A 57,671-nucleotide genomic window follows, 5' to 3' on the forward strand; every position below is an offset into this window, starting at 1 on the left:
CCCCCAGGTTCTCCCCTTCTTTATTCGCCAAACATCGTTAAACGATTCCTCGATATTCGCCAAGACTTTTAATACCGACCAAAATAAAATGACAAATCCCAACCCAGCAATTAAGGATCCTTTTGTATTTAGAAGCATTTTATTTGCAAACTCAATCAGCCAATTCAGCACTTCTTCCTGTCCCGAAAGGTTAGCTATCAGTTCTTTTTCCAATTTCTTTTCCAAATCGAATCCCTTAGCAATTCCGAAACCCATTGCCAACACCGGCACAACCGATAGTACTGAGTAAAAAGTTAAAGCGGATGCCCGCAATTGGCATTTATCTTCGTAAAATCCTTTAATCGCTAAAAGATAAATTCGTAGTTGTCGAATTAAAAAATAACGAGGTCCTGATAATTCCTTTAAGCGCATGTTCCACACACCACGACTTAAAAAATTCATTATTATATCGATATAAGTACGAATACTCTTCATTTCTTGCTAATTAGTTAGTAATTTATGAGTTCGAATTTACATAAAAGGCAAAGATTTACCAATAATTTCAAAATCTTCACTTTTGATTCTTTCAAAAAAGTAAAAAATCTTTATCTGCTAAGAAATGTTCTACCCTTTTTTTAAGTTTGTAAGAACAATACTGACTTTTTATCCCTCATTCGCATGAAAAAAGAAATTCTAATTATTGAAGATGACCTTTCCTTGCAAAAAACTTTAGCTACTTACCTTTCAAATTCTGGATTCCAATGTACTTGTGCATCGGGAATTCAAGAAGGTAAATCTTTTTTCGATAAAAAATTTTTTCATATTGTTTTACTTGATTTGGGACTACCCGATGGTGATGGTTTGGATTGTATCTCCTTTATCAAATCCATTTGGGAAGATACAGGCGTTATTATTATTTCGGCTCGAGATAAATTGGAAGACCGGGTAGATGGCTTAAATTTAGGTGCCGACGACTATTTAGTGAAACCCTTTCATTTATCGGAACTAAACGCAAGAATTAATGCGCTTTTGCGAAGAAACATTCATTACGAGAATCAAATCTTAAACTTTGGTGATATAGAAATTGATACTAGTTCTAATCAGGTAAAAATAAAAAATGAACTAATTGATTTTAGTCGAAAGGAGTTTGATTTACTGCTTTATTTTATCGAAAATAAAAATAGAGTTCTCACTAAAGAGAGCTTATTTGAACATGTGTGGGGAGAAAATTCGGTTTTTATGGACAACTCCGATTTTATTTACACGCACATTAATCGCATTCGAAAAAAAATCAAAACCCATACTGGTTCCAATTACATAAAAACCGTTCATGGATTTGGATATAAACTTGACATTCAGTAAATATGAGACTCCTAACAAAAATTAATCGGTCCTACTTAAAATATGGCTTATTGGTATTTCTGATAGCAGATATTGCCATAATCGCAGTTGCAAATTACATTTTAAAGGATGAACTCGACCAACAACTACAACTTGAAGCAAAAGAGATTTTTGAAGTTCTGAAAGAAAGAGGCGAGTTCCAGAGTATTTATCCTACCGACATTGTCACGCCTATCTCCTTTCAGGAAATAAAAATTAGTAGCGAAAAAGATACCCTGATATTTGACAGAGACGAAAATGAACTTGTTCCCTACAGAGAGTTCACCTTCTATCCATCAATTAACAACCAGCATTATAGAATTACAACCAGACAAATGTTGATGGAATTTGATGACATTTTCGCAATTTTTACCACCTTAATATCCATTGTTTTAGTGCTTATTTTTATTGGCTTACTGCTATTTACCCGCCAGTTAAACCTATCTCTCTGGAGAGCTTTTAACAGCAATCTTGATAAAATTAAAAACTACTCCTTAACTCCCCCTACTAAATTGGAATTGGCAACCACTGGAATCAATGAATTTGATGAATTAAATGAGGTACTTTCGATGATGTCGAGTCGTTTGGAAAAAGATTATACTGCGACAAAAGAATTCTCGGCAAATGCTGCACACGAACTGCAAACCCCACTTGCTATTATCCGAAATAAATGCGAAAATTTATTCTCAAACTCCAATTTAGACAAGGATACCATTGAAACGATACATGATATTTATCTTTCTACCGATAAACTTTCGGGTATTACCAAAGCATTACTTCTTCTCGCAAAAATTGATCACGGACAATTTAATGAAAAAGACAGAGTCTCCTTTAATGAAATTTTCAGCTATTGGCAGCATGCTTTTCAGGATGTTTTACAAGATCGAAACCTATCTGTTACAATCTCGGCAACAGGAAATTGTCAAATATTAATGGACAAAAGATTAGCTAATTTATTTATTCAGAATATTTTTATTAACTCGGTTAAACACAGTAAAGATGGTAAAGAGATAGCTATTTCTTTTAGCAAAAATGCCTTTACGATTACTAATTCGGGCGAAAAAGCCATTGATCAACCCGATTTAATCTTTAATCGTTTTTATACCGAAAGTAAAAATATTGGATCAACAGGAATTGGTTTGGCTATCCTAAAAAAGATTGCAGACCATTATAAAATTAATATCGACTACACATTTAAGGATTTTAAACACATATTCACATTCGAGTTAGAAGATTGTTAGCTTTTTGTTAGAATCGGGTTGTTTTTTTACATCGTATTATAATTTATAAAATATGACTTTTAAAAACATCCTACACAGTCGATATGGCGGCCTTGTGCTATTTGGTTTTATTTTCCTTGCCATTTCAACTTTGGTTCGAACCATCTTATTAATCACCGATTTACAAAATATAGATCTAAACTTTATTCGGTTTATACAGATTTACAGCATTGGTCTGTTTTACGATTTAGTATGCATTTCCTACTTTATCATCCCCTATGTTCTGTATTTGATCTTTGTTCCCGATAAAATTTTCAACTCCAAAATTCATCGTTGGATTTCGTATGTGATTTTTATTATTACTATTGGTATTCTGGTTTTCTCTGGAATTGGCGAGTGGTTTTTTTGGGAAGAATTTAGCGTTCGTTACAATTTTATAGCAGTTGACTATCTGGTTTATACTCACGAAGTTATTTCAAACATCCGCGAATCCTATCCGATGCCTTTAATCTTATCTGGTATGCTATTGATATCAGGAGGAATATTTGCTTTGGTTAAAAGACATTTCGATGCTATTTTTCAATCCGAATCTCGTCTCGTATCTCGCCTTGGAATAGGTTTTATTCTATTGTCTTTTGCTCTTGTGTCCTTTTTCACAATTACTAAAAGTTCTGCTACAATAACAGAGAACACGTACTCCAACGAGTTGGCTCACAATGGAATTTATCAAATATTCTCGGCCTTTCGAAATAATGAGCTGAATTACAATACCTTCTATCAATCTATTCCTGATAAAGAGGCTTTTACAAACCTCCGGGAACTAATGAAAACAACCAACAGCGAATTTACCAGCGAAGATGTTTTCGATGTAAGTCGTAAAATTACCTATCCCGGAGCTGATAAAAACTACAATGTAATGCTAATCACAGTGGAAAGTCTGAGCGCTTCCTTTTTTACCGAATTTGGGAATAAAGACAATATCACTCCCAACATGGATACCATTGCTCAAAAATCACTCTTTTTTACCAATTTCTATGCAACAGGTACTCGCACTGTGCGTGGAATGGAAGCTTTAACGCTCTCCTTACCTCCAACACCAGGATTTTCGATCGTGAAACGACCAAATAACGAAGGCATGTTTACGCTTGGAAATGTATTAAGCTCGAAAGGCTACAATTCTAGCTTTATTTATGCCGGAAACGGTTATTTCGATAACATGAACTACTTCTTTGAAAACAATGGTTATAAAGTGGTAGATCGGAAAGATTTTAAGGATAATGAAGTTACATTTGAAAATGCCTGGGGTGTTTGCGATGAAGATTTATTTGCAAAAGCAACTCAAGTGGCCGATAGTAGTTATAAAGAGGGAAAGCCTTTTCATAATTTTATCATGACCACATCCAATCATCGTCCCTACACCTATCCCGATTCAAAAATCGATATTCCTTCACACTCCGGAAGAAAAGGTGCTGTTAAGTATACTGATTTTGCTATTGCAAAATTTCTTCGCGAAGCGAAAGATCACGAATGGTTCAAAAATACCATTTTTGTGATTGTTGCTGACCATTGTGCTTCCAGTGCTGGCAAATCATCTCTTCCTGTTGATAAGTATCACATACCACTTATTATTTATGCTCCACATATTATACAGCCAGCTACCAATAATACGCTAGCTTCTCAAATTGATTTTGCCCCAACCATTATGGGACTTTTAAACATGGATTACACCTCGAAATTTTTTGGAAAAGATATTCTTACCGACCAACCAAATCGTGCTTTAATGGGGACTTATCAAATCGTTGGTCTTTTGCAGAGTAACAAGTTAGTGCTTCAACTACCCGTAAAACAAACGGAATGTTTTAGTATAACAGGAGAAGAACAAAATACTGCAAAAATTAATCCCAACGAATTAAAGGATGTTATCACCTACTATCAGACAGCCAGTTACCTTTTTCACAATAAAAAATATTCTTTTGATAACTAAAAATTAAATAGCAACTTAAATCATTATAACACTTAATAAGAGCTACATACAAACAAAACAATGGGATTTTAGGTGTAAACTTGTTCTCTTACATATTTTAAAATCATCAACAATATGATTCACAAAAATAAAGAATTTGAATTAACAATTATTGTACCTGTTTTTAACGAAGAAGACAATATGCAACGTGTACAAGAGGAATTTACGGCCTATTTTGCAAGTTCAAAATACAAATCAAAAGTTCTGTTTGTAAACGATGGTTCCTCGGATGGAAGTCAGAAAATGATTGAAGATATTTGTAAAGATTCTGATCACTTCTTTTATCTCGAATTGAATAAAAATCACGGCTTAAGTGCGGCAATTAAAGCCGGTTTCGATAATACAACAACACCCTTTGTAGGATATATAGACTCTGATCTTCAAACAACACCTTTCGATTTTGATTTATTAATGGAACATCGCCATGAATTTGCGTTGGTTACAGGTATCCGCCAGAATAGAAAAGATACGTTTGTAAAAAATATGAGTTCGAAAATTGCAAATGGTTTTCGTCGCTACATGACCAAAGATACTGCCGAAGATACTGGTTGTCCTTTAAAAGTAATAAAAACCGAGTACGCAAAACAAATGCCATTCTTTACTGGGATGCACCGTTTTATTCCCGCCTTAATTATGTTGCAAAAAGGAGAAATAAAGCAAATTCCAGTTCGCCATTTCCCAAGAATTGCAGGCGAAGCTAAATACCATCTTTTCAATCGATTGGTTGGTCCGTTTAAAGATTGTTTCGCTTACCGCTGGATGAAAAAACGTTACATTGACTACGAAATTATTTCCCGTAACTAATGGATAACCTATACATTTACACCATTGGTTTTTTTGCGCAAGCTCTTTTTTCAGCGCGATTAATTGTACAGTGGGTAAAATCTGAAAAAGCCGGAAAAACATTATCACCTGTATCGTTTTGGCAAATCAGTATTTTGGCTTCGTGGATGCTCTTTATTTATGGCTTGCTACGCAATGATTTTGCGATTATTTTGGGTCAGGTGATTGCTTATTCCATTTACATCCGAAATTTACATCTTCAAAACAATTGGAAAAATTTGCCAATAACAACTCGATTAATCGCAATAATTACTCCTATTGTTGTTTTATTGTTTATGCTAAAAAATTGGGAGTTTCACCATCAACAATTATTTAAAAATGAGGACATTCCTACTCTACTTTTACTTTGGGGAGTAGCTGGACAAATTACTTTTACCTTCCGTTTTGTTTACCAATGGATCTATTCGGAGCGAAAAGGAGAATCGTTACTTCCTATGGGTTTTTGGGTGATTAGTATCATTGGATCCGTCATGATCTTATCCTACGCTCTTTACCGAAAAGATCCTGTTCTTTTCTTAGGTCAAGGTTTTGGAATGATAGTTTACTGCCGTAACATGATACTTATTCGAAAGCAAACTCAACAGCTAAACCACTAAACTTCTACAAAAATGATTCAACGTATTCTTTTTGAGAACAAAACTATTATTCATATTCTATTTTTATTAGTGGTTTGCTATTTTTCATTCTTCTTCGCCAATAGTAGCTTTTTTGTGAACATTATGGAGGCACGAAACTTTGTGACTGCCCGTGAAATGATCGAAAAAGGAAACTGGCTGGTACCAACAATGAATGGCGAATTGCGATTGGCTAAACCGCCACTCCCAACCTGGATTACTGCCGTATTTGGCATGTGGTTTGGAATCGAAAATGTTAGCATACTCCGTTTCCCATCGGGAATCATGGCAAGCTTCATGGTGATATTCATGTATTTTTTCACTATTTCATTAAACAAGAACCGAATAGCCGCACTAACCAATAGTTTAATTCTGGCAAGTAGTTTCTATGTTCTTTTCATGGGACGAAATGGCACCTGGGATATTTATTGCCATAGTTTTATGCTTGGTGCTATTCTGCTGTTTCACAAAGCATGGAAAACAGAAAGTAAAAACTGGATGCTTTTTATTGGAGCCGGTATTTTCTTAGGCTTGTCCTTCTTAAGCAAAGGTCCTGTTGCATTTTTTGCAGTTCTAATTCCATTTCTAATTGCTTATGTTTGGGTTTATGATGGACAAGTAATTCTGAGAAAATGGCAACCTCTCCTACTAAGTGGTGGTATATTTATTGTAATCAGTTTTTGGTGGCCTGTTTTTATTTCTTTAGTTCATGTCCATGAAGCTACTACAATTGCAAAGCTTGAATCTGGTTCCTGGATGAATCGCCATGTTCGCCCCTTCTATTACTATTGGAACTTTCCGATACAATCGGGTATCTGGACACTACTTATTTTTTCTGCCTTACTTTTCCCCTATGCATTAAAACGATTCGAAGCCGTAAAAGAATACAAATTTGCACTAATTTGGACATTGGCATCTGTAATTTTACTTTCGCTTATTCCAGAAAAAAAAGACAGATATTTACTCCCCGTATTGATCCCAAGTGCCCTACTAGCTGGCCAATTAGTACAACACTTATTTCGGGTTTTTAAAAACAAAACAGCCAATAAATGGGATATTCTAATTTTCGGAGCTAACCTTTGGTTAATTGCCTTTGTTGCACTTATTCTACCTGTTGGAATTTTTATCTTTTTCTATCAGGAACAACAAATTTCATTACCTGATTTTATCCTATTTAGTCTTCTCTCCGAAGGAATTTTTCTTCTTTTAGTGCGAGCATGGAAAAACAAAAACAGTTTAAACTTAGTGTTCGGAATGCTTAGTTTAATGCTAATTACCGAACTATTTATCATTCCCGCAACTCCAGATATTTTAAACAGAAATCCCGATTTTAAAGATATTCGTGGCGTTAGAAGATTTGAAGAGATTACTGATTTAAATTTTTACAGCACTGGCGAAGAAGGATTTCGAATTGAATTAGTTTGGGAAGTGGGTCGTGAAGTAAAGGAATGGAACTTTACGGAATCATCAGGTTTGCCGGAAAATAAGGCATTTGTAGTTTTTTCAAGTAGCCCGCCTACCGAAATTATACCAAAAAGCATACAAAATAAGGTAAATATCAAAATTCTTGATTTTTATGACAACAACCGATACAGCCAAGGTAAACATCGCAACAAAACTTATTTCCAAAAATATGTATCCGTAATTCATCCCAAATGATTTTGACTTAAACACGTAATAATGAAATCAATATTAATTACAGGCTGTGCCGGTTTTATAGGTTCTCACCTAACTGAAAAATTTTTAGAACTAGGATACCGCGTTATTGGAATTGATAATTTCGATCCCTTTTATCCGAAAAGAATTAAAGAAGGAAATATGAATTCCTTTCGTTCAAAGGCAACATTTACATTTTACGAAATAGATTTACGAGTAGATTCGAGCCTGGATCTCATCGAAGAATCAATCGATTTGGTGGTGCATTTAGCCGGAAAGGCAGGCGTACGACCTTCCATAGAAAATCCTCAGGCTTATATCAACAGCAACATTACTGCAAGTAGAAATGTATTGGATTTTATGCGTAAAAAACGAATTAAAAAACTGGCTTTTGCGTCATCCTCATCCATATATGGAAATAATAAGGAAGTTCCTTTTTCCGAATCGCACAATGTTGATCATGTGATATCCCCTTATGCTTTTTCAAAAAAATCATGCGAGATTCTGAACCATAGCTATCATCATTTATACGATTTGGATATCATTAACATGCGATTTTTCACCGTTTTTGGTCCTCGCCAGCGTCCCGATTTAGCTATTCATAAATTTTTAAAACTATTTAGAAACAAACAGGCTATTCCAATGTTTGGTGATGGTTCAACGGCAAGAGATTACACTTACGTGGATGATACTGTGGATGGAATTGTAAAATGCTGTAAGTATCTTTTCGATCACGAGGAAGTTTTCGAAACTCTGAATTTAGGAAACAGCTACCCGATTCTTTTACGAGATATGATTAATGTTATTGCAAAAATGGCAAAATGCGAAGTTCAAATAAACAAATTACCCATGCAGGCAGGTGATGTAGATCAAACTTATGCTGATATTTCTCGTGCAAAAGAAGTTGTTGGCTACAATCCCCAAGTGAGTTTCGAAGAAGGAATTAAACGCTTTGTTGATTGGTTCGACAATCAATAAAAAAACTCTTTATTGGCTGAAAACAAAAAAAGAGACTCCAATTGGAACCTCTTTTGCATGTCTAAATATTGACTATCAGAATTATAGCATTTCTTTTATTTCTGCATCGAAATCTTCTGGAGCAATATTCGGCTCAATTCGTTTTACCACTTTCCCGTTTCTATCGATAATAAACTTGGTAAAATTCCATTTAATGCCATTTCCTGCATAAATTTCAGGGAACTTCTCACTAATAAACCCCTTGAATTTTTGTCCCGATTCCGAATCATCAAAACCTAAAAACGGCTTTTCTTCCGATAGCATTTTGTAAAGTGGATGCGCATTTGTTCCGCGAACTTCAATTTTTTCGAACATCGGGAAGCTTACACCATAGTTTTTCTCACAAAAAGTAGCTATTTCTTCCGATGTTCCCGGCTCTTGCTCTAAAAATTGATTACTCGGAAAACCCAAAATTACCAATCCCTGATCTTTGTACTTTTGGTACATTGCTTCCAAACCTTTATACTGTGGTGTTAAACCGCATTTACTTGCTGTATTAACCACTAAAACCACTTTTCCTTGATATTGACTTAAATCAACTTCATCTCCTGTTAAAGAGGCTACTTTAAAGCCATAAAAATTCTCTTTCATACATTTCTCTTTAGAACTACATTCCTTTTTACAGGCTGTTTTTGATTCTGTTTGTGCATTAGCCTGAGTAGAAAACAGACCAGCAGTAAAAATCAGCAGTAAAGCTATTTTTTTCATAATTTTAATGATTCCTAATGAAACTTACTGCAATAATGCCACCTTTAGGTGATTCATTTTAGCATCGTCTCGTTTCTATCCTTTTTATTGTTTGTGTTTGTTTTGCATTTCGAAAAAATCCTTACAATTTATGTCGCGTGCGATACAAATATAACTTTTTTATTCAGACCAGCCTATTCAAAATCGTTAAATGCTTGTTAATTTTTATTTCGATAGAAAGCACTATTAGCTCATTTGCTTTCGTACTTCATTTGCAACCCACTCTGGCGTTATATCCACCATACATTGCTGATACACTTTTTGGGAACATTTCCCCGATCCGTCTTTTGAGCACGGACGGCACTTCATGTTCACCTCGAGAGTTTTTATATGTTCTCCTGTAGTAAATCCAAAGGCTGTTGGTCCCATTAATGATAAAGCAGGTATTCCGAATTTATCTGCGGCATGCAAAAAACCTGTATCTCCTGAAATAACCAAATTCGATTTTTGCACCAAATAACAGGACTCCAATAAATTCGTTTTCCCACCAAGATTCAAAACTCTTTCCTTAGCAACAGCTTCAATTTCTTTACAAAACACATCATCAGGACCAGCTAAAATCATGAAATTATAATCTGGTAATTGTTGCACTAATTTTTGCCAATGAGAAACAGGCCAGCGTTTCATTATCCATGCGGCAGAAGGAACCAAAGTGACTAATTTAGATGCCTCCCCTTTCAGATTTGAAAAAACCTCCTCCTTCATTTTGAGTTTTAATTCCTCTGGAAAATACCAATTGCTATTTACTTTCGAATAATCGGTTAAACCCCATTTCTCAAGTGGTTTCCGAAACGATAACATCCCTTTAAAAGGCATTGGGAAGCGATCCACACCAAACTTAAACAGCAAAATTCTTTTGATTCGGTCTTTGCTTCGCATTGTAAATTTTGTACCGATACCAAACCAACGTTTCCAACGTGGCACCAATACTGTTTTTAATACGATCGATCGGATATTACTATGCGCATCGTACACATAATCGAATTTTTCTTTTTTGAGCGCTCCGGCCTGCTTTAAAAGTCCTTTAAACCCTTGTCCTCTATCAAATCCCCAAACTTTAAAAATACGTTGATCCATAGCTAAGAAAGAGGACATATCTTTTCTGGCAATCCAATGAATTTCGGCATCTGGATACTGATTTAAAATACCATCTATCACGGTCATGCATTGAATAATATCACCTATGGAAGAAAATCGTATAATCAGGAATTTTTTTGGCATTTTTTATTTCGGATATGAGATGTGAGATACTAGAGTTGAGATTCCAACAATGCAAAAATAAGCAATTCTATTTTGAAGATTCTAAATTAAAGGCATTATTCATATGAAAATTTGTTTCTCTGTTCCCCTAACTAAAAAAAAGCCCGGAAGGATTTCCGAGCTTGTGTTTTATTCTATTCGAAGGCAAAAAATTACCCGCAATTATAATCTATTTATCTGCCAATACCGAAATCACATTTTTCTTACACTCAACAACACCACCGTTTACTTCAAAGAAAATTTCTTTTTCTCCAACTGGTTTTAGTTTAATTGTTCCTTTCTCGAGAGTAGAAACAATCGGAGCATGGTTTTTCAATATTTCAAACGATCCGTTTTTCCCTGGAAGCTGAACTAATTCAACCTCTCCGGAGTACAGTTTTTTTTCGGGTGTAACAATTTCCAAATGCATATTTTCTAAGTTTAAAGTACTTAAAGGTTAAAGTTCAAAGTACTTACAGCTTCAAATAAAGTAAAAATAACTTTAGGCATTTAAAACTTTAAGTACTTAAAATCTTATTATTCTTTAGCTTCTGCTAATAGTTTTTCCCCTTTTTCGATGGCTTGTTCGATAGTACCAACCAAGTTAAAAGCTGCTTCAGGATATTGATCTACTTCTCCATCCATAATCATATTGAAACCTTTAATGGTATCCTCAATACTAACCAAACATCCTTTTAAACCGGTAAACTGCTCGGCAACGTGGAAAGGTTGTGATAAGAATCGTTGTACACGACGTGCGCGGTGAACAACCAATTTATCGTCTTCGGAAAGTTCTTCCATACCCAAAATTGCAATAATATCCTGCAATTCTTTGTAGCGTTGCAATATCTCTTTTACATCTGTAGCACACTTATAATGAGCTTCGCCAACAACATCAACTGTCAAAATCCGAGAAGTAGAATCCAAAGGATCCACCGCTGGATAAATTCCCAACTCTGCAATCTTACGGTTTAATACTGTGGTAGCATCCAAGTGAGCAAAAGTTGTTGCAGGAGCAGGATCGGTTAAATCATCTGCAGGAACGTAAACCGCCTGTACCGATGTAATTGATCCTCTTTTTGTAGAAGTAATTCTTTCCTGCATCGTTCCCATCTCTGTTGATAGAGTTGGCTGATATCCTACTGCCGAAGGCATACGTCCAAGTAGTGCCGAAATTTCGGAACCAGCTTGCGTAAAACGGAAAATATTATCAACAAAGAAAAGAATATCACGTCCACCTGATTTTTCATCCCCATCACGCAAACTTTCCGCAACAGTTAGTCCCGAAAGAGCAACACGAGCACGTGCCCCTGGTGGTTCGTTCATTTGACCAAACACGAGTGAAACTTGAGAATTATTCAAAGCTTCTTTATCTACTAAAGAAAGGTCCCAGCCTCCCTTTTCCATATCTTTTTCAAAGGCCTCGCCGTATTGAATAACCCTTGATTCAATCATTTCCCGAAGCAAGTCGTTTCCTTCACGGGTACGCTCACCAACACCGGCAAATACAGATAATCCGTCTTGACCGATAGCAATGTTATTAATTAATTCCTGAATTAATACTGTTTTACCAACACCAGCACCACCAAACAGACCAATTTTACCACCTTTTGCATATGGTTCAATTAAATCGATTACTTTGATCCCTGTAAAGAAAACTTCCGATTCGGTGCTTAACTGATCGAATGCTGGCGGAGTTCTATGAATGGCATAACCACCTTCTCTGCTAACCTCTCCAATTCCATCAATGGTTTCTCCAACCACATTCAACAATCTACCTTTAATTTTATCTCCTGGAGGCATCATAATAGGCGAACCTGTTGCAATTACATCCATTCCCCGACGTAATCCGTCGGTTGAATCCATTGCAATGGCGCGAACAGTGTTCTCACCAATGTGTTGCTGACACTCAACAACTAAATTTTTACCATTTTCCATCACGACCTCTAAAGAATCGTAAATTTCAGGAAGCTTGGTTCCTTCCTTATCAAAACTTACATCGATAACAGGTCCGATAACCTGAACAATTTTGCCTGTATTTTGTGACATTTACATTATTTTTTTGGATCATTAATATCGCATGACAACAAATTTAAAATTTTTTGTCAATAAAGGAGAATCTTATCTTAAATTTTAACATTCTTAAACGGAACGATTTACTAAACCCTTTACTAAGGAATAAAGTTCCTTTTTCTTTTCGGCTTCTACATTTACTTTATCCAAGTATTCCAGGCATAAGGTAAAGTAATTCTCAATCTTTTTCACTGAGAATTCGCGAACATTTAGTTTTTCGTAGATCGCGCGAACTGTTTTTATTTTTTCTTCCGGATTAAAATCTTTCTTGGTAATCCAAGATTTCAATTCACTTTTAACTTCACTCGATGCAGTTTCCAAAGCTTTAATCAAGAGAAAAGTTTTCTTATTGGATAAAATATCTCCTCCAATTTTCTTTCCAAAGACCGCCTCATCACCAAAAACGTCTAACAAATCATCCTGCAATTGAAATGCCATTCCCAGATTTACTCCAAAATAGTACAACAATTCAGCATCCTTCGAGCTAGCATCGCCCATAATTGCGCCCATTTTTAAACTTCCTCCTAAAAGAACTGCTGTTTTTAGTCGAATCATATTTAGATACTCATCGAGTTCAACATCGTTTCTTTCCTCAAATTCCATATCGAACTGTTGTCCTTCGCACACTTCCAATGCGGTTTGATTAAAGACAGTAAGCACATCGCGCAAGTATTTATCTTCGCAAGATCCGATGTATTGATAAGCCTTAATAGACATGGCATCACCGGAAAGAATTGCTACGTTACTGTTCCATTTCTCGTGTACGGTTTTCTTGTTTCTGCGAATTGGAGCGTTGTCCATTACATCATCGTGCAAGAGCGTAAAATTGTGAAATACTTCAATTCCAATAGCAGGTAAACAAACTCTGGAAAGATCATCTTTGTATAAATTAGCACCTAATAGAACAAGAATTGGACGAAGTCGCTTCCCTCCTATGCCTAAAATATATTTCATTGGTTCGAAAAGGCCTTCTGGCGGAGCCGAAAACTCCAATCCATCTATTTCTTTTTCGATGATTTCCTGAAGTTCATTAAAACTATACATTTTTATAGAATTTAGATACAAGAAGCTAAAATAGGAGATCGAATAGGGACACTCCAAAAACTTCTAATGATACTTGTGTTTTAATCAGAGATCGCTAAAAGCAATTAAAGAATAGCTTTCAGAAACAGCTCACTAAAATATAAAAAAATCAATTCACAGCATCTTCTTTTCCCTCTTTGTTTTCACTTGGAGCAATTCGAAGATCATCCAACTCAATATCTTCTTCTTCGTCGAAAATTTGAAGCAATGGTTCTTTAAATGATCGGTTGGTAATGAACTTTTCGAGTGTTAACAATAAGGATGGCAATAAAATTAGATTAGAAAGCATTGCCGAAAGTAATGTTAAAGACACCAAAATTCCCAAAGAAACGGTTCCACCAAAATCTGACAAAGCAAAAATACCAAATCCGAAAAATAAAATAATAGAAGTGTACATCATGCTTTGTCCCGTTTCGCGAAGCGCTAGCACAACCGATGAACGAATACTCCAATTTGTGGCTTTTAATTCTTGTCGGTATTTTGCTAAAAAGTGAATGGTATCGTCTACCGAAATACCAAAGGCAATACTAAATACCAAAATAGTGGATGCCTTAATCGGGATTCCAAAGAAACCCATTAAAGCTGCCGTAATAATTAATGGCAACAAGTTTGGAAGCAAGGCAACTACCACCATTCTTTTCGAGGAAAACATCCAAGCCATGAACGATGCAATTAAGAAGATTGCCAAAGCAAGACTAATAAACAAATTCTTGATTAGGTATTTATTTCCTTTAAAAAAGATGATACTCGATCCGGTTACGTGGACTGTATATTGATCCTCAGGAAAAATAGTACTTACATGCTTAAGAATTTTCTGTTCCATTTCTTCCATTCTGGTAGTCCCGATATCCTTCATCCGAAAACTCATTCGGGTAATGGATTGAGTAGAATCCACGAAAGTGCTAAACAATTTTGAATCGTCGCCAGTATCGGCTTTTGCCAAATAGGACATAATTATATTACGAGTTTGATTACTAGGTAGATCGTAATATTTTTCTTTGCCATTAAAATAGGCCTGATTAGCAAATTTTGCAGCCTCCACAATTGAAACCGAGGATGATATTTCGGGATAAGTGCTTAGGGAATCGTTAAGCGCGTCTAATCGTTTTAAGGTAGATAACTTTAAAACGCCTGCCTTTTTCTTGGTTTCCACCATTACTTCCAAAGGCATAATTCCATCCATGTTTTTTTCGAAGAACTTTAAATCCTGAAAGATTACATTATCATGCGGTAAATCGTCCACCATATAACCAGTACTTTTCATTTTACTGATTCCCAAAATCCCCAAAGCAAGAAAAATAACACTTATACTATAAACAATGGTACGTTTATTCAGTACAATACGTACCAATCTGCCTACAAACCAAACGGTCATTTTATTTTCCAAGTGACTGGTTGCTTTTTGATCTGGAGGATTTAAAAAGCTAAAAATAATAGGAATTAGAAGTAGGGAAAGAACAAAAACCACCATGATATTTAAAGCGGCAATAACTCCAAACTCTTTTAATATCTGACTTGAGGTTACAATAAAAGTAGCAAAACCCGATGCCGTAGTTAAATTAGTTAAGAAGGTTGCATTCCCAATTTTAGACACCACCCGCTGTAAGGCTCTAATTTTGTTATTATGCCGAATGTATTCTCCGTGGTACTTATTGATGAGGAATACGGAATTAGGAATTCCGATTACCACCAGCAAAGGCGGTAGCATCGCGGTAAGCAAGGTAATTTTGTAATCGAACAAAACCATGGATCCTACTGCCCAAATAACACTTAAACCTACTACCAACATGCTAAAGAAAACCACCTTAAAAGAGCGGAAAAACAGAAATAGAATTATTGCAGTAACTAAAAGAGAGAGATAAATAAACATGTTCATCTCCTTTTTAATCATTTGCGCGGTAACTACTCGGATGTATGGAAGTCCCGAGTATTTCATATCCAAGTTATATTTGGAGGTAAAACGGTCGGTAATTTCACGTACCTTAACAACCATTGGTTCGCGCGCTTTCGAATTAATGATTCGCGCGTTCACCGTAATACCCATTAAGAAAGTATTTGTTTCTTTATTGAATAAACTTCCCTGGTAGAATGGCAAAGACTCTGCAATGATCGCCAGACTATCCAATTCCTGTTGAGAATTTACTTTTTTAGGAAATATGGTTTCGAACTCGAACCTTTTTGCCTTACTGTTTTTATTGATATTATAAGTGTGAGCAATAGAAACGACAGCATCAATTCCATCTAAAGCTTTCAGACTATCGCCAAGAGCGATCCAATCGTTAAATTTTTCGAGCTCATAAAATTCCGGATCCTGAACTGCAAAGAACATCACATTTCCTTCCTGTCCGAAAGTATTTTTAAACCGCTCGTACTCAACAGAAGCAGGGTCATCATCCGGAAGGAGGGCTGCATACTGATAGGACATCTCTACAAATCGAGCCTTATATCCCATAAATATTGTGATAAGTCCAATTATCACCAAAAGTAAAATTCTATTCCTAAGAATTAATCCTGCAATTCTATTCCACATACTATTATCCTTCTATAAAGAGATCTCGATTTTGTTTTAGATTTCGGCGAAAATACTACTAATAATCATTTTATCAAAAGATGCTGATAGGATGAAATACTAATATACATGCTTTGAGCATACCAAGTTTTAAAATTAGGTAAAATCGACGAAAACAGCTGGTTTTTAACAAACTAATTAATTTGCAAATGCATTATTTAGTGCTTGTGTTCGTAATTATTCCTAAATTTCGAAGAAAATGGAGATAAAAACCATTTTTTACAGGCTCATACAAAGCCGTAAATAGCTTACCATCAATACAATTAGCAAGCGTTAAAAAACTATAAAAATTAAGAGCGTTATCGTTTCATACTAATTTCTCATGCTTATTTTTACTATTTCTTAATACCTAGTTAAGTCAACAAAAAATTAGAGGTTTTGCAAATATCTTCTATTTTTGCCGCCTTAACAGCTACTAATCTCTTGAAAAACAAATAAAATTAATCAAATTATGGATTACGGATTGGCGGATATTTTAACGCTCATAGGATCTTTAGGCTTGTTCCTGTACGGAATGAAGTTGATGAGTGAATCTCTTCAACAAGTTGCTGGGGACAAAATGCGAAGCATTCTCGCCGCAATGACTTCCAACCGATTTAAAGGCGTAATGACTGGTGTGTTAATTACAGCCCTTATTCAGTCTTCATCGGCAACCACTGTAATGGTAGTTAGCTTTGTAAATGCTGGATTACTATCGTTAGTAGAATCGGTAGGAGTAATTATGGGTGCCAATATTGGTACTACGGTTACTGCCTGGTTAATCTCGCTTTTGGGATTTAAAATTAGCATGAGTGCAATCTCATTGCCTTTAATTGGTTTAAGTTTGCCATTCCTATTTTCTCAAAATCGTGCAAAGAAGAACTGGGGAGAATTAATCATGGGATTTGCTTTGCTTTTTATTGGCTTGCAATTTCTAAAGGATTCAATGCCAGATATTAAAAGTAATCCTGAGATTCTAAATTTCTTGACCAGCTATACGGACATGGGATTTGCTTCTACTCTACTATTCCTTTTTATTGGCACACTTCTTACCATTTTAATTCAATCCTCATCGGCAACCATGGCACTTACCTTAGTAATGTGTAATAGTGGCTGGATTAGTTTCGAAATGGCTGCGGCTATGGTTTTGGGAGAAAATATTGGGACTACCATTACTGCAAACCTTGCTGCTATGATTGCCAATACATCCGCAAAAAGAGCCGCACGAGCACATCTTATCTTTAATACTTTTGGTGTTATTTGGATGCTGATTTCGCTCCCATTTTTTCTGAAAGGAATTGCTTGGGTAAACATGAGCATGTTAGGTGGTGGCGATCCGTTTACAAGTACTGCTGCTGTACCAATTTCTTTGTCTTTGTTTCATACTGCATTTAATATTTTGAATGTTGTATTCCTAATTTGGTTTGCCAACTTTATTGTAAAAGTGGTTACCAAATTGGTTCCAATTCGAGAGGATGTTGAAGAGGAATTCAAATTGCAACATATTAAAACTGGAACTCTTTCCACTCCTGAAGCTTCCCTGTTTTTAGCTAAAAAAGAAATTAGTTCCTATGTAAAAAGTACTAAAAAAATGTTTAGCTATACCAAGCAGGCATTTAATGAGACCAACGAGAAAACATTCAATAAACTTTTCGAAAAAATAGACAAAAGAGAAGATGAGAGTGATGACATGGAAGTTGAAATTGCCAACTTTCTTGCCAAAGTATCTGAAACCCGACTAAGTGCTAAAAACTCGGAAAGGGTTCGTGCTTATTTTAAAATGGTAAGTGATATTGAAAGTGTTGGAGACTCGATTCTAAATCTTGCGAAAGCAATGAAAAGAAAACGCGAACAAAAAGCATGGTTCCCTCAGGAGTTGAGAGATAATATCAACAAAATGTTTAGTCTGGTTGACAATGCTTTAGATGTAATGCATGAAAATACCAAGAAAGAATTTATAGAAGTTCAAATTAAGAAAGCCTGGGAAGTAGAGCGCGAAATAAATGATTACAGAACCGCCCTAAAAACAGAACATTTAAATAATGTAGAGGAACATAAATACAAATACCAAGCTGGTATTATTTACAATGATATGTTCTCGGAATGTGAAAAAATTGGTGATTACTGCATCAACGTAAGTGAAGCGCTTAACGAGATAAAAGAATAAAAAAAGATTTTAGCCTTTGGCCATTAGCTTTTAGCATAAAAAAATCCTCACTATTAGTGAGGATTTTTTGTTTTCATTAAGTTCAGAATTGACTTAAGTTACTCTTTGGTTATTAGCTCAATTAACCGAATAGAATCGGAAATACATTTGGAACAAATATTCTTTTTCATATCCTTTTCCTTAAATTCCTTCTCTCCACTAATTGTTGTAAAATCACAATTTAAAATGCCTTTACAATCAAGAGATCCATATAAAGCCTTAAAATAGTGAGAAAACTTTTTCACCATTTCGTTGGTTGCCTTTACCGCTTCTGTATTTTCTGGGTGTTTTTTCGAATTGTGAATACCCAACACCATAAAGGCGCCAGTAACTGCTCCACAAGTCTTTTGCATTTCTCCCATGCCTCCTCCAAAACCAGTAGCTACTGACAGAGCCATTTTTGGATCAAATTTCAAATGATCTGCATAAGCTGTTAGTACCGATTGGGAACAGTTCATTCCATTATTAAACGAATGGATAGCCTTCTCTTCAATTTCCTTCATTTCCTCGTATTTAATGCGAATTCAACTAATTTTTATCAAAGGTAGATATTTTCTTTATTGAAAAAGCCCACCCAAAGGTGAGCTTTTTACGATTTTTGATAAAATGTTATTTTGTTTTATGAACTAATCTATTTCACCTGAAATGAAGCTTTTAAACGAATATCATCAGAGGCTGCTCCCACTTTCACTTGAAACTCGCCTGGTTCAACTACTCGTTTCATTGCTCTGTTCCAAAGGGCGAGATCGTCAGGCAATATAGTAAATGAAACTTCCTTTTCTTCTCCTGCTTTCAGTTCTATTCTCTTAAAGCCTCTTAACTGCATTACCGGAGTTGCTACCGAGCTATACGAATCGGTAATATAAAGCTGAACAATTTCACTTCCATCTCGGTCTGAAATGTTTTTCACCTTTACTTTAACCACTTGATTTTCATCCTTAGCAATTTCTGCTTTCTCAATAACCAAATCAGAATATTTAAATTTGCTATAGCTTAAACCATGACCAAATGCGAATAACGGTTTGCTGCTACCGTCTACATAATCATGGGTTGCAGAACGCTGATGGTTATAAAAAACAGGAAGTTGCCCTTCGCTGCGTGGAAATGTAATAGGTAGTTTTCCAGATGGATTTACTTTCCCCGTAATGATATCAACGGTAGCTTGTCCGCTTAATTCACCAGCATACCAGCTTTCCAAAATAGCATCTACTTTTTGGTACTCTTCGGTTAATACCAAAGGTCTTCCGTTTTGAAGTACCAAAACAATAGGCTTTCCTACTTTCGAAACTTCGTTCAACAATCTTTTGCTATAAGTGTTTAACTCTAAACCCTGTCGATCTTTACCTTCTCCACACTCTTCTTCTTTTTCGCCAAGAACCAATACTACAACATCCGCATTTTTTGCTGCCTCAACTGTTTTTGTAAACATGGTTTCCTTGTTCGAAACTTCTGGTTGAATTTTCCAGTGAAGAAAAACAGCAGCATAAGCGTCAAATTCTGCAAACTCAAGCTTTATAGGATATTTCTTTCCTTTCTCCAAACGGATTTTCTTTTTTGTCCACTTGTTTATCATTTCCTTGTCCCAATTGTCGTTCAACTGCTCACCGTTCATATAGAATCTTGCAATATCATCAGCAATTAAAGAAAACTCGTAAGTTCCTGTCAAAGGAGGAACAATATATCCGCTCCATCGAATTGAAAAATTATCATCAACCACACCCGCGGCAGGACTAAGGTTATGCCAGTATCTAGCCAAATTTGTTTCGACCTGAGAAAATACCGGTACTCCAGAGCATTCGGTATTATTAAAATATTCTGCTAGCAGACCTTCTTCTCCATCTTCAGTCACTAGGTATTTAGAATCGATTTGTTCTGCTGTATTTGTAGGCACTCCTACATCTACAAAATTCACTTCGTAAGCTGTATTTTTAAAAGCCTCAACAATGGAAGTCCCTTCCACCTCTTTTGGTGAATAACCTCCCAATAAAACCTTATCAGCCATATCGCCAATAATTGCCACTTTTTTTACATTATCGCCGAAAGACAAAGTGTTGTTGTTGTTTTGTAATAGAGTAATCGATTTTTGCGCCACTTCCAAAGCTAGGTCCTGATGAGCCTGACAGTGGTATCTCTCCTCTTTTAATTTGGTATCTACATAAGGATTTTCAAACAGTCCCAATCTAAATTTCACATACAAAACGCTCGAAACTGCACGGTCAACATCTTTCATTTCAAGAGTTCCGTTATTTACTGCATCAATAAGCGTCTTCTGAAATTTCTCATGGGTATAATCATAAAACTGCATGTCTAAACCAGAACGAATTGAATTCAGAATTGCTTCCTCATCTGTTTTTGCAGTATGGTGAGAGTTGTGCTGTTTGGCAATAGCACCAAGATCGGATAAAACAAAACCTTTAAATCCCCACTCATCTCTCAATAAATCTTTCAATAACCATGGATCACCAGCTGCAGGAATTCCATCCCACTCGTGATAGGCCGCCATTGCTCCCAATGCTCCTGCTTCCCTAAAAGCTTTTTCGAAAACATATAAAAAATGACTACGAGCTTCTCGTTCTCCGATGTAAACAGTTCCTGTATTTAATCCTTTTGAAGGCATACTATGAACTCCAAAATGCTTAGGTTCTGCAACTACTGCATTATCTGCAGTTAAATCATCGCCCTGCATTCCTTTAATAATTGCCACTCCATTTCGAGCCGCTAAATAAGCATCTTCACCATAGGTTTCCTGAACACGACCCCAACGAGGCTCGCGACCAATTCCTAAAACTGGTCCTAATACCATATGAACATTAACCGAACGCGTCTCCGTTGCAATCACCTTACCAACTTTCTCCATTAAATCAACATCCCACATGCTTCCTAAACCTAAGGATACCGGAAATGCCGTTGACTTTTTACCCTGATAACCGTGCAATGCCTCCTCTATAAATAAGGCAGGAATTCCTAATCGTGTATTTTCAATGATGAATTTCTGAAGCTCATTGGCATGATCAGCCGTTTCCGGATAATAATCATGAACAGAGCCAACACTCATTCCATTTAATGCTTTTGCAGCTCTCACCGGCTCTACTCTTCCATCAACAACCAGGTCGCCAGCAGAATACATATCCAGTTGCATCACTTTTTCTTCCAAAGTCATACGAGCTACCAAATCGGCTACACGGGTTTCAATATCGAGGTCTGCATTTTTATAGGCAGGAGAATTATCTTTCCTGGTAAATCCAAAAAATAATATTGTTGCCAATAACAACAGATAAATCTTTTTCATGGTGTTTATTGAAGTTTGATAATTTAATTTTGATCTGTTCTTGTCTGTTCTGCAATTATAATTGATCCAACTTAGTTTTAGATTAAAATCAGGTTAATCCTTACTATTTTTAATTAATGCTTGAATTCTGAACTAAATATAGCTCACCCGAAGGTGAGCTATTAATGCTAACTATTACTTCTGAACGATTCCCCACTTTTCATTAGGTTCAGCACCCATTTCCAACTCTAACTTACCTCCTTTTAGTAATTCACTTGCCGGAAATTTAAAATCTTGTAAAACGTTCCCGTTTAGTTTTGCTGATTGAACGTATTTGTTCAAACGAGAAGCATTTTTAGCTTCAATAATGATCTTGTCTCCACGTCCAAATTGCTGGCCTAAATCAATCTCAACTTTTTCATATAGTGGACTGGCAATTTCATAGATCGGTTCCGTACTTGTACCTCCATCTGTTTGGAATAATCCTAAGGAAGCCATTACCAACCAGCCACTCATTTGTCCCTGATCTTCATCGCCTAAATAAGCGTTTGAAACACCATTTCCGTAGTAACGATCGACTATTGCTCTGCTCCATTTTTGCGTTAACCAAGGTTTTCCAACCCAATTAAATAGGAAAGCAAAATGCATCGATTGCTGATTTCCTTGCATCACCGGATAGTTCCAATACTGATCGTTCAGTCCGTTAAAACGGGTTTTATCACTTTCGGTAAATCCCCAGTCCAAGCGCTCGATAAAACGATCTTTCCCAATTGCTTTGGCTAAAGCAGGAACATCCTGCGGAACAAAATAGGTCAACTGCCATGCATTTCCTTCCACATAATGATGATTAGCACCAGATTTATATGGATCGAAATCTGCTTTCCAGTTTCCTTTTGCATCTTTCATACGAGCATAGCCCATCTCTTTGTCAATTATGTTCTTCCAGTAGTATCCTCGCTTTAAGAATGTTTTGTAATCAGCATCTTTTCCCAAAGCTTTTGCAAACTGAGAAACCGTCCAATCATCAAAAGAATATTCTAATGAATTTGAAAAACGACCTTCATCGTAAGGCACATAGCCATGTTTTAGATAAGTTACCAAATCGCGGTTACCAGCGAAACCACCACCAACTTCTCGCGCAGGAGTTGTTTGCATTTTCTTTACTGCTTCGTAGGCCTTTTCAACGTCGTAATCTCTAATTCCCATTTGGTACGCACCCACAATTAAAGGAATTTCGTGCTCGGCAACCATAACTGGAACGTATTCCATTCCTGCAGGACCTTTTGCCAGCCAACCATTGGCATCGTACATCGCCAATTGCGATTTTACCCAACGATTGCTCCATTCTGGCGTTACCAAATTCCAGAATTGATTTAAGTTCCAGAAAGTATTCCAAAAAGCATCGCAACCTAAGGCTGGCGAAGATGGATCATCCATTTTCCGGATCTTTTCATCAGCATCGCGCCACTCTCCATTCACATCAGAAAAAATATTTCGACTGCAAATGGAACGGTACATAGCATTGTAAAAACGCTTTTTCTCACCTCTATCATTGGTAGAAATATGAACTCTACCTATTAGTTTATTCCACTCGGAGACATGATAATCTCTTACGGAATCGAAACTCCAATCGAAAGGATCTGCAATTTCTTTCTTTAAATTCTCCGAAGCATTGGCGATACTCACATAAGAAATTCCCGTGCGAACCTGAACCTCATTATTGCCTTGTTTAGCAAACTCGACATAGAAACCAGCATCCTTAGGATTTTTTTGACTGATTTTTGTAGCTTCCATAATGGCATCATCAATCCAAGAGCCACTTTTTACTATCGGCTGATCGAATTCAATGACAAAGAAAATCGTATACTCCTGATCGATTCCTCCGGCCCAGGTATTTTCTGTTAATTGATGACTGAATCCTTCGATTCGTGTATCGCTAACCTGAGTGATTTCTACCTCTTTATTTTGATAGGTGTATTCACAAGGAATTTGCAAATCGATCAGAATTCTGTTCTCCAAAGAATCTGGAAACGTATATCTCTGAAGCCCGCATCGAGTGGTAGAAGTCAGTTCTGCTTTTATATTGTAATCGCTTAATTCAACCGTGTAATAGCCAAGTGGTGCTTTCTCGGTAGTTTTGTCAATTCTCGATCGGTAACCACTGTCAGGATCTTTCTCATCTCCTACTTTTATTTGCAAGACTCCATTGGTTGGCATTATTCCCAAACCAGCAACCGTCCATTCATGAACATGACTAAAACAGCCAATCGATTCAAAATTTGGTTCGTATCCTCCCTGCCAAGCTGCGTTCTGGTTATCTGGACTCAGTTTTACCATACTAAATGGCATCCATGGTCCGGGAGCAATCATCCAACGCGAATGACCGGTTCCCATTTTGGTATCCACATATTCTGCTGGCGTAATGCTATCGCATGGCATTCGAGTAATTTCACCCGATTCAAGTTCTACCCCATCAGCTAAAATTTTGTATTCACTAGTTAACTCGGAAGAAACCGAAGGCATTGGAGCTTCAAACTGGTATCGGCCTTTTTCGACATTTTCGCTCAAAATTTCTTTTCCATCGAGTAAAACTTTTAGCTCTGGTTTCCCAGATAAATGTTCCACATCCACCAACAATGCTTGATAAGAAATTCCATTCAAATCAATTTCATAATCTGTAACAGCAACATCACGCAAGTGAACTGTTTTATTCTCAACAAGCTCAGCATTACCCGGACCTTCCAATTTAATTTGATCGAATTTTAACCAAGAACCTTCAATGGTGCTTAGCGAAATCTCATTTCCTCCTTTTTTAATCAAGTCATTGGACAAAGGAATTACCATCAAATATTCTGAGGAATCTTTAGGCGAAACTTCAATTTTTGAATCCGAATTAATTACAGGTAATCTATATTTCCATTCTTTTCCATTAACGGTAACCTTAAAAAGAGGCAAATCGGCCGAATTGCAGTCTAAAACATCGACTGTTAATTTCCATTCTCCCGATTTTGGGACTTCGTTTATTCCAAACAAAATGTTTAAGGTGCTTGATCTCCAACCTGATGTTCCCCAAGTTCCTCCCCAAGTATCACTAATTCCAGGAATGATATAAGGCCAATCTTTCTTTTCATCGGATGTTCCGACCAAAAAATACTTGTCCTCCCATCCAAAGTCATGGGCGATATAATCTTGATATTCATTGTTCGACAAAGCAAATTCAGCACTAGAATTGTCGTTCTCTCCTATTTGCCAAATTGTTTTTTGAGGAGAAGTACAGGATGAGATTATCAGAGCTGTAAGTGTTATTAATAAAATGGTGTTTCTCATAATGGGTAATGTTTTGAGCTTATGGATTATTTCATGAACGCTTTCACGACCATTATTTCTTCTTCGGTTTCATTGATGATTTTATAAGATCCAGCTGCGGCTGGAATTACAAAAGTTTCTGCATAATTAAATCGCTGACGCATGCCATTTTCAGTCTCTACAATTATGCTTTGTCCTTCGACCAATGAAAGTACATTGCATCGGTTTTCGGTATTAATTGCAACTTCCGTATTGAAATGATATCGGTGTACATCGTAGGTATGTTTCTCATGTGTTGGCAGATGGTAATGCTTCCAATCCGCTCCTTCCTCTAATAAGTATGGATGAGAGATCAGCTTGTCTTTTACATATTGTCCTTTGCGATCGAAATTCAGGTTCTCCATTCCGCGTTCTACATTTATTGGACGAGGTTTTCCATCGAAATCGACACGTAACCAATCGTACATTTTAAAGGTGAAAATATATGGCGTTGTACTAATTTCTAGAACCAAATTTTCCGTTCCCGAACCGTGAATGGTTCCCGGAGGAATCAAAAACAGATCGTGCTTGTGCGAATCGTGAATTTGCACGTGTTTGGTAATGTCAATCTCCTTTTTGTTCTGATAACTGTATTGCAAATCAGCCTCAAATTGCTTCGGATCAATATCTTCCTGAAATCCTAAATAACACTTGGCATCCTTTCCTGCATCTAAAATATAATAGGTTTCTTCTTGAGTTAAACTCTCCCCAAAATGCTCTTTGATATACTCCGGTTGCGGATGACATTGAATGGAAAGATTTCCTCCATCGAAAGTATCCAAAAAGTCGAATCGAATTGGAAATTCAAATCCATATTGCTTGGAATGTTTTCCCATAACGGCTTCTGTTTCCTGAAACATGATGCAATCGAAGGATACTTCCAACAAATTTCCACTACTCTCGAACAACAAACCATTTTCAGGAACAATCAGCTCGAACGACCATGCATAATTGACAACTTCCTTATTCAGTCCATCAATTTTATCCATTACCCATTGTCCACCCCAAGCACCAGGTTCGAACCAAGGACGAACACGGAAAATATTGTTTGCCATTTTTCGCAGACCTGCGCGTAAATCATTTCCTTTCATCCAAGTGATCACATCCAAACGCTGTTCATCAATCACAAAATCGATTTTAGAAAGAAGCCTTTGTTTGTGCTTATTCAAAACTACCCAATCGACAAAATAGAAGCGTTTGTACATCGGTTTGCCTTCAAATGCTGTACTAGCTCCCAAATTGGTAATGCTTTGCGCACGTGCTCTAAATTGTAGCTCATTCTTTGGCAAATCAATGTAAATTAATTTGCCTTTCCAATTACTTAAAGAAGCTCCAACACCGTAAATAACATTAATGTCTGCATTCTTATCTTCCTCCAAACTCTCCAGCTTTCGCTGATCAAAGAAATCCGATAAGGAAATACTTGCTTTTGTTCCAAAAATAGGATCATCTCCCCCTAAAAATGGTTCAATCAGCTCATCAATCTCAGCTTCAGGTTTCATGGCCGAAACAACATTTACCCAATTCACTTTCTTGCCAAGCTTATCGAACTCCGAACTTAATTTCTCTTTTATCTGATCGTAAAAAACACCTACATATCCATCAATTACAATGGTTTTCTCATTTTTCAACTCTTGCGCCAAAAGCTCAAAACCAACATTTATCTTGTCATCTTCCATCTGCAAAGATGGATACAAATCGTATTTCCCTTTTTCTGATTCACTTCTTTGTAGTGGAAGTAAATACTGCTCTGTTTTTCTTCTCTTCTCCATCACGTTATTCTTTTTCTATTTAGTAACAAGACACAAGTAGTAAGAATCAAGATCATAACAAACTAAGAATCCATGACCATAATCCTCTCACTTACTGACTCATACTACAAGACTAAATACCACTTATTTTTCAACTGCATCTTCTAACATTTCAATCGCCTTGTACAACACTCCTGCCGAACCTCGGAAAGTTCCCGATCCTGTTGGCTCATTTTTTTCGGTGTACCATTCGTAAAAACCATCATTCACAACCACTCTATTTGTCATGGGTTGCAATTGTTCATAGGCTTCTTCTACAAAACCATATTTCACCAATTGCTGAATCATTCTAGCACCAAACCAAGTCCAGTCGCCACCATTCTGATATCCGTAAGGAACCATTCCTTTGTTCTCAAAAGATCCTTCTGGATAAGGAGGATAAACGGTCAGACCAATAGAACCAGCACCCGATGCTTTTACATTAGCAATCATTTTATCTAAGGAAACTTTAATTTGATCTTGCTTCAACAAACCCGCTTCGATAGCTATTGCTGTTCCGCCATGGTAAAAAATCTCATTTTCATTGAACGAAGCTGGAAATGGAGATCCATCCAAATAAACATGAGGAATGAACTTCTGATTTTCCTTATCCCACAAATGTTTCATGGTATTCTTTGCGATATTATCATGAATTGTTTGCCACTTCTCCTTTTTTGTAGAATCTAATTCTATCAGGTTATCAATGGCAATTAAAAACATAGCATTGTCATAAATATCAACACAGTACTTTGTGTCTTCTGTAATGTAAACGCCCCAAGGATGACAATGCTGAACATCGCCCCAATCGGAAGTCGTTGCTCCCCAAACCAATCCATGTTCATCGCTCCAACGGTGGTTTATTAGAAATTCCATCGCCCATTCCAAACGATCAGCGACTGTTTTGTCGCCAATTTTTTCATTCAAAAATTCCTTGTCTCCTGTTTTTTGAACGTACTTGTAAACTGCCTGAACCAATGATGCTTCGTGATCGGTCTCAACCGTATTTTTATGACCACAATAAATTGGCTCTAAATCATTATAGATGTAAGTATATCCACCTTCCACATCTACTGCCTTTTCCTTTGGGATAAATCCATCGATAATATTTCCATCATCGCCTTGCAAACGGAAAAACACGCGCAAATTCTCTTTCAACTCTTCTTTAGGATAAACTTCGGCCGATAGCTCGATGAAAGTATTGTAATCGCGAATCCAAACTTCACCATATCCATCACCAGCATTAAAGCCAGTTTTTACCACTTCCAATGCTTTCTTTTTCACAAAAGCAAAATCTTTATTTTCCACTACAGATTGCTTTAATTCCTGACTTATTTTTGAGTTGTTTCCACAACTTACCAAAACAAATAAACCTAACAGTAAACCACAAACACTCTTCATATTCAGTTATTTAATAGATATCGTTATTTTCTTTCTTTTTGAATTCTAGTTTTGCTCCTTCAATCAAATCTTTGAATAAAACCACATTGTTTTCCAGATCTTTCCCATTCAGTTTTACTGATTCAACTAAAAATCGTTCTGGAGAATTATTTTCTACTTTTATTTGAATGCTTTTCCCTGAGTAATAATCCGAATTAAGCTGAATTGTAATTTCATCGAATGCCGGACTACCCGTTTGCATACTTGGATTCTCACTCGTTAAACCAGCTACATCAAACAAACCGATTGATGCCATAACATACCAAGCGCCTAACTGACCTTGATCTTCATCTTGTCCATAACCGTATCCATGAATTGGATCGGCTCCATAAAATTCGTTGCAAATTGTTCTAGTCCAGAATTGTGTTTTTTCTGGTTCTCCTGAGAAGTTATACAACCAAGGAATGTGCAAACTTGGCTGATTTCCATGATTGTAAATGGTTTTTACGCCAGCAAATGCATCAATTTCTTTTCCGCCACCAAAGCCATTCTTTTGCGATGTAATAAATATAGAATCCAACCTTTCGTTAAAGCGATCTTGTCCAATCTTGCTCACCAAATTGGGAACATCATGAGGAACGTAGAAACTATATTGCCACGAATTTCCTTCCTGAAATCCTCTCCAAGCTTCTAAAGGATCAAAATTAGAAATGAACACTCCATTTTCATTTTTCGGACGAATAAATCCAGTAGAGGAATCGAATATATTTTGCCAACTCCCCGAGAGCTTGCTTAATAGATTCGCCTCGCTTGTTTTGTTTAATTTTTTGGCAAATTGAGCAACAGCATGCGCCGAAAAAGAATATTCGAGAACGTGAGATGCTGAAAATGCACTTGCTTCTGGAATGTCTCCCCATTCTTCCTGATGCGGAATAAAGCCATTCTCCAAAAAGCTTTTCACATCCATTTTACCAGCGCCAAGTGGTCTATTTTCCCAAGCCAACTCATTAGCTAAAGCTGATTCAAATGCTAAATCAGTATCGTAATTTCTGATGCCACAATTGTAAGCCGAAGCAATGATCAAACCAACGTAATTAGTCCCTACACCCGAAACATATCGACTGTTTGCCAAGCCATCGCTAAACCATCCCGTATCTTTATAAACCTGAAGATGAGTCTGAACAAAATCGTTGTAATATTCGGGCCAAACCAAAGTCCAAAGCTGAGTCAAGTTCCAAAATGCTCCCCAAACAGCATCGGTATTGTAAAAATTAAATTGTGGTGTTCCATCTTTTTTTAAGGGTAACTGACCAACGCTTCCATCATTTTTGGGATAGGCTCCATTCACATCATTTGCAACTCCTCTGCCCAACAAAGCATGATATAGTCCAGTATAAAATTTTGTTTTATCGGTTTCAGAACCGCCTTTTACCAAAATTTTATTCAATTCCGTATTCCAAATTCCATTGGCTTCTTCTTTGGTTTGAGCGAATGGTTTTGCCTCAGCTTCCAAATTTTTATAAGCATTCTCTACCGATGTATACGATAAAGCCACCTGAACCTCTATTATTTCCTTCTTTTTGGTCGTAAAGGAAAAATAGAAACCTGCTCCTTTACCAGATATTTCTGATTGATTCGTAAAAATAGAATCTCCTCGAAACGAACCGAAATCCGTCATTGCCTTGTTCAACTTGGCAACAAAATACATGGAAACCGTAGAGCCTTTTTGATATTTCTTCACATACTCGGGTGCAGTTTCGACCCAAGCTTCAACCGTAAAATCATCAACTTTTTTCACCTCAGCATTTACCACCTTACCACTTTCTCCTTGCTGATTTCCAATATCAAACAGCAAGTTTGCTTTTTTGTTTGCTGGATAAGTGTACTGATGAATCGCCACTCGTTGGGTAGCCGTTAGTTCGGCAGTAATTTCGTAATCTGCCAAATCAACTTTATAATAACCTGGTTGAGCAATTTCCGTTTCTTTATTAAATCTGGAACGGTAACCTAAATCTGGATTCTCCAATTCTCCAGGAGTTGTGATCAACTTTCCCGTAGTTGGCATCAAAACAATTCCTCCCAATTGGAATTCATGAACATTGGCAAAACCTTCAATCGACTCGTGTCTATCATCATATCCAACTGCTTCCCAACCCCATTTGTTTCCATAGTGGCCATTGGTTGATGGTGCTGGTTTTGCCATCCCGAAAGGAAGAGCGGCTGGCGTATAAAAAAACCATCTGCTATGAGCCGTTCCAATATTTGGATCAACATAGCTCACTAAATCCTCTTTTGTATTGCAGGAGCCAAAAAATAAAAGAGATCCAAACAAAAGAAAATAATTCATTGTTCTAATGTTTGAACATACTATTGAGCAAACGTTTTTAACAAAAAGAAAAAGCCCCATATTTATAAGATTTTTAATTATATCAGATAAAAACCAGCAAAGAAACAGAATTACATGTGTTGCAATTGGCTTTTTACCAACAACCAGAATTCCTCGTCCAACAATTGTGCTCCGCCCACAAAAGCAGCAGTCTCCTGAAGCGTTGAATATTTAACCTTCAACTTAAAGTGATACTCACTAAACTTCTCATTCATTGCATGATCAAATAAATAGGATGCTTTTGAAATGTTTCCTCCAAACACAATGGCTTCCACATTGAATTTTGTAATCCACGGACTTAAAAAAACAGCCAATTTCTCCCCAAAATCCATAAACAATTCCTTTGCCTCCTTATTCTCTTTTGACAAACTTGCAATTTCCTTTACGCCACTTGTTTTAATCCCAGTACGATCGAAAAATCGATTAATCAAACCGCGAGTAGAAAAATAATCGTCAGCAATACCACTTTCGAAAGGCAAATGCCAAATACAGCCATTCTTAGGTACTGTATCCTCTGTAATGACCGGAATTCCCTCTGACAGAAAAGCGGAGCCTAAACCAGTTCCTAAGGTGATTGCTAAAGAATGTTTAGCCTCTTTTAGTTCGCCTGAAAAATATTCTCCAATGGCAAAAGCAGTGGCATCATTTATAAATCGAATGGGCAAGTCTTCCCAAGCCAAGTTTTTCTGAATTGCCAGTCGCAAATTCTCTTTGTATAAGTTTTGAAACTTAGCATTCTCCCCTGTCAACAGTGCAATTCCATTCACATAATCAAAGGGTCCTGGCATCGCAATACCAATTCCCACAAGTTCATCTGCATTAATCTTGGCTATGCACGATCGCAATAAGCCTCCAAATGCAGATACAATTTCTTCTTTACTGCCTTGGTTATTTAAAGATATCTCAGAAATACTATCAGCAATTATGCTTCTATTATTTAAATTATAGGCCGCACAACTGATATGACTTCCTCCTACATCAACACCAATGGATATTTTATTTTTCATGCTCAAATGGAATTATCGTGTTATGGTAATCGAATAGGTAAACTTTTCGGCGATATAAAAACCAATGTTGTATTCCAAAGCACGATCGCCTGGATCGGACACGTAACGTTCGCGAACCAAAACCGGATCACCTTGCTTAATTTGTAAACGATCGGCTGTAATTTTAGTAGCTAGTCTCGCTTTAATTTCTTCTTTGGAAATAGATGGCACAACATGGTAGTCATTTTCTAAAATACCGTACAATGGTTTCTTAAAATCCTCCTTACCCGTAAGACCAATTCGTGGATGAAAATAACTCTCGAAATAGACAAACGGACCATCGGAAAATCCTCTTAATCGAGACAAACAAAGAATTTTTTCGCCTTCTGGGATATTAAAAAAACGCGCAATTTTAGCAGATGCTTTTACCCAATTCGCTTCAATCAAAAAATTCACAAAATCAACGCCTTTGTCCGTCATTTCCTGAGTGAAACTCTGCCAATTATCTAGATTGGTTGTGATTCCTTTCTCAGCTACTTTGGTACCAATTCCTTTTTTACGAATCAGCAAACCTTCGTATTCCAACTTATTGGTTGCTTGTCGCAAAGTATTCCTCGAAATCCCCAAACGCTTCGCCAAATCAACCTCTTTCGGCAAAAAGCCACCATTCTTATACTCTGAGAGCTCAATCATCTCTCTTAGCAAACTCTCTACTTGAGCGTGCAAAGGAAGCGGACTGCTGTGATTTATTTTCAATTCCATTTTGTGCATATGTTTGAACATGTCAAATTTATGCAATAATTTTTAATTCTCTAAATATATTTGGCAGAATGACTTTACTGTATAAAAAAAGCCCACCCTAAGGTGAGCTTGCAGCAATTATAAATCGTTTAAATATGGTATTTAAAATAGCATTAACTAGACAATGCATTTGCTCCGGAAACAATCTCCAAAATTTCGTTGGTAATTGCCGACTGACGAGCTTTGTTGTAGGTCAAATTCAGATCCTGAATCAAATCAGAAGCATTATCTGTAGCCTTATGCATTGCTGTCATTCTTGCTCCGTGTTCTGATGCAAAAGAATCAAGCATTGCTTTAAAAAATTGTGTTTTTAATGATTTTGGAATCAACTCTCCAAGAATTTCTTCCTGATTGGGTTCAAAAATATATTCTGTCTGATTATTCAGATCCTCTTCGGGTTGCACCACAGGCAAAAACTGTTCGGTAGTTAATATTTGTACTCCCGCATTTTTAAATTGATTGTAAACTAATTCTACTTTATCATATTTCCCTTCTACAAACTCCTTCATCACCGAAGTAGCAATTGCTGAAACATTTTCAAAGCTCAAATTATCGTACACATGATTGTGCTCTCCAACAACATGATAAGTCTTCTTCAGAATTTCAAACCCTTGTTTTCCAATTGCTAATACATGAAGAGAATCTCGCTGATATTGCTCGTAATAAGTACTACCCGCTAAAATGGTAACTTGCTTAATTACATTTGCATTAAACCCACCACACAAACCTTTGTTAGAAGTTATCGCAACCAACAAAACCTTTTCAGGCCTTCTCTCAACACCATACAAATTATCATCCGAATTAGTCAAACTCCCAGTTAAGTTGGACAAAATCTCATGTAATTTATCAGCAAACGGACGAATTTGTACGATAGCATCCTGAGCCTTTTTTAGCTTGGCAGCAGAAACCATTTTCATCGCAGCAGTAACCTGTTTGGTTTTCTGAACCGACGAAATACGAGTACGAATTTCTTTTAAATTAGCCATCTATTCCAATTAATAATTAATGAGTAATCAAGTACATCCTAAATTACTCATTATTAATTACTTATTTTTAACTATTTGTATTTTGCAGATAACTCAGCCGCAACAGATTTCAAAATATCTTGCGCTTCTTGAGTATATTTTCCCGATCCAAGCTCCGCCAACACATCTTTATGTTTCATCGCCATAAAATCAAGAAATTCAATTTCAAATGCTTTTACCTTATTAACAGGAACATTACGCAACAATCCTTGTGATCCACAATACAAAATAGCAACCTGCTTATCCACAGTAAATGGAGAATATTGTCCTTGTTTCAAGATTTCCACATTCTTCGAACCTTTGTCCAAAACTGCTCGGGTTGCTGCATCCATATCGGAACCAAACTTAGCAAAAGCCTCTAATTCACGATATTGTGCCTGATCTAACTTTAAAGTACCGGCAACTTTTTTCATCGATTTAATTTGCGCATTACCTCCCACACGAGATACCGAAATACCAACGTTAATTGCCGGACGAATACCCGAATTAAAAAGATCCGACTCTAAGAAAATCTGACCATCAGTAATTGAAATTACATTGGTTGGAATGTAAGCCGATACGTCACCAGCTTGTGTTTCGATAATAGGAAGTGCAGTTAAAGAACCTCCTCCTCTAATAATCGATTCGCCATTTTTATCCTTTGCATTTTTCAAACTCTCAGGTAAATCATTCATCTGACGAGCAATAGCGTCCGAATTAATAATTTTAGCAGCACGCTCTAATAGTCTGGAGTGCAAGTAAAATACATCACCTGGATATGCTTCACGTCCTGGTGGACGACGAAGTAGTAGAGAAACCTCACGATAGGATACCGCTTGTTTCGATAAATCATCATAAATAATTAATGCCGGACGACCTGTATCGCGGAAGAACTCTCCAATGGAAGCTCCTGCAAAAGGTGCATAAAACTGCAATGCTGCTGGATCCGCAGCTGTTGCCATCACAATCACCGTATAGGCCATCGCACCATGTTCCTCAAGAATTCGAGCGATATTTGCTACGGTAGAACCTTTCTGTCCTATAGCAACATAGATACAGTAAACCGGCTCTCCTTTGTCGTAAAATTCTTTTTGATTGATAATGGTATCAATTGCAATTGCAGTTTTACCAGTCTGACGGTCACCAATGATTAACTCCCGTTGTCCACGTCCAATTGGAATCATCGCATCAATCGACTTTAAACCTGTTTGTAAAGGCTCAGTTACCGGCTGACGATACAATACTCCTGGAGCTTTACGTTCCAATGGCATTTCGTAGGTCACCCCTTTAATTTCCCCTTTTCCATCCAATGGTTCACCAATGGTATTGATGACACGTCCCAACATTCCCTCACCAACATTAATAGAGGCAATACGCTTGGTTCGTTTTACAACATCACCTTCCTTAATACCTTGAGATTCTCCCAAAAGTACAGCTCCGACATTGTCCTCTTCGAGGTTCAATACAATACCTAAAACGCCATTTTGGAATTCAATCAGCTCGTTGGATTCAACGTGCGATAAACCGTAGATGCGGGCGATACCATCCCCAACTTGCAATACGGTTCCGACTTCTTCCAGTTCTGCCTCGGTTTTTAATCCTTGTAATTGCTGCTTTAGGATTTCCGAAACTTCTGCAGGTTTAATACTAGCCATATTTAATTTTTATTTAGTCAGAGTTTAATCCGATTTGAAATTCTATTTCATATGATTTGAAAGCAATTCGCGCTTAATAAGAGTCAACTGATTGCTAATGCTAGCATCCAACTGTTGATCTTCAATTCGAAGCACAAATCCACCAATAATTTCTTTGTCAACGACTTCCTTCAACTCAATTTTTGCATTAAAAGATTTGGAAAGTAACTCGCTCAACTTGCTGTTACTATCTTTCTCAACAGCAATTGCTGATGTAAGTGTTGCTGCTAGAACCCCTTTGTCTTTACGACACAATGCTAAAAAATTACGCGAGATATCTTTTAAGTAAATTTCACGACGATTCTGCACCACTAAATCTAAAAACTTAAGTGTTGTCTCGTTAATTTTCTCTCCAAATAGCTGCTTTATCGCAGCTCGTTTTTGAGAGGTTTTCACCACCGGACTTTCCACCATAAGCCAAAATTCAGGAATTGTTTTACAAACCTCATCTACCAGCTGTATGTCACTAGTTACGGACTCTATTAAGTTCTCTTCTTTTCCTAACTCAAAAAGAGCTTTGGCATAACGAACCGATATTTTACTTTCGTTCATATTTTTAGATATGAGTAATAAGTATCAAAATGATTTACAGCGACAAATTTATGCTGAACAAATCCTGATTAACTCATTAATTAATTCAACTTTACTTCGTCCATTAACTTTTTGAAATAATCCTTTTGTTGCTGATCATCAGCAAATTGCTGGCGAAGAATTTTCTCGGCAATTTCGACAGAAAGAAGTGCAACCTGAGCTTTAATTTCATTCAAAGCGGCAGCTTTTTCTCCTTCAATGTTTAATCGAGCCGACTCAATCACCTTATCCGCTTCAAGAGTCGCTTTTTGTTTAGCTTCACTCACCAACTTACCACCCATCTCTTTTGCTTCTTTAAGCATTGCCTCACGCTCTTTTCTTGCTTCCTGAAGTATTCGCTCATTGTCAGCTTGTAATGCCGCCATTTCGTCTTTAGCACGCTCAGCAGAACGAAGAGCACCCTCGATGGAGTCTTCCCGTTCTTTTAATGCACTTAATATCGGTTTCCAAGCAAACTTTTTCAGGATAAATAATACAATGGCAAATGCCAAAAGCATCCAAATAAAAGTTCCTAATTCTGGTGTTACCAAGCCCATGTTATTCTATTTTTAATTCACTTAAAGTGATGTTAACATCCAAATAGATTCCACAATTTACCGCAGGCAATCCCCTCTGGTAAATTGTGGATAATGCTATTACAATACGATAGCTAACAAACAAATGATAATCGCAAAAAATGCAGCACCTTCAATAAGGGCGGCAGCAACGATCATGTTTGAACGAATATCTCCAGAAGCTTCTGGTTGACGGGCAATACTCTCAAGAGCAGAACCACCAATTTTACCGATACCGATACCAGCACCAATAGCAGCTAAACCTGCTCCAAAAGCAGCACCCATTTTGGCAATGCCCATACTTGCAGCAGCCTGAAGAAGAATTGATAATGTAATCATAGCGTTTTTAATTAAATGATAAAAAACTATTAAAGCTCCTATTCTTTAAGGAGTGAAAAATTCTTAATGATGTTCTTCTTCTGTTGCCATACCAAAGTAAAGCGCAGAAAGAAGCGTAAATACATATGCCTGAATTAAGGCTACCAAAAGCTCAAGCAAATTCATGAATACAACAAATAGTACAGAAACAACAGAGGTTCCTAAACCCAATGCAGTATTTATTTGTCCGAAAATAAAAATCAAACTAACAAATGCCAGCACAATCATATGTCCTGCCGTAATATTGGCAAAAAGTCGAACCATCAATACAAATGGTTTTGTGAAAACACCCATCACTTCCACCAAAGGCATCAATGGAATCGGAAATTTTAACCACCAAGGAACTCCAGGTGTATTTACGATGTGTTTCCAATACGATTTATTGGCGTTAATAGATGTAATTGCGAAAGTAAACAAGGCTAATACCATTGTAATGGTAATGTTTCCCGTTACGTTTGCACCTCCTGGTAAAAATGGAACCATTCCCATTAAATTATTCAACCAAATAAAGAAAAAGATAGTTAACAAATACGGCATGTATTTCTCGTACTTCTTTTCTCCAATAGCAGGTTTTGCAACCTCATCACGCACAAAAAGAATAATAGGTTCCATTACCGATTGCATCCCTTTAGGCGCTTTGCCTTTTCGGATAGTATATGCTTTTGCTACCGAGATAAACACCCAAAGTAGTATTGCCATACTTATTAGCATTGCAACCACATTTTTGGTCATGGAGATATCAAATGGACGAACTTCCTGTCCGTTCACTAATTCAACCACTTTACTTCTGTATTCGCCTTCGGTGGCTATTGAAAAATTTTTGTAACTAGCGTGTCCATGATGAAAATTACTAGACAGAAACATATGAAAACCAGAACTCTGGGAATAAACAATCACTGGTAAAGGCATGGTTGCATGAAAATCACCAATACTAAAAACATGCCAATCGTAGGCATCAGCAATATGATCCATTATAAAACTTCCTGGCTCAAACTTTTCTTTTTCGTGTGTCTCTTGGGATGCAGGTTCTGCATGCTCATCGCTAGAGGCAAAAACCGTAGAAACACTTACTGCTAAGAAGAAAACCAATAGAAATCGATGAATATTTTTCATACGTAAATGACTTACTTTTAATAGATGCCAAAAAGTTTGGCTTGAAACAAATCCCAAACGAAACTGTTCGAGGCTTATTAGATCTGAATGGTTAAAAAATAAATTCAAAACCGTTACGGATGAATGCTAATTTGTAAAATGATTACTCATTCGTTACACCTTAGCATTTTCCAAATAAAACGGGGCTTTTTTAATATTGTCATCCAAATTTAATAAAAAAACGCATGCATTAGACTTTTTAAAATTATTTAACATTTTAAGACCTTAAAGTATTGGATAAGCACACCACATCGTAAGCTGTGTACACCACATAACAAAAGCCAAAAAACAGAACAAAACTCAATGCTTGTGCACGATTCAGCAATACAAAAAAGATTACAAAACTTAGATGTGAAAATAGCTTTATTCCAAACCATGCCATATAATTTGTATTAAAACTCCTAGGATTATCCTTTGCAGTTTTAAGCAATCGATAGTGCTGAAGGGAACTAATTAGGAAAAAATACAAAATAACAAAAGGAAAAACATAGTTGAACCATGGTTTTAATAGTGTCAAATACATCACAACTGAAAGGAGTAATAGAACTCCCGAAATAATTCCTAAGTTTCGAATGTATTTTTTAATTGATTTTTCCATAGTCGAATTTAACTGCGTCTACTTACTTTTAAAAAAATCTTTTAACGCGAAATATAAAGATAAAACAACTCCACCAAAAGCGCCAATAATTGTGAATAAAGGAAATTCATTTTTCAGATATTCATCGAATTTAATTCCGCCAAACAATACTATAAGAATTATAGCAATCATTTGAAATGCAAGACCAGAATATTTTGCTAAACTGCTTACTTGCTTTTTTCGTTTCTCGATGGAGTTATTAGACTCTTCTTTACTTTTTTTCATCTTTTTTGGGAGCTGGCTCGCCCATTTTACAGGTTCCTGTGAATTTGGCACCTGGCTCAACAGAAATTTTATCGGTGGTAATATTTCCTAAAATAACTGCAGTATTTTTTAAGTTAACCATTTCCGACGCAATAATATTGCCCTCTACCATTCCCGAAACATCAATTGTTTTGCAATGTACATCCCCTTGAATTTTACCAGTATTTCCTACTACAACTTTTCCATTCACTTTCATTTTCCCATTCAAAAATCCATCAATTCGAATATCTCTAGATGCTTGAATATCTCCTGTTATTGATGTTCCGTCGCAGATTAAATTAACCGCGGTTGGTTGTACTTCGTTGTTTTTGCTCATTTTATTTTTTTTGCTAAACATGTTAATATCCCATTGAATTTATAAACCTGAATTGTTAAAACATTCATTATCACTAACGAAGTCGTATTTTTGTTACGAAAAAAGCTATTCTTCTATTATCTCACCAAAGTTTCGCTTTCGATTAATTTCATCTGTAATAACAAATCAACTCCCTTTTATAAAAAAAAGTATTTTTGAATTAAAAAAGAACTTGTGTTATTCATTTACAAGCCTTACAAATATAAAAATTTGGATGAACAAAACCACTCTTTTAAAATGATTCCACCAAAAAAAAGGCCCCCAAAATTGGAGGCCCTATTATATACTTGCTTAGTTGTAATTTATTTTGGATCGTAACCCCATTTTATAAAAATAGAGCCCCAAGTAAAACCAGCACCAAATCCCGAAAGGATAAGCTTATCGCCTTTACTTAATTGATCTTCCCACTCCCATAAACACAATGGAATTGTAGCTGAGGTAGTATTACCATATCTTTCAATATTGATCATTACTTTCTCTTTTGCTAATCCCATTCGTTTTGCGGTAGCTTCGATAATACGATTATTTGCCTGATGTGGTACTAACCAGGTTAAATCATCCGCTGTCATATTATGCTTTTCCATCATTTCAACAGAAACATCGGCCATATTGGAAACAGCATGCTTAAATACATGATTTCCTTCCTGATAAATAAAATGCTCGCGAGCATCTACTGTTTCATGACTAGCAGGTCTGCAAGAGCCACCCGCTTTTTGATGCAAATGTTTTCTTCCAAAACCTTGAGTATGCAACATTTCATCAATAATACCAACATCTTCAGTAGTTGGCTCCAACATAACTGCTGCAGCTCCATCTCCAAATATCGGACAAGTCTGACGATCTGTATAATCAACGATAGCGGACATCTTCTCAGCACCAACAACGATCACCTTCTTATACATTCCAGATTGGATGTATTTTGAACCAGTAGCCAATGCGAACAAGAACCCAGAACAACCTGCATTTAAATCAAAACTAAATGCATCGTTAATGCCTACTTTATCGCTTATAATATTAGCCGTTGCCGGGAATTGCATATCAGGAGTTACTGTTGCGCAAATCAACAAATCCACATCCTCAGGTGAAGTATTGGTTTTTCTCAAAAGCTCTTCAACCGCTTTTGCTCCCAAATCTGAAGATCCTTTTCCTTCGCCTTTTAGAATTCTTCTTTCCTTAATACCAATACGAGTCATGATCCACTCATCGGTTGTATCAACCATGGTGCTTAATTCCTCATTGGTAAGAACGTAGTCTGGAACATATGCTCCAACACCAGTTATTACTGCATTAATTTTTGACATTCTTCTAGCTTACTTAGTGTTTATCAGATAGATTCAGCGTTCTACTTACACAGAAATCCACTAAAAACAAATATAACCGAGACCAATTACAACTCAACCCACTAACGGAACAAAGCAATAAAAATCCTCTTTAATCTGTAAAATGAAACTGTATAATAAGCAAAATTGCTCCCAAGTTGTACCTGAGGAGCAAATTCACATATTGCGTTTAACCTAAATAACTTAACTTAGGTTATGCTGTAACTTTCTTTTCGATCGCCAATTTACCTCTGTAGTAACCGCATTCAGGGCAAACAGTATGATATTTAACAGTTGCTCCACAATTTGAGCAAGATGCTAAAGTAGCTGGAGTCGCTTTAAGATGAGTTCTTCTCTTATTTCTTCTCTGCTTCGACGTTCTGTGTTTTGGATGTGCCATTTTTCAACCTATTTAACTAATTATTATCAATCAATTTTCTTAAATCATTCCATCTTGGATCGATGACTTGTTCATCGTTCACTGTATGTTCATTCAATTTCTGAATCATTTCTTCGTCACAAGTACTATTTCCATCTTCATCCTCGGGATGAACAAAGCTTAAAGGCAAGCTAAGTGAAAACAACTCGTAGATATATTGTGCTGTTTCCAATTCGTTTACCGCTTCAGAAATCACAATAACATCATCGGCCAACTCCTCATTCTCCTCTCCAAATTTGACATAAACAGAGCTTTCTCCACTTACTTCCATATTAAATTCTTCGAGGCAACGATCACAGGCCACTTTCATTATCCCATCCAATTCAATGGTAAGAGTCATCACCAAAGTTTTTTTCTCGAGAGTGACTTTCACCGAGGCATCAACTTGGTATGCATCTTCCTGTTGAAAATGCTCAAAGAATTTTTCATCGATAGTAAAATCAAATACATGCTTACCATCTTTTAATCCTTTGAAAGGAATCGTATATTTTGCTAGATAATCCAAAATATTCTAATAAAACTTTGCAAAAGTATAAAAATTAATCATACGTTTTCATAAATCTCAACATCTTTTTTAGCAATTTTGATCAATTACTAAACTGAATTACAGTTTCAATGACAAAACTCCCTTGAAAACGGGCTGCAAAAATAGGTAGATCTTTGGTAGATTCAAAAAAAAAACTGCTATTTGAAAATCAAACAGTTCAATTTAAAGGCAAAATAATCCTAAAAACCGCACCATTACCCATTTCTGAGCTAACAACAAATATTTTTCCACGATGATAATTTTCAATAATTCTTTTCGAAAGAGACAATCCTAGCCCCCATCCTCTCTTTTTTGAGGTGAATCCGGGCTTAAAAATCGTCTTAAATTGGTTTCTAGCGATCCCTTTTCCGGTATCGCTGATATCAATTATCAATTGATTTGCTTTATTTAAAACCATAAATTTCAAACTTCCTTTACCTTCCATTGCATCTACGGCATTTTTCGACAGGTTTTCGATCACCCACGAAAATAATTCTTTATTTAGAGGAATTTCTGCAGTATCAACGCCAACAATATCCAAACTAAAATCAACCTTATCGGAAGTTCTCTTTTTTAAATATTCAATACTGCTGCTAAGTACCTCCAAAATATTCGTAACCTTTAATACGGGTTTTGAACCAATTTTTGAGAAACGCTCTGCAATCACCTCCAACCTATCCACATCTTTTGCCATTTCGACGGACAACTGTGGGTCGATTTCTCCCGATTTTATCAGCTCCATCCATGCCATTAAAGAGCTAATGGGCGTTCCTAACTGATGCGCAGTTTCTTTTGACATTCCTACCCACACTTGATTCTGTTCGGCTGATTTTGAATACGAAAATGCTAAAAATGCAATCAAAATAAAGGTGATGATCGCTCCTAATTGAATAAAAGGATACCAAGCTAATTGTTTTAAAAGACTCGAATCATCGAAATAGATGTAGTTTTTTCCATTAACAAGCTCTATTTCAATAAAATGTTCAGCCTTCTTCATTTCCTGAAGTTTTTCCTTTAAAACCACCTCTTCGTTCCTTTTCGATAACTTAATATTTCTATGATCTACAATATTTTCATCATCATCGATTAGGATTACCGGAATAGTTTCATTTTGTTCTAAAATTCGATTAATCAGTGAAACATCCTGATCGGGATTCAATTGCAAGCTACGCATTCCTTCGGCCCACAATTCAATTTTCTTCACCTCTTCGTTGGCTAACTTCCCCACCAAAGTGTTAGTGTAAACAATTGATCCAAATACGATTACGATGGCAATTAGTAAAAAATAAAATTTCCAATGCCGATTTTTCAGATAGATATCCAAGATGTTTGAGTGCTAAGGTTTCACATAAAGATAACGACAAATCTGTTTATTTCTTATCTCAAGAAAACTACTTATTTAAGTTGGCATAAAATTCGATTATAGCTCTTGCATTTTCCTTCGGATCATCCTTTTCAAGTGCGATGGAATAAATCGTTTGGTTTTTTCGCTTCTGCTGTCCGTGCAAATACGCTTTATCGTAATAAGTTAAGGTAATATCTGCAACAGTATGAAAATCGCCTCTATCGAGACTCTCGAATGCATTCTTCACATTTAATCCACCCAGTCTTTTCTCAATTTTCAGAACCAGGTTTTTTAAATCTTCTATTTGAAAACAAGCATACTCTCTCACCAGCCTCTCAATTCGCTCTTCTTTAGGGATTTGCATATTAACAACACCAGCTTTTCTCATTCTAAGAAATAACACATCATTAATCCAAACAGATCCTACGGCATTACTTTCATCTTCGATCCAAATGGTTTTTTGAAAATTGAAGCTCGACCAAATTCTGGCCAACTCATTTTCAAAATTCTCATTTGTAGGTTGATCGGCCTGTCCTAAAGCTCCAAAAACTGACCCTTTATGATTTGCCACTCCCTCTAAATCGAGCACTTGGTGTCCCAATTTAATCATTTCGTGCAACACTTCTGTTTTGCCACTTCCTGTCATTCCTCCCAAAATAACAATCTCAGCTTTCTCCTCAAACAATTCCCGATTATAGCCTCTGTATGCTTTGTAACCGCCATTTAACAGATATACTGTAAACCCAGCAGTCTCGAACAGCCAAGCCATGCTTCCGCTTCTCATACCACCTCTCCAACAATGTATCAATATTTTTTTTCCGGGAGCTATTTTTTTTGCCTGTCTTACGAAACGTGCCAATTTTGGTCCTACCAATTCCAAGCCTAACAAAACAGCAGCATCCTTCCCTGCTCTTTTATATTTAGTACCTACAACAACTCTTTCCTCGTTGGTGAAAATTGGTAAATTATGAGCACCGGGTATATGTCCAGTCTCAAATTCTGCTGCAGTTCTAACATCAACCATAGGTAATGATTTACCCATCTCAAGAAATTCTTTTGGATCAAGTATCGTAGCCATTTTTTCCTTATTCTATCAATAAAAATAGCACGTAGTGATTACGTGCTGTTAAATTTAAATTATCTTTTAAACTAGGTTTCAAGAAACTCGCCTAGTATTGAACTGGAGCCCTTGGAGCGATTTTCCCCTCGGGGCGCAATTGCTTTTATCAGTTTTCGAATTGGCATGGATTGCAACCAAACTTTCCCCGTTCCTCGTAAAGTAGCCAGGAATATTCCTTCACCACCAAATATCATTGATTTTAATCCTCCGGCCTTTTCAATCGAAAAATCGATACCTTCTTCAAAGGCAACAACGCAACCAGTATCCACCCGAAGTGTTTGATTTAGTAAACTTTTCTCAATAACCGTTCCTCCGGCATGCACAAACGCTTTCCCGTCACCCTGAAGTTTTTGCAGTATAAACCCTTCGCCTCCAAATAATGCGGAACCTATTTTTTGATTGAAGGTAATGCTCACTTTTGTACCTAAAGCAGCACACAAAAAGCCATCTTTCTGAACAATTAAAGATCCGCCTGTTTTACTTAGGTCGATCGGCATAATTGTGCCTGGATAAGGAGCTGCAAAACCTACTCTGGATTTTCCTGGTCCGGTATGTGTAAAATGAGTTAAAAATAGGGATTCGCCGGTTATTAGACGAGAACCTGCCGATAAGAGCTTACTAAATAAGCCTTTTTCTGGTTCGGAGCCATCGCCCATTTTCGTTTCGAAACTAATTCCTTCTTCCATGTACGACATGGCACCAGCTTCGGCAATAACCGTCTCATTATGATCCAACTCAATTTCCACTAACTGAATGTCATCTCCAAATATCTTATAATCTACTTCGTGTGATTTCATTTGTCTCTGATGAGTTATTAATTAAGAATGTATTACTAAGTCTTTTACTAATTTTCCCAACAAGTTACAAAATCGGTTGGAGTTAACTAAGCCGATGTAAATTTTTTCTAATTCTTAATTTTTAGATTCTATATTTACTATCCTCATCCTCCATAATCATCCCCAAATAACTTTCGTATCTGGTGATACAGATATCTCCGATTTCAACCGCAGCCTTTACAGCGCATCTTGGTTCATGAACATGTGTACAGTTGTTGAATTGGCACTGCGCTGAAGTTTTAAAAATTTCCGGAAAAAAGTGAGACATTTCTTCCTTTCCCATATCAATTGTCCCAAAACCTCTAATTCCAGGAGTATCAATAATATACCCTTCGAAATCTAACTCAAACATTTCGGAAAAAGTGGTAGTATGTTTTCCTTGAGAGTGCGCTTCTGAAATTTCCCCTGTTTTTAAATCCAGTCCAGGCTGTATGGCATTAATTAAAGTGGATTTACCAACTCCAGAATGCCCTGATAATAAATTTATTTTCCCTTTTAAAACACCTCTAATAACCTCTAAATGTGTCCCTTGTTTGGCTGAAATTTCGTAACATTTGTAGCCAATTTTTTCGTAGGTATTTTTTAATTCTGCCAATCGTTTTACGTCATTGGGACGATACCTATCAATTTTATTAAAAATAAGATTTACAGGAATTCGATAAGCTTCTGCAGCAGCTAAAAAACGATCGATAAACGTAGTCGTAGTAAGTGGATAATTAACTGTAACGATTAAAAATGCCTGATCGATATTTGCCGCAATTATTTGACTGTGCTTTGATAAATTGGAAGATTTACGAATGATGTAATTCTTCCGATCGTGAATCTTCACAATTACGTTCGCCTCAGGCTCCTCTTCAAAATCTACTTTATCCCCAACCGATATCGGGTTGGTTGTGCGAATTCCATCCATTCGAAACCGCCCTTTTATACGGCAATTATGAATTTTCCCATCGTTGGATTTTACGGTATACCAACTTCCTGTCGATTTGATTACTAATCCTTCTTTCAATGTTCTTATTTTTATTACAAAAGTAGTTGATTTGAAGCAAATTTAAACAAATGTATTGCTTTTTCTGAGTTTTTAATTTATCTCTTCGGTGAAATTAACCACTAAAGGCTTTTCTTTTTTTTATCTTTATTCGCTTTAAATAAAACATACACTATGCGAAAAATAATAAGTTACAATGTAAATGGAATTAGAGCCGCCCTTGGAAAAGACTTTATTGGATGGTTAAAACAGGAGGATCCGGATATTCTTCTTATCCAGGAAACTAAAGCACAACCAGAACAAATAGAAACTCCTCTTTTTGAGGAATTAGGCTACCATTGCTACTGGTTTTCGGCAGTAAAAAAAGGGTATAGTGGCGTTGGAATTTTGAGTAAGGTGAAGCCCGACAAGGTAGTTGTTGGAGTGGACAACGCAAAATATGATGTGGAAGGAAGGGCAATTAGAGCCGATTTTGGAGATGTTTCGGTTTTTAGCACCTATCACCCATCAGGAACTACCGGAGGCCCACGACAGGATTATAAAATGGAATGGCTGGCCTATTTTCAGGATTACATTACTGAACTAAAAAAAGAAAGACCTAATTTAATTATTGGAGGCGATTATAATATCTGCCACAAAGAAATAGATATCAGTAAGCCAGAAAAGAAAAAAGGAGTTTCTGGATTCTTACCTGAAGAAAGAGAATGGGTGAGCCAGTTTCTTGAGAGTGGATTTATTGATAGTTTCAGACTGTTTGATTCATCTCCAGATAAATACAGTTGGTGGAGCTACAGAGCAGGATCTAGAGGGAAAAATTTAGGATGGAGGATTGATTACCACATGGTTAGCGAATCGCTTCGCGAGCAACTAAAAGGAGGTTCCATATTAGCCGACGTTGTTCATTCCGATCATTGTCCGATTGTTGTTGAAGTAGATTTTTAATTTTCGGTATAAAAAAATTAAGCTCCCGAAAAGCCTTTCCTTTTCGGGATTTTCTATTTACCACATACTCAACAGTTGTACGCAAACCATTAGCAAGACCATGGCAATAGGATAAACCGTTGCATAGGCGATAGAAGGAGCGGAAGAATCGGTCATTCCATCAACTGCTGCTAAACCGGGTGTACTAGTCATACTTCCAGTAAGGGTTCCTAATAAATTTAGAATGTTCATTTTTAGAACAAAATGACCAATTAAGGTTGTTATAATCATTGGCAACAAAGTAATTCCAATACCAATTGCAAATAATATAAATCCAGACTCTTTAAATGTTTCCACTAAATGAGATCCTGCACTTGTTCCAACCACAGCAAGAAACATTAGTAGTCCTAATTGGCGTAGCAGTTGATTCGATGAACCCGACATGGTCCATAAAACAGGTCCTGTTTTTCCAATTCTACTTAAAATTAAGGCAACCATTAAAACACCTCCGGTTAATCCCAGACTAAAAGTAAACTCATCGGTGAAGGATATTTTTAATTTACCAACTAAAACCCCTAATACGATTCCTGCAGCTACAGGAAAAAAATCGGTATCGGATAATTTCTTACTGTCGTTCCCAAATAAATGATGAATATTGTTGATGTTTGCAGTTCCGCACGCCACTACCAACTTATCTCCAAAACGAATTACAGAATTGGAACTTGCAACAATATCAATTCCCGCTCTCCGAATTCTGGTAACACGAGCATTGTAATTGGCTAAAACATTTAATTGTCCTAAAGTTTTATTTACCACTTGTTTATTGGTAACCAGAATTGATTCCACCACATAATCGCTACTCAGTGGAATTTTTTCGTTCGTTTCATCACCAATAATAAGTCTTGCCTTTTCGATAGCTTGTTCGGTGCCAATTAACTTTACAATATCTCCTCTTTCGAGAATAGTGGTTGGTAAGGGTACAATAGATTTTCCTTGGTGCATTATTCTGGAAATATTGGCTTGAGTCATGGAACGAATCTTTAACTCTTTAATGCTTTTACCTACTATATTTTCATTCTCAACAATCAGATTTTTATTTACTAATTCCGGATATTGCTCCAACACTTCCTTCTCTAAATTCTCTGCCTCTTTTTGAATATCAACACCAGTAAATTTAGGATATAACCTTACAAATAAAATAACTCCAATTACTCCAAAAGGGTATGCAATACCATAACCGATAGATGCCAATGGCGATTGAGTCGATTCAATTGCAGCGGCCAGACCAGGTGTACTTGTTAAGGAGCCTGTAAGTAAACCAATAGCAATATTCATATCTACCTGAAATACAATAACAAACAAAAGAGTTATTAAGGACGCACTACCAACCAAAATAAAAGCAAGCAGGATTAATTCTCTCCCATTCTTCTTAAAGGATTCAAAAAAACCAGGCCCAGCCTGAATTCCAATGGTGAAAATAAATAATGTTAATCCTATTTTTTGAATGTCGATTGGAATAGTAACACCATAATGTCCAAAGACCAGAGCTACGAATATTACAGCAGAAACATCCAGAGATATCCCTTTAACTTTGATGTTTCCAACTATAAAACCAATTGCAACAATTAAAAATAAGACAAAATAGCTAGATGATAATAAATCCATTAAGAAGTTTTTTTTGAAGAATATGAAAAGTACAGACTGATCTGTTTACAGGAGCACAAAGGTAAAAAATCAAATTAAAAAAAGCGGTTGAAAAAAAATTCAACCGCTTTAAGATTATTTTGCAGAGCTTATTTCAACAAAAAATTAAAATCGTCTTTCGGGCTCAATTCGTAGGCTTTCACATCTTTCTTAAAGATTCGACAATTGTGTTTACCAATCAATTTTATTTTTCCATTTTCAACCAAAAACATACTTCCCTCTCTTAAACCGGCAATATATATATTTGGATTAACCACCATAAATTCGTTAATTCTATCTTCTCGAGTCTCTCCTCCGTGACCATCGGGATTTTTATCCAGATAGTGCGGATTAATCTGAAACGGAATTAAATTTAAGGCATCAAATCCCAAAGGATCGATAATCGGCATATCATTCGTAGTTTTAATGGTTGGACAAGCCAAATTAGAACCTGCACTCCATCCAATGTAAGGCATATTTCCACTTATAACTTTCCTACGAATTACCTCGGTTAGCTTATTTTTATGCACCAAATGAAGCATGTTCCAAGTACTTCCACCACCAACCACAATTGCGGTAGCATCTTCAACGGCTTTCACAGGATCATCGAAATGATGTATTGACACCACATCGTGTCCTACTTCATTAAATTTAGCTTTTACTTTGGCTTCGTAATCATCGAAAGAAACAGTTACCCCTGCATAGGGGATAAATAAAGCCTTAACTGGCTTTTCTCCTAAAAACTCTTTGATGTTATTTTTGGGATAATCTAAATATTCTTCCCCGGCCATGGTGGAGTTACTAATCAATAATAATCTCATTTATGTAGAATTTAGTTTAAGTAGCTCTAAATTTAACTATTTACTACTGAAATCTCCTTCTCTTTTTTCACAAATTCTCTAAATTTATCATCACTCATTGGTCTGCGAGGAATAATAAACGAAAAGGTACTTCCCTTATCCACTTCACTTTCTACCATCATTTCGCCATGATTTTTCACTAAAAAATCACGACACAATGTGATTCCCAAACCTGTACCTTTCTCATTAGCCGTTCCATCGGTTGTTTTCCCTTCGTAAATATTTTCGATTTGTTCTGGCATCATTCCAATACCATTATCGATTACCGAAATTTTCACGAAATACGCTCCTATTTCCGACTTCACTTCGATTACGCCCCCTTTATTGGTAAACTTAATGGCATTTGACATTAAATTACGAAGAACAGTATTAATCATATTCCAATCGATATATACTTCGACTGAAGGATTGGCACTTACAATTAAACGAATGGATTTTATTTTCGCCAATTCGGAAGAAAGTCCAATATTGGAACTAACGATTGAACTTGCATCGACCATTTGTAGGTTGGCCGAAATAGTAGAAGTCTGATTTTTAGCCCAAAACAGAAGATTCTCAAGCAGTTCGAAAGAATTATCGGCAGAATGAAACAAGGATTCTAAAAACTCTGTTTTATCCTCCTCCGACAGGTCCAACTCTTTATCGGTAAGCATCATTCGTAATCCATTGCTAATGTTTCCAATAGCACCACGAAGATCATGAGCAATTAAGGAGAACATTTTATCTTTCGTTTCATTCGCAGTTCGAAGGTTATCTTCACTCTCTTTCAGTCGCTTCATGGCTCCTATCAACTCCTCTTGATGCTGGCTCACCAAGCGATTACGCAAGTACAAAAGTTCATTGTCTTTCAGATTGTTACGATAACGAAACATCAGTAAGAATATCACTACCAAAAGCACCAATAAAATCAATAATCCAATAGTATACTGGCGATTAATTTCTAACTGTTGCGTTTGATTTTCATCTCTAAGAGCTTGATTTTCGTACTCTTTTACATCCTCCACATGACGAGAATCTAAATCATCAATTTTATTTGATAAATGTTCCGAAGAAATGGAATCCTGATAGGCTTGAAGATTTTGATAGGCAGCAACAGAATTTTCATAATCTCCCTGTTTGGTGTAGTAACGCGAAAGGTATTTGTAATAATCTCGAAATAATCTCTTCGACTTTAATTGTTCTGCGATTGCATATCCTTTATCTAGATGATGTTTTGCTTTAGCAAGATCATTATGATGCAAATACAAATCACTCATATTCAGTTCAAAAACTCCAGTCTTATTATTTGACACATTCGATTTATAATAATCTACAGCCTCTCGATAGGTTCGAATAGCTTTCAAAGTGTCTCCCATTTCGGTATACAGACTTCCAATATCATTCAGTAATTCTCCGACTATTGGTCGGTGCGAGATTTCTTTTCCTAGCGTTAGTCCTTGTTGTAAATAATCAATGGCTTTGTCGTAATCTCGAGTAGATTGGTAATAAACGCCAAATAAATTTAGGCATCTGGCAATACCAACCCTGTCATTTACACTCTCATAAATATCGTTGGCAATTTCGGTGTATTCGTAAGTTTTACTAAACTTTCCAGATTGATAGTATACGGTGGCTAATTGTTGACTGATAGCAGCAACCTGATTTTTATAATTATACCTTTCGGCGGCACGAAAAGCTTGCAACAAATAATCAAGAGCGTTATCGTACTGGTTGTCTTTATAGTAAGCCGTCCCTAAATAATACATGGCTTTCACTATTTCCGGATCGTATCCGAGACTTTGGGCAGTTGCAAGTGCTCTTGTTGCAATCTCAATTCCTTTTCCTGGTTCCGTTTCCCAATAGGCACGACTCATCTCTAATAAAGTCTCCAGTTTTTCCTGACCAAACACTTTAGTATAGCGATTCGTTAAGCTATCTAAATTTGTCTGAAAATCAGCAAACGCAGGCAGAGTCGAGAGTCCCGAAAAAACGCAAATTAAAAGCCAAGAATTAATTTTCATGCCCCTAATATACTACTTTATGTCACATAATTCAATACTCGTCAAAACTCAGAGCATACAAAATAAAAATGCCAGACTCAAATAGAATCCGACATAATTAAATTTATCGATTAATAGTATCTTAAAAACTAATTAAAGTTAATCCGACAGTAAAAGGAACCAACTCCGGACCATCATTTTTCTCGAACAAATCGGTTAATCCATAAGTTGCAAAAAAGTTTAAGGAACGATACCCGATACGAGCCTGTGCCGCGTAACGAAGTGTTTTCAGGTTAAAATCATCGTGATCTTTATCTTTATGCATATTTCCGTTCGATTTGTATTTCACTTTTGTGTGAGAACCTATTCGCAGGCCTCCCACTACTCCAGCAGATACATGTACTCTTCTTGACTTATACTTTACTGGTATTTGGAATTCCAACAATAAAGGAACTGTCAAATACAAACTTGTTAATTTGCTTTTCTTAATGCTCCAATCAGGATCAAAATCAAGTGGTTGAATAACACCAGAATCATCATTTCCTATAGTAATATTTTGATCGAAACGATAATTATTCCACTCTAAACCCATTCCTGTAACCAATCCAATAGTATTTCGATTTTTTTGTAGGCTAATGTCGTACTGAAGAAAATTTATATTTACACCTAACGACTTTGCCATATCTAAATCCATAAAGTCTTGTTGATCATTTGGATAGCTACTATAGTCTTCATCAGCAAACCCATTTACACCTATTTCAAAACCAGCCCAATGTCCTCGAAAGCCCTGCTCCTCCTCTAAGAAAAATTCATCTTGATTGGCATCCCAAGGATGTACTTTCTGAATCCGAATTCTGGTTCCGTGCCAGCCATCAATTATATTTATTTGTTTTCCTCCTAGTCTTATTTTAGTAGTATCTCTGTCCTCTTCAAAACCTACTTTACCTATTTTCCCAATTTTTGCTTTGATACCTTTATCATCCTCTACCACTTTCACCAAATCTTTTTCGAGAAATTTAACTTTCGTAGTATCTGCACTAGTTTCCCAAGACTGTACCTTAACGGTTTCTTTACTTTCGGTTTTCTTTTTTTTGTTCGACCAAGAATCCTCAATTAAGATTTTCTTAGTAATAGTATCCATTTTTAACGTATCAACAACTTGCTGTGCGTTACTTCCAAATACAAGCCCAACGGCCATGGCTAATAAAAATATTTTTTTCATAAGATTTTAATTTTCTTGTTCCTCCCAAATAAAATTCACATTTGCAAATCAGCTTACTCGTACAGAGCGAAGAATGCATTACAAAGCAACATTTCACAGGTGTGTCTTTATCTAATTTCTATGGGTAAGACGAAGTGGTGAATGAATAGTTACAGTCTATTTAATTGTTTTCGAAAAACCGATGCCAACAGTGTTAAAATCTATTCTGGTTTTCTCGGTAGTAGAATCATATTTTTTCTCTAATTGCACATTTTTTCCTGCTAGTTCGCCCAATTTATCCACCCCATATTTCGCAATTGCATACAACACCGAGTTCTGAGCATTCTTTTCGGGCACACTCGATTTCCAAGACATACCTAGTTGTGCAAGTCCGTTATTTACCATACTACTAACCTGAAGTTCTTCCTTAGGAATATCTAATTCCTGTTTAAAATCTTCTGAATTTGTAAGAGCAATCATTTTTGTATCTAAAGAAATAGCCAATGGATCCACTCGCTTTTCGATCTCCTCAATCACTTCAGTCTTTATTTCCTTATTGCGGATAGATACTACTTTTTGATATTTTGATACTGGAACCGATTTTTCTGCAGGTAATACCTTCGCTTGTTCCACAATCACAGAATTTAGACTACCAACTGATTTTTTAGTATTCGGAACCGGTTTAGTTTTACTAATCACAGGTTCTGCCTTTGCGGTAACATTCTCGATATTTGAATGGTCTCCTTCGAATTGATACAAAGTTGTCCAAAGCGAAAAAAGTAGAATGATTGTAGCAGCTACTCCTATTCGTGAAAAATAAGTCCAATAAACCAATTTTCGAGCCTCTTTTTTCAGCTTCTCCTTAGCAGGAAATACAACACCAGTATCGGCATGTAAAATGGTCTTTTTATAAAGCTGATTCTCCTGTCGATAACTCTCGTGCTTTTCGACAAAAGCATCAAAAGCAATTTCATTTTCAACCGATAAATCTCCCTCTAAACGAGCAATACAAAAATCATCGAAACTTTCTCGAAAAGGAATTTCCTTTAAGTATTCAGCATCCATAACAGCATCCTCCATTGCAAATAAAGAACAATCCATCTCCTCCAGCTCTAATTTAAGATCCGGATTTTTGATCAAAAATTCTTCCAAAGCGATAGTCTGAAGGGAATTTAATGTTCCATCCAAATAGTCAAGGAAAAATTCTTCGTAGTTGTATCGTGTAATTTCTCTCATCTCCTATGTTCTTTATACAATAGATTCGATACTACCAATGTAATTTTTCAAGTGTACTCTTGCCCGATAAATATAAACTTTCACCTGCGACTCTGTTAAATCAGTAATTTTAGCAATTTCGAGGTAAGAATAACCTTCGTAATCGCGCAATAAAACAACCGACCTTTGTACTTCCGATAGTCGTTCCAAAGCTTCCTCTAAAATTTCGCCTAAATCAGAATAATGCTCGGAATGAGCATATTCCCGAACGTCTACCTTCTCAAAATCTTCTTTTCTTTTTTCCCGTCGAATCAAATCGATCATGGTATGATAAGCTGTAGTGTACAAATAAGATTTTACTTTCAGGAAATTTACATTCTCCACATTACGCCACAATTTCTCAAAACTATCCTGCACAACGTCCCTCGCTTTATCCTCATCTCTAATGTTTTTGAGGATAAACCGAAACATTCCGTCAGCATGCTGATCTACGCTTGTATTGTATTCGTTCTGGTTCATATTTGGTGGCAATCAAATCTAGGACGTATACACTTAAAATAAAGTTACAGGCAATTTTTTATTATCTTCGATATTCGAAACCATTTTTATTTAATCTGCAAGTTGAAACTCATCTTCAAAAAACTTATAAAAAAAACAATTTTATAAAGAATTACTAAAATTAAACGAACCATTGATATGAGAAAAATATTTTTTGCTTTAATTGCAGTACCCATCCTAATTTCCTCTTGCTCCAAATCTATTTATACCCAAAAGCAGGAAAATAATACCAATGAACATTTGGTGATGGCAACTCTCTGGTTTCAAAGAGCTTCTGAATGCAGGGCACTTTATTACCAAGCGTTTAATATAGCCAAACTTTCGTTGGATAATCAATTGGCATCCCAGAATGAAAATAGCTTGCCAAAAGCTGTAGTGGTTGATATTGACGAAACTGTTTTAGACAACAGTCCTTTCGAAACCAATTCCATTCGAACTGGCCAATCGTTTACCAGCGAAGCATGGACAGAGTGGACGGACATGGCAAAAGCATCTCCAACACCAGGAGCTCTTGAGTTTTTAAATTATGCTGCCACAAAAGGAGTAGAAACTTTCTATATCTCCAATCGCGATACTTCGGCCTTAACAAAAACCATCGAAAACCTTCAAAAATTAGGATTTCCATTTGCGGATAAACAACACGTTCTACTAAAAACAGATACAAGTGTAAAAACGCCACGAAGAAATAAGGTATTAGAATCTCATGAAATATTAATTTTAGCAGGCGACAATTTAGGCGATTTTGATGAATTTTTAGAGGATAGATCTACTGATTTTGGCTTTTCTAAAGTAGATAAAATGCAGGCTGAATTTGGAAATCGATTTATTGTTCTACCAAATCCAATGTACGGTTCTTGGGAAAAAGAAGTACTAAAAAGTAAAACCAAATTGGATGCATCCGAAAAAGAAAAATTGCGAAAGAAACGCTTAATAGGATACGAAGAACTGTAATCAAGATTTAAGCCCGAAAAAAAAAATCGGGCTTTCTTTTTCGTGGAAATATATCTCCACGAAAAATAAAATTATCTTTGTACAAATCAATTCAATAAGTTCCCGACGAAGCATGGCGCAAATTAATTCACACCTTTTACTTGTGAACCAGATTCCTTTAATAGATTCATTGAAACTATCGAACAATGAATTAAAGGATTCTCTCACTTTCCACTATGCACAACAAACAGGACCAACACAAGTAGGCCCGAAAGCTGAGGGAAAGCAAAGGTCGCTTACCGTATTTCAAATGGACTCTTTACTTGTTTCGGATAGCATTCCTATAATTGAAATAAAACCTACCATACAAATTATCCGTGAAAACGGAATTCCTATTGCTTCCCGCAATAGCGATTGGATGGTTGGAATACTTCTTTTTGCATTGATTTTAATGGCGATTGTACGATTTTCGTTTAGTAAATTCCTACTGCGAGTTTTCGATTCCACCATTAACTACCAAACTTCCTCTAACCTTTTATTAGAAAAAAATATGAGGAACTTAAGAGGATCTATTTTCTTGAACCTTCTTTTCTATGTGAATTTCGCATTATTTGTAGTACAATACTTTATTTATATACTTTCGCTTAATCGAGAGTACAATAACATTCTCATTTTTCTGTATTGTTTTGCCGGATTAGTAACGTTATACAATACAAAATACCTGTTCATTCGGTTTGTGGGCTACGTTTTTAACGGAATTAAGGAAAGTAAAGAATATTTACACACAGTATCTATCTACAATAAAAATTTAGGAGTAATTCTTTTGCCTATTACCATCAGTGCTCCGTTTATAGCGCAACACTCTGTACCAATCTTGCTAAACACAGGCTTAGTTTTATGCCTTATTTTTTATGTTTTTAGACTATTTAGAGGCTTTAAAATATTATTTCGCCAACATGTGGCAATATTTTATATGATTTTGTACCTTTGTGCACTGGAAATTTTGCCCTTGCTAATGATTTACAAACTGTTGTATTTATTAGTATAGGTCGGTTAACAAATTGTTGAACTAAACTCTACTATTTTGAAAATCAAGACGATCCTGGTTTCGCAACCAAAACCACAAACTGAAAAGTCACCGTATTTTGATTTGGCCGAAAAATATAATTTAAAAATTGATTTTCGACCATTTATTCAAGTTGAAGGAATTTCAGCCAAAGAGTTTAGACAAGAAAGAATCAATGTATTGGATCACAGTGCTGTAATCTTTACTAGTCGTACAGCAATTGACCATTTCTTTAGAATTTGTCAAGAACTTAGAATTACTGTACCCGATGAAATGAAATATTTCTGTATTTCAGAATCAACGGCTTTCTACCTTCAAAAATACATTGTTTATCGAAAAAGAAAAATATTCTTTGGAGAAAAACGATTTGAAGATTTAATGGAAATCATTTTGAAACACAAAGGAGAAACATTTTTAGTGCCTCTTTCGGACATTCATAAACAATCCATTCCTGAATTACTTACAAAAAGCAAAATAAAATATTCTAAAGCTGTTCTATATCGCACTGTTAGTAGTGACTTATCGGATTTAGCAGATGTGAATTATGATGTATTAGCATTTTTTAGTCCTTCAGGAATTGCATCATTGCTTCAAAACTTTCCCGATTTTAAACAAAACAGTACACTTATAGCAGCATTTGGACCAACGACATCAGAAGCGGTAACATCGAATAATTTACGACTTGATATTCAAGCTCCGATGCCACAAGCGCCATCAATGACAATGGCTCTAGATCAGTTTATTAAGAAGTTTAATAAGGATAATAAATAGGTGTTATCTCTAAAAATAGAATCAAACAAAAAGGGGAATAATTTCCTCTTTTTTTGTCGAGTTTTGTAATTATGGAAGAAAAGAATCGCTTCACATTTAAAAAGGAGGAAAGATTAACGCATAAAATCCTTATCGGAAAACTATTTTCTGAAGGAAAAGGATTTATTTGTTACCCTTTTCGGATTGTATGGAAAGAAGCGAAACTAAATTCTGAATTTCCTGCACAGGTAGCGATTACCGTCTCGAAACGAAGTTTTAAAAAAGCAGTTACTCGCAACTTGTTAAAAAGAAGAATCCGCGAAATTTATCGACTTACAAAACGAGAATTTTATCAGGAATTGGAGCACAAAGGAATACAGATTGCTTTTATGGTGGTATATTTACCAAAAACAATACTTACCACTTCCGAAATGGAGCACAAACTGGTAAAAGCCTTAAAGAGAATACCCAAAGAATATGAAATGCATTCTAACTCTTCTGCTAAAGGTGATTCTATACATCATGATACTGCCAATTAGGTTCTATCAATATGCAATATCACCACTCACTCCTTCGGCATGCAGGTATCACCCTACCTGTTCAACATATGCCATACAAGCGCTAAAAAAATACGGCCCGTTTAAAGGAAGCTACCTTGCAATAAAACGAATTATTTCCTGCAATCCTTGGGGTGGACATGGACACGATCCTGTTCCTTAGCTTTT

General features: G+C 36.3%; 51 protein-coding genes (1 of these 51 running past the window's edge). 14 read left to right on the plus strand and 37 right to left on the minus strand.

Translation table 11 applies throughout. The features are described 5' to 3' along the window. Positions 1-474: the 5' portion of a YihY/virulence factor BrkB family protein gene (locus tag BZG02_RS08865; protein ID WP_101261065.1), read on the minus strand. Its footprint begins 897 nt before the window's first position; 474 of the gene's 1,371 nt are visible here — the first part of the coding sequence; the start codon lies at positions 472-474; the stop codon falls past the left edge of the window. A gap of 183 nt (positions 475-657) precedes the next feature. Here BZG02_RS08865 and BZG02_RS08870 point away from each other — a divergent pair, with 183 nt between their 5' ends. The 7 genes from BZG02_RS08870 (at position 658) to BZG02_RS08900 (ending at position 8,693) form a co-directional block, all read left to right on the plus strand. Then, positions 658-1,341 carry a response regulator transcription factor gene (locus tag BZG02_RS08870; protein ID WP_101261066.1) on the plus strand — a complete coding sequence of 228 codons (684 nt, stop codon included), beginning with the start codon at positions 658-660 and terminating at the stop codon, positions 1,339-1,341. Between the two features lie 2 nt (positions 1,342-1,343). Further along, the gene (locus BZG02_RS08875) at positions 1,344-2,600 is read left to right on the plus strand and encodes a sensor histidine kinase (protein WP_101261067.1); all 1,257 of its coding nucleotides are present in this window, start codon (positions 1,344-1,346) and stop codon (positions 2,598-2,600) included. A gap of 52 nt (positions 2,601-2,652) precedes the next feature. Continuing rightward, positions 2,653-4,563 carry an LTA synthase family protein gene (locus BZG02_RS08880; protein WP_101261068.1) on the plus strand — a complete coding sequence of 637 codons (1,911 nt, stop codon included), beginning with the start codon at positions 2,653-2,655 and terminating at the stop codon, positions 4,561-4,563. Positions 4,564-4,677: 114 nt separating this feature from the next. Then, the gene (locus BZG02_RS08885; protein ID WP_101261069.1) at positions 4,678-5,406 is read left to right on the plus strand and encodes a glycosyltransferase; all 729 of its coding nucleotides are present in this window, start codon (positions 4,678-4,680) and stop codon (positions 5,404-5,406) included. Beyond that, positions 5,406-6,041, plus strand: coding sequence for a lipid-A-disaccharide synthase N-terminal domain-containing protein (locus BZG02_RS08890; RefSeq protein WP_101261070.1), 636 nt, complete (start codon positions 5,406-5,408; stop codon positions 6,039-6,041). Before BZG02_RS08885 ends, BZG02_RS08890 begins: the two co-directional genes overlap by 1 nt. A 12-nt stretch (positions 6,042-6,053) precedes the next feature. Further along, positions 6,054-7,718, plus strand: coding sequence for an ArnT family glycosyltransferase (locus BZG02_RS08895; RefSeq protein ID WP_101261071.1), 1,665 nt, complete (start codon positions 6,054-6,056; stop codon positions 7,716-7,718). A 21-nt stretch (positions 7,719-7,739) separates the two neighbouring features. Next, positions 7,740-8,693 (plus strand): GDP-mannose 4,6-dehydratase, encoded by a 954-nt coding sequence (locus BZG02_RS08900; protein ID WP_101261072.1) that lies wholly within the window; start codon positions 7,740-7,742, stop codon positions 8,691-8,693. A gap of 81 nt (positions 8,694-8,774) precedes the next feature. On the opposite strand, the gene BZG02_RS08905 is transcribed toward BZG02_RS08900, so the two are convergent. The 6 genes from BZG02_RS08905 to BZG02_RS08930 form a co-directional block, all read right to left on the minus strand. Continuing rightward, a complete protein-coding gene (locus BZG02_RS08905; protein ID WP_281253669.1) occupies positions 8,775-9,440 on the minus strand; it encodes a glutathione peroxidase in 666 nt (221 codons plus the stop codon). A gap of 225 nt (positions 9,441-9,665) precedes the next feature. After that, complete coding sequence (locus tag BZG02_RS08910; RefSeq protein WP_101261073.1) at positions 9,666-10,700, minus strand: glycosyltransferase family 9 protein; 1,035 nt, start codon at positions 10,698-10,700, stop codon at positions 9,666-9,668. A 208-nt stretch (positions 10,701-10,908) separates the two neighbouring features. Further along, on the minus strand, positions 10,909-11,148 hold the full coding sequence (gene atpC / locus BZG02_RS08915; RefSeq protein ID WP_101261074.1) for an ATP synthase F1 subunit epsilon: 240 nt from the start codon (positions 11,146-11,148) through the stop codon (positions 10,909-10,911). A 107-nt stretch (positions 11,149-11,255) separates the two neighbouring features. After that, positions 11,256-12,767, minus strand: a complete 1,512-nt coding sequence (gene atpD / locus BZG02_RS08920; RefSeq protein ID WP_101261075.1) for a F0F1 ATP synthase subunit beta — start codon at positions 12,765-12,767, stop codon at positions 11,256-11,258. Positions 12,768-12,860: 93 nt separating this feature from the next. Continuing rightward, positions 12,861-13,835 carry a polyprenyl synthetase family protein gene (locus BZG02_RS08925; protein ID WP_101261076.1) on the minus strand — a complete coding sequence of 325 codons (975 nt, stop codon included), beginning with the start codon at positions 13,833-13,835 and terminating at the stop codon, positions 12,861-12,863. Between the two features lie 148 nt (positions 13,836-13,983). Then, the gene (locus tag BZG02_RS08930) at positions 13,984-16,404 is read right to left on the minus strand and encodes an efflux RND transporter permease subunit (protein ID WP_101261077.1); all 2,421 of its coding nucleotides are present in this window, start codon (positions 16,402-16,404) and stop codon (positions 13,984-13,986) included. Between the two features lie 490 nt (positions 16,405-16,894). Here BZG02_RS08930 and BZG02_RS08935 point away from each other — a divergent pair, with 490 nt between their 5' ends. Next, positions 16,895-18,589, plus strand: a complete 1,695-nt coding sequence (locus BZG02_RS08935; RefSeq protein ID WP_101261078.1) for a Na/Pi cotransporter family protein — start codon at positions 16,895-16,897, stop codon at positions 18,587-18,589. Between the two features lie 98 nt (positions 18,590-18,687). On the opposite strand, the gene BZG02_RS08940 is transcribed toward BZG02_RS08935, so the two are convergent. From BZG02_RS08940 to rsgA, 24 genes are all read right to left on the minus strand, one after another. Next, complete coding sequence (locus tag BZG02_RS08940; RefSeq protein WP_101261079.1) at positions 18,688-19,131, minus strand: C-GCAxxG-C-C family protein; 444 nt, start codon at positions 19,129-19,131, stop codon at positions 18,688-18,690. Between the two features lie 128 nt (positions 19,132-19,259). Next, positions 19,260-21,917, minus strand: coding sequence for a glycoside hydrolase family 3 N-terminal domain-containing protein (locus tag BZG02_RS08945; protein WP_101261080.1), 2,658 nt, complete (start codon positions 21,915-21,917; stop codon positions 19,260-19,262). Positions 21,918-22,091: 174 nt separating this feature from the next. Beyond that, positions 22,092-25,223: a GH92 family glycosyl hydrolase gene (locus BZG02_RS08950; protein ID WP_101261081.1), complete on the minus strand. Its 3,132-nt coding sequence runs from the start codon at positions 25,221-25,223 to the stop codon at positions 22,092-22,094. 26 nt (positions 25,224-25,249) lie between these two features. Beyond that, positions 25,250-27,013 (minus strand): class I mannose-6-phosphate isomerase, encoded by a 1,764-nt coding sequence (locus BZG02_RS08955; RefSeq protein WP_101261082.1) that lies wholly within the window; start codon positions 27,011-27,013, stop codon positions 25,250-25,252. Between the two features lie 123 nt (positions 27,014-27,136). Further along, entirely contained in the window at positions 27,137-28,429 is a 1,293-nt protein-coding gene (locus BZG02_RS08960; RefSeq protein ID WP_101261083.1) for a GH36-type glycosyl hydrolase domain-containing protein, read from the minus strand. A 10-nt stretch (positions 28,430-28,439) separates the two neighbouring features. Beyond that, complete coding sequence (locus tag BZG02_RS08965; protein ID WP_218972199.1) at positions 28,440-30,755, minus strand: GH92 family glycosyl hydrolase; 2,316 nt, start codon at positions 30,753-30,755, stop codon at positions 28,440-28,442. Positions 30,756-30,865: 110 nt separating this feature from the next. Beyond that, positions 30,866-31,801 (minus strand): ROK family protein, encoded by a 936-nt coding sequence (locus BZG02_RS08970; RefSeq protein WP_101261085.1) that lies wholly within the window; start codon positions 31,799-31,801, stop codon positions 30,866-30,868. 12 nt (positions 31,802-31,813) lie between these two features. Then, positions 31,814-32,542: a GntR family transcriptional regulator gene (locus BZG02_RS08975; protein WP_101261207.1), complete on the minus strand. Its 729-nt coding sequence runs from the start codon at positions 32,540-32,542 to the stop codon at positions 31,814-31,816. A gap of 152 nt (positions 32,543-32,694) precedes the next feature. Next, entirely contained in the window at positions 32,695-33,567 is an 873-nt protein-coding gene (gene atpG / locus BZG02_RS08980; RefSeq protein WP_101261086.1) for an ATP synthase F1 subunit gamma, read from the minus strand. Positions 33,568-33,638: 71 nt separating this feature from the next. After that, entirely contained in the window at positions 33,639-35,240 is a 1,602-nt protein-coding gene (gene atpA, locus BZG02_RS08985; protein ID WP_101261087.1) for a F0F1 ATP synthase subunit alpha, read from the minus strand. A 42-nt stretch (positions 35,241-35,282) separates the two neighbouring features. After that, a complete protein-coding gene (gene atpH / locus BZG02_RS08990) occupies positions 35,283-35,831 on the minus strand; it encodes an ATP synthase F1 subunit delta (RefSeq protein WP_101261088.1) in 549 nt (182 codons plus the stop codon). An 80-nt stretch (positions 35,832-35,911) separates the two neighbouring features. Continuing rightward, the gene (locus BZG02_RS08995) at positions 35,912-36,406 is read right to left on the minus strand and encodes a F0F1 ATP synthase subunit B (protein ID WP_101261089.1); all 495 of its coding nucleotides are present in this window, start codon (positions 36,404-36,406) and stop codon (positions 35,912-35,914) included. 99 nt (positions 36,407-36,505) lie between these two features. Then, entirely contained in the window at positions 36,506-36,763 is a 258-nt protein-coding gene (atpE, locus tag BZG02_RS09000) for an ATP synthase F0 subunit C (RefSeq protein ID WP_245868072.1), read from the minus strand. A 63-nt stretch (positions 36,764-36,826) separates the two neighbouring features. Further along, positions 36,827-37,915 carry a F0F1 ATP synthase subunit A gene (atpB, locus tag BZG02_RS09005; RefSeq protein ID WP_101261090.1) on the minus strand — a complete coding sequence of 363 codons (1,089 nt, stop codon included), beginning with the start codon at positions 37,913-37,915 and terminating at the stop codon, positions 36,827-36,829. A 256-nt stretch (positions 37,916-38,171) separates the two neighbouring features. Beyond that, complete coding sequence (locus BZG02_RS09010) at positions 38,172-38,552, minus strand: hypothetical protein (RefSeq protein WP_101261091.1); 381 nt, start codon at positions 38,550-38,552, stop codon at positions 38,172-38,174. 18 nt (positions 38,553-38,570) lie between these two features. Then, on the minus strand, positions 38,571-38,816 hold the full coding sequence (locus tag BZG02_RS09015; RefSeq protein ID WP_101261092.1) for an AtpZ/AtpI family protein: 246 nt from the start codon (positions 38,814-38,816) through the stop codon (positions 38,571-38,573). Then, positions 38,803-39,171 (minus strand): bactofilin family protein, encoded by a 369-nt coding sequence (locus tag BZG02_RS09020; RefSeq protein ID WP_101261209.1) that lies wholly within the window; start codon positions 39,169-39,171, stop codon positions 38,803-38,805. Before BZG02_RS09020 ends, BZG02_RS09015 begins: the two co-directional genes overlap by 14 nt. A gap of 341 nt (positions 39,172-39,512) precedes the next feature. Next, positions 39,513-40,511, minus strand: coding sequence for a beta-ketoacyl-ACP synthase III (locus tag BZG02_RS09025; protein ID WP_101261093.1), 999 nt, complete (start codon positions 40,509-40,511; stop codon positions 39,513-39,515). 232 nt (positions 40,512-40,743) lie between these two features. After that, on the minus strand, positions 40,744-40,929 hold the full coding sequence (rpmF, locus tag BZG02_RS09030) for a 50S ribosomal protein L32 (protein WP_101261094.1): 186 nt from the start codon (positions 40,927-40,929) through the stop codon (positions 40,744-40,746). Positions 40,930-40,945: 16 nt separating this feature from the next. Next, positions 40,946-41,473 (minus strand): YceD family protein, encoded by a 528-nt coding sequence (locus BZG02_RS09035; RefSeq protein ID WP_101261095.1) that lies wholly within the window; start codon positions 41,471-41,473, stop codon positions 40,946-40,948. 199 nt (positions 41,474-41,672) lie between these two features. Next, the gene (locus tag BZG02_RS09040) at positions 41,673-42,818 is read right to left on the minus strand and encodes a sensor histidine kinase (RefSeq protein ID WP_218972200.1); all 1,146 of its coding nucleotides are present in this window, start codon (positions 42,816-42,818) and stop codon (positions 41,673-41,675) included. Positions 42,819-42,885: 67 nt separating this feature from the next. Beyond that, positions 42,886-43,917, minus strand: coding sequence for a tRNA 2-selenouridine(34) synthase MnmH (gene mnmH, locus BZG02_RS09045; RefSeq protein ID WP_101261097.1), 1,032 nt, complete (start codon positions 43,915-43,917; stop codon positions 42,886-42,888). A 71-nt stretch (positions 43,918-43,988) separates the two neighbouring features. Further along, positions 43,989-44,756, minus strand: a complete 768-nt coding sequence (locus tag BZG02_RS09050) for a TIGR00266 family protein (RefSeq protein WP_101261098.1) — start codon at positions 44,754-44,756, stop codon at positions 43,989-43,991. Positions 44,757-44,877: 121 nt separating this feature from the next. Next, positions 44,878-45,804, minus strand: coding sequence for a ribosome small subunit-dependent GTPase A (rsgA, locus tag BZG02_RS09055; RefSeq protein WP_101261099.1), 927 nt, complete (start codon positions 45,802-45,804; stop codon positions 44,878-44,880). Between the two features lie 153 nt (positions 45,805-45,957). Between rsgA and BZG02_RS09060 the strand changes: the two genes are divergently transcribed. Then, complete coding sequence (locus BZG02_RS09060) at positions 45,958-46,725, plus strand: exodeoxyribonuclease III (protein ID WP_101261100.1); 768 nt, start codon at positions 45,958-45,960, stop codon at positions 46,723-46,725. Between the two features lie 57 nt (positions 46,726-46,782). Here the strand turns inward: BZG02_RS09060 and BZG02_RS09065 are convergent, their stop codons facing one another. The 6 genes from BZG02_RS09065 to BZG02_RS09090 form a co-directional block, all read right to left on the minus strand. Continuing rightward, positions 46,783-48,369, minus strand: a complete 1,587-nt coding sequence (locus BZG02_RS09065) for an aspartate:alanine exchanger family transporter (protein ID WP_101261101.1) — start codon at positions 48,367-48,369, stop codon at positions 46,783-46,785. Positions 48,370-48,497: 128 nt separating this feature from the next. After that, the gene (pepE, locus tag BZG02_RS09070) at positions 48,498-49,208 is read right to left on the minus strand and encodes a dipeptidase PepE (RefSeq protein ID WP_101261102.1); all 711 of its coding nucleotides are present in this window, start codon (positions 49,206-49,208) and stop codon (positions 48,498-48,500) included. A 32-nt stretch (positions 49,209-49,240) separates the two neighbouring features. Next, positions 49,241-51,247, minus strand: coding sequence for a tetratricopeptide repeat-containing sensor histidine kinase (locus BZG02_RS09075; RefSeq protein ID WP_101261103.1), 2,007 nt, complete (start codon positions 51,245-51,247; stop codon positions 49,241-49,243). A 121-nt stretch (positions 51,248-51,368) separates the two neighbouring features. Continuing rightward, positions 51,369-52,448: a porin family protein gene (locus BZG02_RS09080; protein WP_101261104.1), complete on the minus strand. Its 1,080-nt coding sequence runs from the start codon at positions 52,446-52,448 to the stop codon at positions 51,369-51,371. A 156-nt stretch (positions 52,449-52,604) separates the two neighbouring features. Next, entirely contained in the window at positions 52,605-53,663 is a 1,059-nt protein-coding gene (locus tag BZG02_RS09085; RefSeq protein WP_101261105.1) for a hypothetical protein, read from the minus strand. A gap of 12 nt (positions 53,664-53,675) precedes the next feature. Beyond that, positions 53,676-54,161 carry an RNA polymerase sigma factor gene (locus BZG02_RS09090; RefSeq protein WP_101261106.1) on the minus strand — a complete coding sequence of 162 codons (486 nt, stop codon included), beginning with the start codon at positions 54,159-54,161 and terminating at the stop codon, positions 53,676-53,678. A gap of 177 nt (positions 54,162-54,338) precedes the next feature. Between BZG02_RS09090 and BZG02_RS09095 the strand changes: the two genes are divergently transcribed. The 5 genes from BZG02_RS09095 to yidD all read left to right on the plus strand — a co-directional run bounded on the left by BZG02_RS09095 (position 54,339) and on the right by yidD (position 57,666). Then, positions 54,339-55,151, plus strand: coding sequence for a 5'-nucleotidase, lipoprotein e(P4) family (locus tag BZG02_RS09095; RefSeq protein ID WP_101261107.1), 813 nt, complete (start codon positions 54,339-54,341; stop codon positions 55,149-55,151). 112 nt (positions 55,152-55,263) lie between these two features. Further along, positions 55,264-56,178, plus strand: coding sequence for a DUF4271 domain-containing protein (locus tag BZG02_RS09100; protein WP_101261108.1), 915 nt, complete (start codon positions 55,264-55,266; stop codon positions 56,176-56,178). Between the two features lie 36 nt (positions 56,179-56,214). Continuing rightward, positions 56,215-56,967 (plus strand): uroporphyrinogen-III synthase, encoded by a 753-nt coding sequence (locus tag BZG02_RS09105; protein WP_101261109.1) that lies wholly within the window; start codon positions 56,215-56,217, stop codon positions 56,965-56,967. Between the two features lie 71 nt (positions 56,968-57,038). Further along, entirely contained in the window at positions 57,039-57,485 is a 447-nt protein-coding gene (gene rnpA, locus BZG02_RS09110) for a ribonuclease P protein component (protein ID WP_101261110.1), read from the plus strand. Further along, the gene (gene yidD / locus BZG02_RS09115) at positions 57,469-57,666 is read left to right on the plus strand and encodes a membrane protein insertion efficiency factor YidD (RefSeq protein WP_245868073.1); all 198 of its coding nucleotides are present in this window, start codon (positions 57,469-57,471) and stop codon (positions 57,664-57,666) included. The genes rnpA and yidD overlap by 17 nt, the downstream gene beginning before the upstream one ends. The last annotated feature ends 5 nt before the right edge of the window (positions 57,667-57,671 follow it).

Source organism: Labilibaculum filiforme, assembly GCF_002843315.1.
Lineage (GTDB): Bacteria > Bacteroidota > Bacteroidia > Bacteroidales > Marinifilaceae > Labilibaculum > Labilibaculum filiforme.

Bases quoted from the DNA above. Each gene is read 5' to 3' on its own strand.
- pepE (WP_101261102.1), bottom strand. From the start codon at position 49,208: ATGAGATTATTATTGATTAGTAACTCCACCATGGCCGGGGAAGAATAT.
- BZG02_RS09020 (WP_101261209.1), bottom strand. From the start codon at position 39,171: ATGAGCAAAAACAACGAAGTACAACCAACCGCGGTTAATTTAATCTGC.
- BZG02_RS09090 (WP_101261106.1), bottom strand. From the start codon at position 54,161: ATGAACCAGAACGAATACAATACAAGCGTAGATCAGCATGCTGACGGA.
- BZG02_RS08885 (WP_101261069.1), top strand. From the start codon at position 4,678: ATGATTCACAAAAATAAAGAATTTGAATTAACAATTATTGTACCTGTT.
- BZG02_RS08910 (WP_101261073.1), bottom strand. From the start codon at position 10,700: ATGCCAAAAAAATTCCTGATTATACGATTTTCTTCCATAGGTGATATT.
- BZG02_RS08895 (WP_101261071.1), top strand. From the start codon at position 6,054: ATGATTCAACGTATTCTTTTTGAGAACAAAACTATTATTCATATTCTA.
- BZG02_RS08930 (WP_101261077.1), bottom strand. From the start codon at position 16,404: ATGTGGAATAGAATTGCAGGATTAATTCTTAGGAATAGAATTTTACTT.
- mnmH (WP_101261097.1), bottom strand. From the start codon at position 43,917: ATGGCTACGATACTTGATCCAAAAGAATTTCTTGAGATGGGTAAATCA.
- BZG02_RS09025 (WP_101261093.1), bottom strand. From the start codon at position 40,511: ATGTCAAAAATTAATGCAGTAATAACTGGTGTTGGAGCATATGTTCCA.
- yidD (WP_245868073.1), top strand. From the start codon at position 57,469: ATGATACTGCCAATTAGGTTCTATCAATATGCAATATCACCACTCACT.
- atpG (WP_101261086.1), bottom strand. From the start codon at position 33,567: ATGGCTAATTTAAAAGAAATTCGTACTCGTATTTCGTCGGTTCAGAAA.
- BZG02_RS08880 (WP_101261068.1), top strand. From the start codon at position 2,653: ATGACTTTTAAAAACATCCTACACAGTCGATATGGCGGCCTTGTGCTA.
- BZG02_RS09075 (WP_101261103.1), bottom strand. From the start codon at position 51,247: ATGAAAATTAATTCTTGGCTTTTAATTTGCGTTTTTTCGGGACTCTCG.
- rnpA (WP_101261110.1), top strand. From the start codon at position 57,039: ATGGAAGAAAAGAATCGCTTCACATTTAAAAAGGAGGAAAGATTAACG.
- atpE (WP_245868072.1), bottom strand. From the start codon at position 36,763: ATGATTACATTATCAATTCTTCTTCAGGCTGCTGCAAGTATGGGCATT.
- BZG02_RS08950 (WP_101261081.1), bottom strand. From the start codon at position 25,223: ATGAGAAACACCATTTTATTAATAACACTTACAGCTCTGATAATCTCA.
- atpC (WP_101261074.1), bottom strand. From the start codon at position 11,148: ATGCATTTGGAAATTGTTACACCCGAAAAAAAACTGTACTCCGGAGAG.
- atpB (WP_101261090.1), bottom strand. From the start codon at position 37,915: ATGAAAAATATTCATCGATTTCTATTGGTTTTCTTCTTAGCAGTAAGT.
- BZG02_RS08975 (WP_101261207.1), bottom strand. From the start codon at position 32,542: ATGGAATTGAAAATAAATCACAGCAGTCCGCTTCCTTTGCACGCTCAA.
- BZG02_RS09015 (WP_101261092.1), bottom strand. From the start codon at position 38,816: ATGAAAAAAAGTAAAGAAGAGTCTAATAACTCCATCGAGAAACGAAAA.
- BZG02_RS09065 (WP_101261101.1), bottom strand. From the start codon at position 48,369: ATGGATTTATTATCATCTAGCTATTTTGTCTTATTTTTAATTGTTGCA.
- BZG02_RS08960 (WP_101261083.1), bottom strand. From the start codon at position 28,429: ATGAAGAGTGTTTGTGGTTTACTGTTAGGTTTATTTGTTTTGGTAAGT.
- BZG02_RS08935 (WP_101261078.1), top strand. From the start codon at position 16,895: ATGGATTACGGATTGGCGGATATTTTAACGCTCATAGGATCTTTAGGC.
- BZG02_RS08905 (WP_281253669.1), bottom strand. From the start codon at position 9,440: ATGAAAAAAATAGCTTTACTGCTGATTTTTACTGCTGGTCTGTTTTCT.
- BZG02_RS08940 (WP_101261079.1), bottom strand. From the start codon at position 19,131: ATGAAGGAAATTGAAGAGAAGGCTATCCATTCGTTTAATAATGGAATG.
- BZG02_RS09050 (WP_101261098.1), bottom strand. From the start codon at position 44,756: ATGAAATCACACGAAGTAGATTATAAGATATTTGGAGATGACATTCAG.
- BZG02_RS08870 (WP_101261066.1), top strand. From the start codon at position 658: ATGAAAAAAGAAATTCTAATTATTGAAGATGACCTTTCCTTGCAAAAA.
- rpmF (WP_101261094.1), bottom strand. From the start codon at position 40,929: ATGGCACATCCAAAACACAGAACGTCGAAGCAGAGAAGAAATAAGAGA.
- BZG02_RS09010 (WP_101261091.1), bottom strand. From the start codon at position 38,552: ATGGAAAAATCAATTAAAAAATACATTCGAAACTTAGGAATTATTTCG.
- BZG02_RS09095 (WP_101261107.1), top strand. From the start codon at position 54,339: ATGAGAAAAATATTTTTTGCTTTAATTGCAGTACCCATCCTAATTTCC.
- BZG02_RS08965 (WP_218972199.1), bottom strand. From the start codon at position 30,755: ATGAATTATTTTCTTTTGTTTGGATCTCTTTTATTTTTTGGCTCCTGC.
- BZG02_RS09060 (WP_101261100.1), top strand. From the start codon at position 45,958: ATGCGAAAAATAATAAGTTACAATGTAAATGGAATTAGAGCCGCCCTT.
- atpH (WP_101261088.1), bottom strand. From the start codon at position 35,831: ATGAACGAAAGTAAAATATCGGTTCGTTATGCCAAAGCTCTTTTTGAG.
- BZG02_RS09080 (WP_101261104.1), bottom strand. From the start codon at position 52,448: ATGAAAAAAATATTTTTATTAGCCATGGCCGTTGGGCTTGTATTTGGA.
- BZG02_RS09100 (WP_101261108.1), top strand. From the start codon at position 55,264: ATGGCGCAAATTAATTCACACCTTTTACTTGTGAACCAGATTCCTTTA.
- BZG02_RS08970 (WP_101261085.1), bottom strand. From the start codon at position 31,801: ATGAAAAATAAAATATCCATTGGTGTTGATGTAGGAGGAAGTCATATC.
- BZG02_RS09085 (WP_101261105.1), bottom strand. From the start codon at position 53,663: ATGAGAGAAATTACACGATACAACTACGAAGAATTTTTCCTTGACTAT.
- BZG02_RS08955 (WP_101261082.1), bottom strand. From the start codon at position 27,013: ATGGAGAAGAGAAGAAAAACAGAGCAGTATTTACTTCCACTACAAAGA.
- BZG02_RS08995 (WP_101261089.1), bottom strand. From the start codon at position 36,406: ATGGGCTTGGTAACACCAGAATTAGGAACTTTTATTTGGATGCTTTTG.
- BZG02_RS08900 (WP_101261072.1), top strand. From the start codon at position 7,740: ATGAAATCAATATTAATTACAGGCTGTGCCGGTTTTATAGGTTCTCAC.
- atpA (WP_101261087.1), bottom strand. From the start codon at position 35,240: ATGGCTAGTATTAAACCTGCAGAAGTTTCGGAAATCCTAAAGCAGCAA.
- BZG02_RS08925 (WP_101261076.1), bottom strand. From the start codon at position 13,835: ATGTATAGTTTTAATGAACTTCAGGAAATCATCGAAAAAGAAATAGAT.
- BZG02_RS08875 (WP_101261067.1), top strand. From the start codon at position 1,344: ATGAGACTCCTAACAAAAATTAATCGGTCCTACTTAAAATATGGCTTA.
- BZG02_RS08945 (WP_101261080.1), bottom strand. From the start codon at position 21,917: ATGAAAAAGATTTATCTGTTGTTATTGGCAACAATATTATTTTTTGGA.
- atpD (WP_101261075.1), bottom strand. From the start codon at position 12,767: ATGTCACAAAATACAGGCAAAATTGTTCAGGTTATCGGACCTGTTATC.
- BZG02_RS08890 (WP_101261070.1), top strand. From the start codon at position 5,406: ATGGATAACCTATACATTTACACCATTGGTTTTTTTGCGCAAGCTCTT.